The organism is Halobellus sp. EA9, assembly GCF_051195055.1.
GTDB lineage: Archaea > Halobacteriota > Halobacteria > Halobacteriales > Haloferacaceae > Haloquadratum > Haloquadratum rubicundus.
In genome coordinates, this window is sequence record NZ_JBNTJW010000009.1 from 1 (window position 1) to 57671 (window position 57671).

The window sequence follows — 57671 nt, forward strand, 5'->3', positions numbered from 1 at the left end:
CCAACAACGACCAATCTTACAAGAAACGCTCGCTACCGCTACACAACCGAGGTGTGAGTCTTAGCTAAAGACGAATGGCCTCACAATACTACCTCCAGCGACGCAACCGGACGGTCACAACGATCAAAGCGACGACGCTGACCGATACAGAGTCGTTGGCGGTGCTGGACGTCCATTGCTGTATCGAGCGTGAACACGACACGAAGGCTGGCCCGCGGGTCGTCCGCCGGAACGCGGACGACCTGCGGGCCGTCGTTGCCGACAACGGCTTCCAAGACTGGCACACCGAATACGAGCTCGCCGCATACGATCTCGAGTACTGTGTTCATCACCGTGGATCGAAATCGATGGCTGTCGCACACAACATGCTCAACCAGTTGAACGGCTACACTCAGCGATGGATGGCAGAGACGTCCTACTCAACCACTAAGCGAACGCAGGACTCCGCCCTGCGTTCGCGGTTCTGGTACCGACAGTTCCGTGAAATCGTTCTCATGTTTGCTCTTCACAACCTCAAGAAGACCGCCAAGAAACTATGATCCTACCGCCGTACCGCATTTTCAATAGAGCACTCTTCCTCACCATCCAATTCATCCACGTCCGCAACAGGAGAGAGTGACTGTTCTGTTGCGTCGAGATTTTTCACGACTATATGATCACCATCTACTGGTGATGCCCCCGCTTGAACAGTGTCGACTCCACTAACGACCAGCAGGAGTACAGCGACCAGACTTGCTCGCTGTAAACGAGTCTGCATAGAAATACGTAGATACAACGCCGAAAAGTTCGTTCGCGTCCATCTATCGAATCCTCGTACAACCGCCGAATCATTCCGTACGCAGAGCAAACAGGGGATCACCAGTAGTGCCAGCTGCTCGATAACGAAGTCACAGACATACTCTGAATCCACCTCGCTCTCTGAACCGATTCGATAGCTGTACGAAAATTCGATGGTTGGACGCGAACGCCTTACTAAGGCTGTTTCAACCCTCTATCTGCAATGGCAGAACACAACGACCGACACGTCGAAGAGAGTGGTTCTGAACCGAGGGGTAGCTAATCATGCGCGTCCCCGTCCCGAAAAACAAACTCGTCGCCTTCACGCTCGTCGGTGCGCTCCTCACAGCTGGTGTCGCCGGGGCCCTCGCGCTGCCCGGTGGCGGCCTCGCGCAGGCTGGCGAGCAACCTAACTCACCAGATACGCCCGCGTCAGAATCCTCACAACAGGTTACTGCGGATGCGCCGACGCCGAATCAAGAGTTCACCCCAGCAGTCCAGACACAGTCCGGATACGAGGACGAAGAACACGAGGAGTATGAAGAAGACGACGAGGATGAAGACGACCAGGAACACGAGGACGAAGAACACGAAGAGGACGAATGACCGAGATGATAGGATGGCTCGCATCGGTGTACGAACGATTCGGGGACACCCACCGCGAGTTCGAGTGTTGCGACACGACATTTCGGATTCAGGCGACGGGCGTTCGGGCCGAGGCTGGGGCAACTGCGGCCCGAAAAACGGCTGAATCACTCGAAGCCCAGCTGAACGCCTTCGATGCGGCGAGTGCCGTCAGCCAGCTCAATCGTGAAGGAGAAGTCAGGAACGAACACGTTGCCCGAATCGTTCGCCGTGGAATCGAATACAACAACCGAACCGGTGGGGTGTTCGATATTCACCAGGGCCGCGTCGAACACACTCTCAAAACATTCCTGCGCGGTGACAGTGAAACACTACCAACAGAGTTTGATACTGGAACTGTCCAAGCCAGCGGCTCTCACATCACGACCGACGTCGAACTCGACCTGAATGGCCTTGCCAAAGGGTACATCGTGGATCGGGCCAGCGAAGCACTCGACGGCGGCGGCCGATTTGGGTTCGTCAGTGGTGGTGGGGATATGTCTCCACCGACGGGACCGGTCGCCATCGAGAGCCCGTACGGTGACGACACACCGCTGAAGGTCCTCGACACGGACTGGTACGTCGCAACATCCGGCGGATACCGACGGTCGCGAAACGGCACTGACCACATCTACGATCCGACCACCGAATCGCTCGGCTCTCGCCATGAATCGGTCACCGTCGTGGCGCGCCGAGACTGTATGGAAGCCGACGCCCTGGCGACGACCCTCGCGGCACTTCCACTTGCCAAGGCACGCGAATTAGCATCGGAATGGGAGGGTCTAGAGGCGCTCATCATCCACGATGGCGTCTTCCATACGACAGATGGCTTTGAGACACATGTCTTGGACACATAAGCAACGAGTCACCGTCGTAGCGATGGTCGTCTTAGTGGTGGCTGTCCCTGCTCTTTGGCAGATCGGAGACGTGCGTGCCGCCCAAGCGACCGAAGAGAAGCAAAGCGACCTCGTCGACCAGACCGTTTCGACGCGACAGGCCCCAGCCGATTACGATGGTGACGGCATCAACGACTCCGCGGATACGTGTCCGACACGACCGGAAACGAAAAACGGGTTCCAGGACGCGGACGGCTGTCCCGATGTCGTCGAAACGACGGGGGCATCGTGATGTCACAACTCGTCTGGCTCCTCGATCGAGGTGCCGCACTCGTGACGTATCCGGCGTTGTATCTGGCAGTTCTCACGGGCATCCTCTACAACACGGAGTCGTTTGGAACGCTCCACGAGGCCGCTCGACGAATCCATATCGAACTCTCCGTGTTCGCGATGATCGTCACGTTGCTACATGCGGGACTCGGTGTCCTTGATGCGTGGTTCGTCGTCACCGGACAGGTTCCAGCGCCGGCATACTCGATGCCGTACTTTCTCGGCGGCGTCGCCGTCGGTGCGGGGGCTCTGCTCATGCTCGTCGTCGCGGTGCTGGGCTTTACTGACGCAAGACGCTTCCAGCGCCCCTGGGGCCCACGCGTCGTCCACTCATTCGCGTATGCTGGGTTCGCTTTCGGGACAATTCACGCGGCCGCAATCGGGACTGATCTGACGGGACTCATCCGTCCTCTGCTGGGACCCTCAGTGGCGTTTCTCGTGTACGTGCTCCTGTTGCGTCTGTTGGTGCTTCGGGGGATTCCGTCGAACACGACCCCGGGTTAGTAGCTGTCCCAGAGACCGAGGATACGGTCGACGACTTTGTCTGTGAACGAGCGCCGGTGAACCGTGTAGAGGTACTCGACGCGATCGGGATCGCTGACCTCGTAGACGACACTCCGGCCGTCGCGTTCTTTCGTGACGAGGTCAGCCTCGGCGAGCTTCGAAAGATGCCACGAGACGGTCGATTGGGCCTTGTCGATTCGGTCGCTCAGTTCGGTCGTCGAGAGCGGACCGTCCGTGAGAAGATGTGCGAGGATGCGGCGACTGTATTCCCGGCGCAGCGCGTTCATCACTGTTCGATCGGCTTCGTCGAACTCGGCAGCCGGATAGTACCGCGTGTACTTGCCGTCGTCCGAGACGTCGATCAGGTCCTCATCGCCGAGCCACCTGAGCTGATACTGGAGCGTCCCCTGCGCGTACTCGAGTTCGTCGAGGAGCGCGCGAAAGTGAATTCCGGGCGTATCGGCTATCCGCTGGTAGATTTCCCGCCGAGAGGCCAATTCGAGATCCGGGTCCGACATTGCTCAGTCCCGCGTCAAAGCGATGAAAAATGCCAGAAGGCCACCGAGGATCAGGATTGCACTCCCGTGTTCGAGTAATTCCAGCGTCGCGTACGGGAAGTACGGGAGCAGCGGGTACTCGAGAAACACGATGAGTCCGTAGACGGCGAACATCGCGTACCCGAGCGTAACGATCCACATTCGGCGATCACGTTCTCGCCGCCATGCGAGGAAGCTGAGTACACTCAGGCCCACAGCGAGGACGAAGATACCCAGACTAACGTATTGTTCGAGGAGTTGAGCGAGTGGCATACGTTGTACTTGTACACACAGCCGGAGCGACGTGCTCGGCGATCGATACAATTCAATCGAAGGGGGTAGCGGGGAAAACGATTGGCGTTCAACCGTCGAATCCAATCTTATGCATTGAGACGACCAGTCTCAACTACACTCTGGCGTTGGAAGTTGAGACTATGGCGGGTTTAGAGGGGCTGTGATGCGTGAATTTGACCAATTCGGTCAGCGGAAACTGCCTCAGATGGCTCTCCAAGCAGCCATTCTTGTCATACTAACAACTATATGGGCGGATTTTCGAGACGTCCCGTAGTGTAGCCACTCAGACGGCGCGCTAACCCGAACAGAGAACAGAGCACCTCACTACCCGATTCCAGTCTCCTTCTTCAGCAGCGTTAGCGTATTGTCGGCTGTCACGATTGGCGAATGTCCGTACTCACCAGTCAATTCGACCTGTACAAGCAAGTCCACCGCCCGCCAGATCGAGTACAGCAGACAGGCGAACGCAAAGTAGAAGAAACGGAGTCCGAAGTCTTTGGATGTCGTCGCGGCCATAAATCGTTTGATCGACTTGTAGCCGCTCTCGATTTCCCATCGATAGCCGTACTCAGTGAGGTGCCCGCTGCCCCGATTCGCCATGAATACTGAATACTGCCGGTGATCGTCATGCTCGGAATTCTCTTTCCGGCGGTAGATGAGCGTCGTCTCGTGCCACTCGTTCTGCCCCAGGTGGAGCTTCCCGTCGGTTTCGTATCTGTCCTGACCCCTTTGGAGCAACCGCTTTGCTTGGGCTTTTTCGCTGGTCTGCATCCGCTTCGGGACGACGTAGGAGAGCCCACGCTGGCTGATCATCTCCAGGACGTGCTGGCTATCGAACTCCCGGTCCATCAACACGTTATCGACGTGAACGAGGTTCTCAGCCGAATCGAGCAAGTCTTCGACGATTTCTAGTCGTGTCTCCCCCTTTCGGACGGGGCGCGTGTCCAGCACGATTGGGACGGCATTGCCGACCAGCTGGACCGTCGCCCATTGATAGGCTATTCGTCGTTTTGCTCTTTTGTACCGATGATTTCGTCCTTGTGGCTCGTTCTATCGCCCGTGAAAGGGTCGGCTTCAGTAATGTCGATGGCCACGATCCCTGCTCGAAAGAACTGCTCTGTCTCTGCGACCTCGTCGATGAGTTGTCGAATTGCCTGTCGATACATCTCTCGAACCTCCGGTATCGAGAGGTTGCGAATGTGATCGCGGTGAGCGTGCCCGAGTGGTGTTCGTTCCCGGCTTGACTCGTAGACGAAGCTGCGAGCGCCTTCATTAGCGGCTAAACCCTCCCGTAGACCGAGATACGTCTGTAGGCCCCAGTACGCGTTTTCGTGTATCTCACAGCCCTCGCCACGCTCCAGTGAGAACGCAGGGAAGACAATGCGACTGACGTGGTCAGTGAGCTTCGCAGCCTGCTCAAGAACAGTCTTGTCGTCTATTTCCGAGTCCTCAGAATCGTCAAGTCGGTGTCGAAACTTTTGCTTCGGTTCACGAGGGACTGCGACGCCCTCGTTCTGGGCCTTAATCAGGATCGTTCGAGCAGCGGCCTCGACTGTCTCGCGAAGGTCTATAGTAAAGCGTTGGTTCCAACTGCGCCACAGCGTCGACTGGTCGGGCACTCTGCCCAACCCGAGTTCTTCGCGGATTTTGGGGTGGGAATCGAGATATTCGACCAGAGGAGTCTCATGGTCCCACCCGTGGAGTTCCTTCAGTACAAACACTCGAAAGAGGGAGTCCATCTCATAACGGGCTGAACTCGCATAGCGGTCGTGGGCGTCGAATCTGAAATACTCTAACGGGAGTGAACAGACGAACTGCTCAATTGAATTATGCTGGTCGTGTTCGAACCATATTGCCGAAACCACTCGTATATCGGATTCCAGTGCCGTGAGCGAGGCTCGATCATATAGGGGTGTAGAATCATAGCTCGGCCAGCTGCAGGAGGGAGTGGCTGCTATCGTCCGGAAAACAATACGCTTAGAATAGTTTGTTCCAGTCATTTCTCAAGTAATGCGTTGAAGAAGATCTACTCTGGATACCCAGGTACAATCAAATCTCTCCGAGTATGCCAACAGCAGCTATGGAGGTGGCAACAGGGAGCGGAAAGCCGATTTTTTAGGAGTTCCCAGAGCGATATTGAACGAACCACTCGCCGGTGGATTGGACTGAATCCGCAAGAAGAACACTTCGGGAACGCTCCTTACGAGATTCGAAATCACCTTGTAGTATCTAGAACCCTGTCTTAGATGCTTATCCGAAGATTTTCTCGATCTGCTGGTCGCTCGGTGTCCAGCCGACAAACTCACCTTCCTCAAAGGAGAGTCCCTCGGCACGGACAACGTGCGAGTGTCCGATATAGAAGCCAACGAACATTTCGAGTGCGACGAGTTGGGGCGAATCGTAAACTGCAGCCATATCAGCGTGTGTGTCATCGGTCACCTCTGCGGATGCCACAGCTTCGGTATACCGAAGGAGCGTCCGTTCGTCATCTGAGAACTGTTCGAAGTCGTCGCCGCCGATAGCACGAATTTCGCTCGTCGAAATCCCAGCATCACGCGCAAGGTCTACGTGCTGGTGCCATTCGTACTCAGCGCTGGATGCGCGTGCGGTGGCGAGGGCGATCAGTTCCTCTTCACGGGACGTGAAATGCCGAGTCATTACCTCGGTAGAGGTGAACAACGACTCGAGGAGTGGAGGATCGTTCACGAGGAGTCGGATGATGTTCCGGTCTCCCACGTAGTCCTCGCTGAACAGGTCGTGGTACTCCTCAGATATTTCCTCAGGTGATATGAGTCCTGTTCGGGCCATAGCTAGTTTTCGAGAGTGACTAGCTCTCCGTCTTCAGGAACGTGAACATCCTCTGTCCCCTCCCGCAGTTCCTCGCGGGTGAGCAAGCAGTGGTTGATCGCTTCCATATGTACGACAACGACCATCGCATTAGTCGTATCACGGACAGCGTTGATGTCTTCAACGCCCATCGTAATGGGTTCGCCCTGGTCGAACTGTGCTTCGCCGCCGTTGAGAACGACCATATCCGGCTCGAATTGGTCGAGTGTCTCTTCGACCGGCTCGTACCAGATCGTGTCCCCGGCGACGTACACCGACTCATCACCCTCGAACACGAATCCTGAGACAGGGCCCATTCCCTCGGCTAACTCACCGTGGCCGTGGCGACCGGGTGTCCGATGAATGGTGACGCCCTCGAACGAGGTTTCGTCGTCGACAGGCCGGACGTCAGTGAAGCCCTCGTCGGTGAAAGCGTCGGACTCCTCGGGCTGACAGAACAGCGGCACCTCGGCGTCGAGTTCCTCCCGGGCCGCCTCGTCCCAGTGGTCGGGGTGGCGGTGCGTGACGACGACAGCGTCGTAGGTGAGGTCGACATCGGGCAGCGGAACAAGCGGATTCCGGTCCTGGTTCGCCGTGGTAAGTGAGTCCGGAACCTCCGGGTTGTCCGTCACCGTCGGCATCTCGCCCTGCGGCGTGAACATCGGATCGACGAGGAACGTCGTGTCACCAACGTCCAGGAGGATGGTCGCGTTGCGAATCAACTGAACACTAGCACCAGTCGTGGTTGCCATACAAGATGGTCTACGAGAGTCGTCGGGGTGAGATTTACTTCGACATATTCCAACCCCGCGGGTTCGACGTGCCGTCTACTGGATGAACTCGATATCCTCGAGGTCGAGATCAACGTTCAGGTCGACATCGAGCGAATCAGCCGCGAACTGTTGTGCCAGCCATGCTTCGGCCCGGTTGAGACGGTACTGGAACGTCGACCGCGACACACCGACGTCTTCGGCGATTTCCGTGACCGACTGCTGCCGTGGCTCTTCGTAGTACCCGCGTTCGATTGCAGCCTCAAGTGCTGACTTCTGTTCGGGCGTGAGGGTCTGCTGGACGCGACCATCTTCGAGCAAGCACGGTGGCGTCCCGAGTCGTTCGACAGTAAGCGACAACCCCTCTCGGAGGTTCGCTCGGACGTCCTCGTGAGTCTCCGATGCTGTCCCGTCGATGAGCAGCCGCCACCGGTATTGGTTGTCACGCCGTTCAGTACGCATTATCAATCCCTCGCCGATGTGCTTCGCCGCGATAAAGGGGATCGACCGTGGGCCGTTGCCTTCTCGGCGAAGCCAGTGAATTTTCCGCGATTCAGCGTTCGACGAGAGGGTCGTGTATTCGTATTCAGTCACAGGTGCACCGCACATACCAATTGTACTCGGATCGTTAGCGACGCGTTCCAGTGCGTCGTCGAACTCGTCGAGGACAGCAGCAGGACCGACGACCTTCTCAATACCCCACACTGCCTCGCTGGTCGCATTGATCTCCATCGACCGGGCATACAAATCCGGATGTTCGATGAAGAGGTCCATCACCTCATCAGCCCCCTTCTCGTATTCGACTGTGAAGACGAACTCCCGCATAATACTGTACATTATCGCTTGTCCCGTTTAATCTTGCTTGAGAGGGACCCGTGCTTGTTCGGGGGCAGAGAAGGACTGAATACGCGAGCGACGCTCTCAATCATCGTAAAAGTACACTCTATGAACATCTGCACCGTATGCATTGAGCAGGCCGGACTCAACTACTGCCTGGCGTCGCTTCAGGCCAAAGGATATCAGCTGTGGTCAACTCATTTACCCCGATTTTCGACGGACGGCGGGAGGACTAATCATACCGGTTTGGAACTTAGAGAAGCTGTGAGACGATCTCGTCTGTCCCACCCAGCTTTTGCACTGAGTCTCGCTGTTCAAGTCAGGGTGGTCGTTCAACAACTGCAGATTACGTATAATTCGTAATTTACGAAATCTACGAAATAGACGTCTGACACAGATTTATGTGTAATCTCCGTGAATTACGAGATATGCCACCACTGATGTGGAGCGGAAAACGAAGGGAGAGCCCGTTAGTCTCGCAAGAAAGACCTATTCAATTCAGAGGCCGTGATCGTAATGTGCGCAAATTACGTCTAATTCGCGATAGTCGTGATTCTCGTGACTCTCGTCAATTGCGTACAACTCGTGATTTACGCAATTTGCAGAGGCACCACACAATACGGAATATACGTAAATTACGGAATGCACGGACTATGTGTACCCCACGAGATAGCACATCAATCAACGGTGATCGAGATGGCGAATAGGCTCACAGTTGCGATGCAGAAGGGGGGCGTTGGGAAATCAACCACCACAATCAACGTCTGTGGAGCGCTCGCGTACGCAGAAGCGCTCGCCGATGAGAACGATGTCCTGCTCGTCGACGCTGATCCACAGGGGTTCGCCACAATCACACTCGGCTTCCGAGATTATTACGTGAGCGGTGACGCCGTCTCGTTGTACGACCTCATGCTCGATTTCGAGCGGTTTAGTGAGGTTAATGACATTATACAGTCACACGAGGAGTTCGATGTCCTTCCTGCTCACGGGAGTAATTTCAAGCTCGAACGTGAACTCTGGTCGGCAAACCGGTCGCTCGAACGACTCGATATGATCCTTGATGAGGTCGAAAGCGATTACGATTACATGCTAATCGATTCGCCACCGAATCTTGGGCCACTCGCCGACGGAGCACTTCTCGCGGCAGAAAACGTTCTCTTTGTCTCGCGAGCGGATTCGATCGCGACCTTCTCAATGAATCTCCTCACCCAGGAGATCACCCAACTCGAACGAGAATTCCAGCGCGATATCGGCATCGTCGGCGCTGTCGTGAACGCAGTGACGAGAAACAAAATCAGCGATGACCGCCTCGACTGGTTTTTGGATAACCTCGGCGAAGAGAACGTCTTCATCGTCCCAGAGACCGTCGCAATCGAAGGGGCGTTCAACCAAGGGCATTCAGTATACGAATTCGAGCCATCGAACCGCCACCGCAATCAGAAGGCCGAGGAAGTACGGGAGATCTACGACCGCCTCGCCGATCACGTGGAGGGACACTATGCCTGAAGAAGACGACGACGCCCTTGGACAGATGCTCGGGGATCGAATTAAGGGGACCAAGGGTGACGAAGCGGATGAAGAGCGAGACACAGAGGAGCTCAGCAATGAAGTTGAAACAGAATCTGCCTCGGGTAGTGATACCAGCGGAGCAACGTCCCCAGACAATACGAAATCTACGCAAATTACGCAATCTACAGATGAGTCTTCTGAGGATGACGAAAATGGGAACGGGACAGAGTCAGAGACGGAAGAAGGCACCGTCCGGTCTCGCTCCCCGTTCCCGCTGTACGTGACTCCCGACTTGAAAGAGACTGTGCAGAATCGCTTCGAGAAGTTCAATGCTCAGCGGACACTGAACGATGAGGCTCAAGTCGAGAAACACAAGCACTTCATGGAGGGCTTGTTACGCGCTGGACTCGATCATCCTGAACTAGAAGAGTACGTCCTTGACGAATTCAAAGACGACTGAACACTAACTCGCTGGCTCACAGACCGAGTTTTTCTCTGATACGACTCAATCCCTTCTTCGGACCGATACATGGCCAGAGGTACGTAATCAGAGCGAACGAGAATCAGACGCAACCACACTGGCGAACGCGACGTTCTGTTGCACCTGCTCGATCTCCACGGTCGGCTGCTGGCCGGGTTGGGTATCGGGGACGATCACGACGTAGCCGCGGTCGACTTTCGCGATCCCGTCACCCTGGTCACCGACCGTTTCGATTGTCACCTCGCGTACTTCACCCTCCTCAACAGGCGGCTCAGGAGATTCACGCTGACGGTCAGACTGGGCACGATCTGCGGACGCGGACTCGTGCTCATCCTGCTCCGACGTGGGTGCGTCGAAGACAGCGATCCGATACGTTTCTCCGAGAGAGACAGCGTCATAGCTGAGTTCTCCGGACGGAACCTCGAGAACGTATGTCCCGTCCCGCTCGTGAACAGTCGCGCTGAAAACAGAGCGAAGCGAGTCCGGAATTTCGACCATTCGATAGTCTATACCTGGCTAGTAGAGAACTTAACTCCACGGAAGCGGCATAAGACAGTGACCTCCTGTACTGTCGGTTGTTAGTCCACCACCTCGGGGGCAAGCCCCGTGCATCCGCCTCGGACCGCCTGTGAAGCCACCGTTCTGCCACTATTGAACCGTGAAATAATGCGGTCTTGTTCGTACAGCCACATGGGAGCTACAAGCATCGCGTCGAAAGAAATTAACCAACACATCGACTCATCAGACAGTCTGTTGGTTAACGCCGTGAAATACGGTGGTCTCAAAAAGAATTCGAGGGGGTAACTGGATCACCGATCGGGACAGAGAATCCGACGACAGCCTACGAGTAAGCGTCGTTGAACTCCCGTTCACGGCGCATCAGCTCCTCGACACCGTGCTCGAGAATCCCCCGCCCCATCGCCGTCGGCGCATACTTGTACGAACGGATGGTAAATCAGCTATGACGGATGAGAATGAGCCGGTCCAGCATTGCACGGTGGATGAGCCGGTGAATCTCCCGACAGCACTCGAGGCAGCCGCAATCGAGTATCTCGACGTCGACGACCAGCGGACGATCGTGATCTATCAGCACGCGATTCTGATGGTTATCGCCAGTGAGGGACAGGCAACGGCAACGCGGGAATTTACAGTCGAACTCTGGGAAGAGCCACCGGACGGCCTTCCTCGCGACCCCGATGATCTCATCACAGCATTCCTCGATGAACTACTGGCGACCACCGATGCAGTTCTCGTTGAGTTTGAAGGACAACAGGATACCGAAGACCATGACTGACACAGATACCACAGATCGATTCGTAATCGAAGTCAGCCAAGTGGGTACTGTCGACCACGTTGTCGACCTCGAAGCAGACTCAACGGGCAAGTCGCCGTACGCACCTCGACAGGACTTACGGGGTGAAAAGCTGTGTGACCGGAGTACACGCTCACCCACAAGCGAGTACATCACACTTCGAGACTACGCCGACTGGAAAGGGGTCGACAAGACGGCATTCGAAGGTGATGCGCCTGACCAGGTATGTTCGTATTGCTGGACAGCGGTAGTAGAACACGCTGAGCGAGGAGAACAGCACGAATGCGATGACGTCGACGAACGCATCGGAACAGTCGGGTATCGCTTGCGATGGAAGCAGAAGGGCCGGGCCCGCGAAGAGTGGTACGACATCGTCGTCCGACCCAAGACGACGATGGCAGAACTCGACGCACTTGTCTGCCGGTTCACGACGCTCGATGATCTCCATCTTCGCATGTACGGACTCGAAGACGAGTACCTCGACTCAACACTCAACGTTATCCCAGACCTCCAGTTCGCTGAAGTCGACGATCCCTCATACAGGAAGGCAAGCGAGATGACGATTGCCGATATCGCCGAACGCGCAGCGCTCTGGAAGGGGGACCGGCTCAGCATAGTCTACGATTTTGGAACCCCCTCTCACTACTACTGCATCGTCAAGGAGGTGTACGATCCAGGGGAGATCGAGAAACTCCTCGAAGAACGTGACCCGATCGTAGCGACCGAGACAGCCGCGATCATCGACGAAAAACGACCCGAACAATAGTCACGAGCAGACGGGTGTCCCGCTCTTTTTCACCGGACTCCTCGAACACTCTACCAATGGCCGACTGCCCGTACTGCGAGCAATCCTTCGCGGACGAATCCGAGATCCGCAAGCATCTCTATGAAGCCCACGAGTACGACGAACTGGGTCGGATCGACACCAAGCGGGTTGACCAGTACATCGACGATCACGACCTCGAAGAAAGCGACGACGATACCACCCGTGCCCAGCAAGACGCGGACGAAGCGGTACACATGTCCCTGGGGACCGACCGTAATGCGGGTGAGCGGTGGGAATTGCATGACGTACAAGCACTATCGACGGAGGAAATTCGGGACAAGCTTGCCGAGCACGGTATCGATACGACTGAGAAGTCGTTCCGTGACCGTGCGGCCGAGGTTGACTCCGCGATAGCCCTCGCCGACCAGTGGGAAACCGACCATGACGTCGACGCGTCGGGGTACGACCAAGATTTCATCTGGATGGCAGCTGAAGTCCTCTGGAGCCGGTGGGCACCCGATCTCCCCTATCAGGAGCAGATCTACGACCTGGTACAGGAAGGTCGAGAACTCCGGGAGCAGGGGGACGATGCCGAAGCTTGCCAGCGGTGGCTGACTGCCTGGGAGACCATTATCGCCGTCACGCCGGACGACATCACGACACTCGAGGCCGCTGACGATCACCTCCCGAATGTGCTCTCGCTGGAAGCATTCCTGCGGTCGGTCGACAACGACCTTGCCACACTGGCAGCGGACGATCCGACCTATCACGAGCGACGCCTCGAATTCTGTGGGGAGGTCTGTACCCAGTTTCCGGACGCATCTGACGATCTACTCCTTGATTTCCGCCACTTCATCGCTGACTCGCTGACAGAGCTAGAACGACTGGACGAAAGCAGAAACGAGTTCGAGACGCTCATTCGAGACTATCCCGAAGATCCCTGGGCGTACAAGAAACTCGCGGATAGCTACTGGCAGGATGACGCTGACGAGCCAACAGTCGAAGAGCTGGAACGCGCTGCCAAACTGTACCAGCAGGCTCTAGACGCCGAAGGTACCCTCGAACAGCCATCAGCCGTCTCTGACCGGATCGACGAACTCGAACGCCGATTGGCTAACATGGACACGTCCGAGGCACAAGAGGGATAGGTAGTTTCTGTCGACTGATGCACGCAGTGAGCCGTCGACATTCGTCATCAGACAATCCATTCCTCCCGCTTAACCAACAGTGTGCAGATCTGACGCGCATCTGTTGGTTAATTTGTCCAGTAACTCGGGTCTGTCCTCCGGTCAGGATGGAGCGCGTCCTGCATCGGTCGATAGGTGGTTTCGGCCTCCCCGAATATCTTGAAGTCAAGATGCGTATTGGTCAGCATGACGCGGGTCGAGAAGGACGAGGAGCGGGAAGAGCGCATCAAGATGCGGATCATCGTCGATACTTACAGCCCTGAAGAGCAAGCGTGGGGATGGTACGCGTATCTGGACGACACGATGGACTTCCCGTTCGAAGCACGCTGTGTCACCGAGCGAGAGGAGTCACCGCTAGAGGAAGGCGAAACAGTACGCGTAGTTGGGATGTCCCCGACAGATCCGACTCTCAGCCAGATGTTCGTGACGATCGAGTGGATGGGCAGAGAACTTGGCGTACCACTGGAGCAACTGGAGCCGATCGAAGCCAGTAGTAACACGGACCAAGCGATCGCAGACTGGCAGTACTGGCTCGATCGCTGACAACCAAGCCCCTCGATAGAACATCCCCAACTACAGAAGGACAGAGACGTGCTTCACCAGATCCCGGACAACCCACATATTGAATCCGGTCGGGAACGTTCGAGATGATACTGAATGCAAGTCGAATTCGACGACGGAACGCTCCTGCTCCGTAATGCTCCCGATGATGTTCCATACGCTGAGTGGGACGACCGCGTCGACGAGTACCGAACCCGAGCATATCGATATCGATCCCTGCTCGAGTGGGCCGGTGAGTGGACCGACGGAAACGAGCAGGCAACGTTGCAAGAGGGCTTCGCTCACACTCTCGAAGACGCCGCGCGGGCCTACCCCAATCTCGAACTCACGCCAGCGCTCCACATCGAACCGCGCGATTACCAGCAGGCCGCGCTCGACGCCTGGATCGACCACGATCGGCGAGGGAGTGTCGTGCTCCCCACGGGCAGCGGGAAGACGTTCCTCGGGCTGCAGGCGATCGCCGACGCCGGCGTGAGCGCGCTCGTCGTGACGCCGACGATTGACCTCATAAACCAGTGGCACGCCACCCTCACCAACGCCTTCGGTGACCAGCTCTCCGAGCCGATCGGCGTGCTCGGCGGTGGGAGCCACGAGGTTACCGCGATCACCGTCACCACCTACGACAGCGCCTACCGCTACGTCAACGAGTACGGCGATCGGTTCGGCTTGCTCGTCGTCGACGAGGAACACCACCTACCGGCCCCGACCTACCGGCAAATTCCCGAGATGATGATCGCGCCGTACCGCCTCGGGCTGACCGCCACGTACGAGCGGCCCGACGGCAAGCACGAACTCCTTGAGGACCTCCTCGGCCCCGTTGTCTACCGGGAGGACGTCGACGAACTCGCCGGTGAATACCTCAGCGAGTACGAAACGATCCATATGTCGGTCGAGCTCACGGCCGATGAGCGCGAGCAGTACGACGAAGAGTATCAGATCTATCGGGACTACGTCGACAGCCACGAGTTCGATCTCTGGAAAGAAGAGGGCTACCAGGAGTTCCTCAAGCGCACCTCCTACGATCCACAGGGCCGGCGGGCGCTCATCGCCAAACAGCGGGCCGAGCGGATCGCCCGAACAGCGGAGAAGAAGCTCGACACGCTCGACAATCTCATCAAGCGCCATCACGACGACCGCGCGATCATCTTCACCGCCAACAACGACTTCGCCTACGACATTTCTCGGGAGTTCATCGTCCCCTGCATCACCCACCAGACCAAGACCGACGAACGCACCGAAATCCTCGACCGCTTCCGGAGCGGGGAGTACTCGATGCTCGTCACGTCGCAGGTCCTCGACGAGGGCATCGACGTGCCCGCGGCGAACGTCGGCATCATCCTCTCGGGGAGTGCCTCGAAACGCCAGTACGCCCAGCGGCTCGGCCGCATTCTTCGACCGACGGACGACCGCCAGCCCGCCCGTCTCTACGAAATCATCACCGAGGATACGATGGAGACGTACGTCTCCCAGCGCCGCCGGGAGGGGGTGAGTGCCAGTGCTGACAGCTGACCTCGCACGCTCGCGAACGACCGACGAGACCGTCACCCCGCTGTTCATCGATCCCGACGAGGAGCGCTACCGACAGACCGCCCGTGAACTCATTCAGCTGTTTGAGGCCCATCTCGGCGAGCCGAAAGGTGATCTCGAAGACGCGATTGACGAGCTGACCGTCGCGGATACCGACTACAAGATCGTCCAAGGGCTGGCGAAACTCCTGAAAGACGAGTGTGAGTTCGAGATCGTGGCCTCTGTAGAGCCACAGGAGATTCGCCGGCGACTCTTCGAGAAAGCCAATGATCGGTATCCGATCGTCCGGCAGCCGACGCTCGGCGAGGACACACAGAAACTGGAGGTGTATAGCGCGGTCGCCGACGACCTCGGGCTGACGCTCGAGGAGTGCTATCGGGGGATGTACGCCGATCTCGAGGACAACAAGCGACTCGTCCGGATCGGCACGCGGACGGACGACCAGTACGCAAGTGATAGCGGTGGGTCGACGTCGACGACCAACCTGACCGCCAGCAGCGACGCGGAGTACGAACACACGGATCTCACTGTGGACTGGTTGTTGACCCGCTACAATCTCGCGCTCGCCCAGTCGGTGCTCTACGATGCGACCGAAATGCGGATTCGGGTCTGGGACCACTTCGGGACGGTGTTCAGCTACGTGAAGCTGTTCGGGTTGATGCATCGTATCTATCCGATCAGTGCCGACGGTGAACGTGTTGCGAGCACGGACCAAGCCGCCGGCTACGAGGCCGTACTGGACGGCCCGGCGTCGCTGTTCTCGAAATCACAAAAGTATGGAATCCGGATGGCGAACTTCCTGCCGGCGTTGCCCCTCTGTGACCGCTGGGAGATGACTGCCGAGATCCTTGTCGACGAGACGACCGGCGAAACCCGACGGTTCGCGCTCGACCACACGGATGACCTCGATTCACACTACAGCGCCGGCGACCAGTTCGACAGCGACGTCGAGCGGACGCTGGCCGATAAATGGGAGCGAGCGAATACGGACTGGGAGCTGGTGCGGGAGGACGACGTCTTCGACCTCGGCGCTGAGGTGATGATCTCCGACTTCGCGATCGAACATCCGGACGGTCGGCGTGCGATTCTCGAGATCGTTGGCTTCTGGACGCCCGAGTATTTGGAGGCGAAACTGGAGAAGATCAGGCAGGTGGAGGCCGATAATTTCGTGCTGGCTGTCTCGGAGCGCTTGGATTGTGCGAGTGAGGACTTCGGCAGCGCGGGCGACCGCGTCCTGTGGTTCAAAACGGGGATTCACGTCTACGACGTGGTTGAACTGGCTGAGCAGTTTGCAGCAGCGCCACAGTCACCTACTTGAATGTGACCGGTCCGCTCTCCGATCCGCAAGTCGGGCCGGTCAGTACTCCTCAACGTCTATGACCTGTTTCGTCTCTTCGTGAATGAGATCTCCGTCCCCTGAGACGACCGGCGCGTCTAGCTCACGCCCGACCGCAGCAACCAACGCGTCGGGACCGTCGAGGTATGGCCCACCCGGCGCGATCTCGTCTGCGATGTGGCCTGCCGTGACGGCAGTCTCCTCGTCGATGGGATGGATGTCAACCCAGGCGAGATCTGCGCAAGCTCCGTCGACGTCGCCATTTGGGAGGTTGCCTTCACCGACGAGGACCTCGGCGAGTGCTGGCACGGGTACCACCCATCGAGTATCGGCGCCGGTGTTCGCCTCGTAAAACTCGCGTGTCGCCTCGACGCCGTCAAGATAGTCGATCAGGAACGTCGTGTCGAGAACCTTCATGAAGCGTCCTCTGCCCGCTCCCGCATCCGGCGTTTCCGCTTCTCTTTCGCCTGCTGGCGGCGTTCACGAACACGGTCGGCTTCCTCGTCAGACCAGCGACCGAACCCGTCATAGAAGTCCCCGGCGTTCTCCTCAGCGAGGAGGCGTTCGAGGACATCGTTATAACTCTCTCCTTCCCGGCGATTCTGCTCGATCTTTCGCTTCACCGTTTTGCTCACTCGGATCTGTTCGTCCGCGATACCCATTGCGCGTTGACGTTGACGTTGACGCTACTTTGGTGTTTGGCTAGAACGAGCAAAAGTTGGACCGAGACGACCTGCAGCTCGGGGCTTTAGTCAGTATGTTCTTCCGGTCGTTCGAGCATTGTATGTCGTGAACGGTCGATATCGTGTACTGACAAGTCAGTTCTTTCCTCGTCGGGCCTGTGTAGTCAACGAGTACTGCTCCTCACAATCCACATTTTGGTGTTCAATTAGAGTCATTACTATGTAGATAAACGAGGTTTTTATACGTCTGCGGGCAATAGATGTCTGTGTATGAGCTCCAATAACAACGAGGCGAACGAAGAATCGGCCAAAGAACACAGTAATGCAGTCCACCCTGTCACCGTTGACGGTGTCGACGACAAGTTCGAGGAGAACATCGTGAAGGCAAGCGAACTTTTCCTCGTCGCAGAAGAGCAAGTTGATGATGACGCCAAACTCGACGCGCTCCGGGGCCCTAACGGCCCCGTCGACGAGAAGTTCGACGCCGACGAGGAAGTCGACCTGTCGGAACCACACCGGCGGCATTTTGAGATTGATGTTCCGCCGGGTGGTTACATCTGAGATGAACGCCTCTGCGTTCGACGTCACTGAGGTGGAGAGCGACCTCCTAAAGGGCCTTACCGCCCTAGAGTCCGAGTATGAAGAGGTGGCACCAGCTGCGGACGATGGGGGTAACTACATTTTTGTCCGGCTGGGCACCTTCGACCTTGACCGGTTGGGGCCAGACTACGACCAGGACGAGACAGTCATCTACCACCGGTTCGATCGGCGGGCCCTTGATGGTGACCACTATGGGTTCGTCACGGTCAAGCGCCTTACTATCGACGGTCGGTATCCGGACAACACCCGGGAGAATCGTGATCTAGGCGATGATCTCCGGGATGTGTTAGAAACCGACGAGACGCTGTTCTGGAGTCGCCGGTTCACCGATGAAGTGGACGTCACGGGATCGGAGGACATCAAGCGGGTCATTTCGCATGTTCGGAGGTGTCTTGAGTACCCATGGGAATGAGCATCCAAGACGAGCAGACAGCGACTCCGGCGACAGTCGACGAGTTCCACGTCGCACTCACAAAGGATACCCGCGAAACTATCCGCTCGCTTCTTTTCGAGGATGAGCGGTTCAGGTCGATGCCGGAGCGAGGGCTGATTGCCGTCCTCCGGCCGTCGTCTGGGCAGAATCGTGTAACATACCTCATCGAGGAAGTTGTTCCTCCCGAGCAAGGCGACATCCAATTCGATGGCGGTCTTGACTTCGGCCGGGAGTACAGTCGCCGGGCGCGCGAGCTCGCGCAGGCACGAGATGAAGCAGGCCTCCTGTACTTACACACTCACTTGCCGGGAGGCAACACTCCTAGCGCCAAGGATACGGAGGTTGCGCGCGACTCTCTCTTCCGAGACGCCCGCAAACTGGGTGATGACCGCCCATTCGCTATGGGCATTGTCACGGAGGACGGGGGGTGGTCCATTATCTCATTCGAGTTTGACACGCCAAGTGTTGCAGAGGAAGTCGGTGACGGAGGTCACAGCGAATATGCTGCTCGAACGCGGCGTGCGTCCGCCGTCCGGATCTTCGGTGACAGGTTCCAAAAGATCCCCACAGACGTTGAGGCAACCGGTGCAGCTGCCGCGTTGACCGATGCTGATATGGAGATTCACGACAGCGTCGACGTCGAGAACTTTTGGGGACCCGCTGGCCAGGCTCGTCTCAGCTCACTCCGCGTCGGTATAGTCGGGCTAGGAGGCGGAGGTTCAATCCTCGCACCAACGTTAGCCCGATTGGGCGTGGCTGAAGAGGTTTTAGTCGACTTCGACCTCGTGGATCACGCAAATCTGAATCGGGCGATGGGGGCGACAACTGTCGACGCGGATGTTCATCGCCCCAAGGTCCAGGTCGCAGCCCGAACTGCCCGAGCTGCCGCGACTAACCCCGGGTTTACGGTACGAGAAGTGCAGGCGTCGGTATCCGAAGACCACCCTGATTACGGTGCTATCCCCGACCTGTTAGACTGTGATATCATCTTCGACGCCACTGATGCCGACAACGCCACGCGCGTCTTGGACGAGATCTCCCACGCCCACCTCATTCCCGTCATCGGCGGCGGCACCGACACCAACGTCGAACCAGGAGAGCAAACCTTCGGTGAGCGGGCTGCTATCTCCACGATTGTCGTCGGTCCGGAACACACCTGCCAGCGGTGTGTCGGGACATATGACGACGAGTCCGCTCGGCAGGCGATGGAACGGAACGACCAGGGAGGACCCGACAATTATGGCGTTGATGGTGTTCTTGAGGATGACGACCGGGTCATCAGCATGATGCCCACGAATCTGGTTGCCACTGGTCTGATGCAGCTCCGGCTGTTGGATCTCGTCCTCGGGCTGAGTGGCGGTATACCAGCCGAAATGCGATTTAATCCCCTCAATTGGGAGATGCACCCAAAGCTCATCAGCCACAACGAGGGGTGTGTGCATCAAGAGATAATCGGCATTGGTGACGCAGCTGACCTCAATCTCGGAACAGACTGGACGTATAAACGACTTCGTGAGGGCGGTAATTGAGCTGAGAACCAGGAATAAATAAGCCCCTAAAGGCACTCTTCCGCGGTGACTTCGTATTAGTGCTTAGAACAGAAACAACCTCGATGATCACGAGGCATATCGTGTGAGGTTCGCCGAAGTCAAGAAGACGGGCGAGATCAAGGCCACTGAAGCGTCGATCGCCCCAACAGTTCGAGCTGATTAGAGCTGGTTAAGCACCCGACTCAGGACCATTACGGTTGCCTCTGTGTGGAGGTATCGGTTCTGGTTCCCGCACTGAGAGTCCATAATACAAGCAGGGCAACCACCGGTTCCCTTACAATCACATTGTGCGACCCGCTCTCGGGTTCGTTCGGCGATGGTCTCAACCTGTTCATAGATTCGTTTGCTGAAGCCGAGACCACCTTCGACGGCATCGTGAATGAACCACGTCGGGACGCCCGTCTCCTCGTGAACCGGTGTACTTAGGCCTCCAAGGTCGGACTTATCCATTCGGAGTTCGAGCGGCGTGAGTTTGATCATCCCGTGTTCGGCCCCATGGAGGCCGCCACCGAAAATCTCCATCACATCGCCATCGGTCAGCGTCGATGGATCCTCTCCTGTGATCTCGTGAAGAATATCGTCCTGGAGGGAGAGTGGTGTCTCAATCCACATTAGATGGGTGTTGAGTTCGATCGGCGGGAGGCCAGTCGGCTGCATCGGTGTCGTTGCCTTCCCTGAGCTGATCTCCTTGCGCTGGAAGTGAGTGTAGTGGATTTCGACGGTGCCTGTTCCCCAGGCGAGGGCGTACCCGTTCCCTAGCTCGCGAGTCGCTTCTGGGTCGAGGTTTCGAACTGACTTCTCAGAGACCGTCTTTGTGTATTCGTTCGTGCGAACTTCCTGAACGGTCACATAGGGATTGGGGACATCTTCATTGAACTCAATCACCTCGTACTGAGCTCCGTTATGGAGGAAAAGGGCGCCCTCGTGGTGATCCCGGTAAGCACGCTCCTTATTGATTGGCTCCATATCAATCTCGCCGTCCCGGCACCGAACATCGAACTGGGTATCCGTAGTCGTATACATCGAGATATCGGATTGCGGGCGCGGGGAGCCAGTATAGCGGACGCTCCGCGAGAGATCGCCGGCCAGTTTCCCAGCGTCGATCCACATCTCCACCGCACGATCGAGGCGATCTCCATCGAACCACTCGCGATCGTCCTCCGTCAACGGATGTTCCTGTGCAGCGCAGAGGATGTGCTGGGCGTAGACCGGATTGTTTTCGAGACCGATGACGGCGTCCTCGATTGCGTCGCCGAGGACATACTCGGGATTGTCGAGGATGTACTGGTCGATGGCGTCGGCCCGGGCGATGAACACCGAGAGTGCGTCGGTGTCGCCACGACCGGACCGCCCGACTTGCTGCCAGAATGACTGTCGCGTTCCCGGATAGCCAGTGAGAATCGTCGCGTCCATCGATCCGATATCAATCCCTAACTCGAGGGCGTTGGTTGATGTGACTCCGTCAAGTTGCTCGCTTTTGAACTGGTATTCGGTCCCTCTACGCGTCTCCTTCCCGAGGCCAGCGTGGTATGGTTCGACGCTCAAGTACCCTGATTTGGAATGGTCACCTGCCGCGCTCCCCGCATATTTCGCGCCGAGTTCTGCGTTCTTTCGACTCCGCGTGAACATCAGCGTCTGGATACCGTTCAGGCCGAGGTGAGCGAGAATCGCGCTTGCTTCTCGAACAGGGTTCGTCTGTGCCTCTTGGAAGTCCTCAAAATCGGCGTCCGGATCTAGTGCCTCCTCTTCGACGGGCGGCTTCCAGAACGCGATGTCACGCTTCCCCCGGGGAGAGCCATCGTCTTCGACGACGGTGAATGATTTCCCGGTCAGTCGATTCGAGTGTTCGGCCGGGTTCCCGATTGTCGCGGACGTACAAACGATCTGGGGATCGCTCTCGTAGTGGTCGAGAATTCGCCGTAGTCGACGGATCGTCCACGCGACGTGCATCCCGTGGACGCCGGTGTAGGTATGGGACTCGTCGATTGCGAGGAGGTCGCAGTTCGCTAAGAACGAATGCCACCGCGTGTGATGCCCCAGATAGACGTTCACGCCGACGAAGTTGGTGATGATGACATCGGCGGTTTCGCGGATGTGCTTGCGGCGGTCCTGCGGCGTATCACCATCGTACACCCGAACAGAGATGTCGAGACCGAGGTCCCCGAAGAATTCGTTGAGTTCCTGTTCCTGATCGCGGGAGAGCGCCTTTGTCGGGTAGACCAGAAGTGCCGTTGAGTCGGGATCAGCGAGATGTTTCCGGGCGATCTGAAGCGCGTAGACGTAGGTCTTCCCCGAAGATGTCGAGGTGGCGACGCAGACGTTGTCGTCCTCGGCTAGGTACCTGAGTGCGGTGGCTTGGTGGGTAAACAGATCGCCGACTGCCTCACGAAACGGATCGGCCAACTCTGGGCGGAGCACATCGTGAGGATCGACGTACGAGCCGTCTCTAGCAGGAACGGTTTCAGCGTGTTTCAGCTGGTCCTGGTACTCCGGAAAGGTTCGTTGGAGGCCGTGGGCGGTGATGGGCGCGTACTCCGGTGGATCTGAATCTGAACTCATGGATTGTGATTCACCAATCTGAGAGAGTTCCCTGTGTGGTTGTGTCGCTGGTATCGCGAGACGACTCGTTTGTGGAGATAATCCGACCGCTCTCTTGGAGCGCTTCGTAAATGACGGCGAGTCCCCGGACATCGTCCTCGCAGTAGGATTTGAACCGGTCCCAGTCGAGCTCTGTCGCCGGAGACTGGTCGGCCATCCACTGCTGGTACGCTCGGGCGACGGCAGCACCAGTTAATCCCGTATCGGTCCGTTCGTATCCGATCGCGGCCGCAACGTCTTCGAGCTTGTTCGTCCGCCCGGGGAGAATCGCATTGCCATCCTCGACGGCCCATTGGTACGGATCGAAACGGTACGTGCTGGTCCAGTCATCTTCGTAGTGGGGGCAGTACTCAACGATGTGATCATGAATAACGCTGAAGTCGAACTTCCACCCTCGATACGCTACCAAGGGCCGGTGACTTGCGTTTGCCGTGTACCACGCCATGAAGTCCTCGATCGCCTGCCTGGGCTCTTCTGGGTTCGTCTGAATGAACGACATATAGTTCCCGTCATCAGCGGTCCCGTCTAGCACCCCGATAAGCCACGTGATCGTTGGGTTGAGCCCGTCCGTTTCGATGTCGATGTACACCGGATCGCCGCTCGGGAGCGGTTCGCTCGACTCCCGAACGATTTCGCCATAAGCGATTGCCTTCGCACTCTGCTGGATCCGCTCGGCAGTCGTCTGCCCCAATCCAGGAAGATCAGAAAGCAAACTCGGAGCCGCCTCGGCGACGTCATCGCGGCTCGTAAAACCCGCTTCTCTGAGGTGTTGCGCTCGTTTCCTCCCAACCTGATCCAGCGCTCGGAGTCCGAGTTGCGACCGGTTCAGTGATCGTGTGAGTACGCGCCCGTCGACCCGGCAGTCGAGGGCGACAAGGGGCGTATCGGCGTATCCAGCCTCTTCACCACCTCCAATAACGGTGAGGCCATCCCACTCGCGCCGATACTCGTCTGGGAGTTGCGTCGAGATATGGATATACTCCCCATCAAGGTGTTTTAGGTCGAGTTCCGAGACATACTCCTCACGACCGACGAGCGAGGTCGAGAGCGTCGTGGTATCAACGTTCAGGTCGAGTAGCCCACTGAGAACGAACGTCGGGACGCTGGTATCGAGGTCATGTCCTTCGTACTCGTGGATCTCGCGCAGTGTCTGAACCGTTGGTGCAAACACGAACTGGACGCCGTCGATACGACGGGGGCCACTCACCGGAGCGTTGCCAGCTGGATGGAACAAAAGCGTATCCGCACCAATCCGTTGTCGGAGGCGACTGGCCGCGCGGGGAGCTGGGGCTTCCCCTGTTAGGAGAACGATCGCAGGATCGAAATACGAGAGCCAGTCATCGAGTGCCGTTCGGTCGGCCTGCTCAACAAACTGTGGGGAAGCACACGCAATCCGGGTAGTAGCAGGCGACGACATAGCTGAATTCTCTATTGATGTACGGTTACAGTGCTTATGTTCTTGAGTGTCTGGTTATCACAGTGAAACTGGAGCATCGGTCTTCGAATCGTAGGAGAACCTCTTCGGGCCCTTGATCCATAGATTTGTCTTCTGGAAAGGGGCTCGAGTCGGCCGAGACCGTCGGATGACCGTTTCATTTGATAACACTATGCGAGCAAGTCGCGGGATTCGACGCGAACATGCGACCGGTTCGTTGTACTATCCTGTCTGATTTCGATTCGCTCACCAGCGGCGTCGACGAGCTCCTCTTGATGCGAGACGAGGATGATCTGATCCACCCCTAGCTCTCGCATTCGAGTGATTAAACCGGAGAGTTCGTTGATGTGCTGTTCGTCGAGGTAGACGGTAGGTTCGTCGAGGATAAGTGGGGGAAGCGGTGCTCTGCCACTCAATCCTTCTGTAAGCAATTGATAAATCGCACACCGGAGGGCGAGATTGAACAGGGCTCGCTCACCACCAGAGAGATCTGTCGGGTCGAGTGCCTCTCCCGACTTCTCGTACACAGTCAGTTCGTAGGAATCAGAGAGCTCAAAGTGGGCATAGGAGTCAGTTTGGTAGAGCAAGTCGAACAACTCGTTGAGGAGTCGTTCAAGTTCGTCGACGTTCCGCGTTCGGAGATCCTCTCGAAGGTCGCGATACATCTGCTCCGCCGCTTCGCACTGCTGGATAGCCGTTTCCAGACGGTCGATCTGTTCCGAGAGGGTATCCCGTTGGTCACGCTTCCGAGAGAGTTCATTGAGCGCTTCATTGATTCCGCCTTTCTCAGATCGGAGCTCGCCCTGTCGGGATTCGAGATCCGCACGCCGCTGCTCAAGTACTGACTGCCACCGAGCAGCGCCGTCTCGCCGACGTTCAAGCCGCTGAATGCGCCCAGGGTCTAACTCCTCTCGGGCCCCTTCGAGTTCGGATTCCACTCGCTCTCGCTCGTTTCTCCAGTGGTCGATTTGCGGATCGACGTCCTCCTCCAGCCGTTCGTCGATCCGATCACGCTCCCGGCGTTTCTGGTCTGCCTCCGAAAGGGCTTCTTGTGCCTCACTGAGCGACCTCTGTTCGGCTTCCAGGGATTTCATCTCGTCGGTCAGATGCCCGCGTGCTCTAGCTGCTCGATCGGCCAAAGCCTCTAGGTGAGGGATAGCGGTGCGATTATACGCGGCCCGTGCTCGTTTTGTGATGGCCTCCTCTTCGAGTTCATTGGCCTCCTCACGCAGGGACTCAATCGTCTCAGATTGCCCCCGAATCTCCCTACGGAGGTCTTCTGTCCGACTCTCTAATGATTCGTACCTTCCAGCGGCGTCTGCGAGACTGCGCGCCTCTTCGACTGTCCCCTCTTTCGCCGCAACCTCGGATTCTTTGTCCTGAATCTCTCGCTTGAGGCGACGGACCTTATCGCGATCCTCTTCGTAACTCGAGACATTGGGAGCATCTTCGACTTCCTGTCCGCACTCAGGGCATCGGCCTCTGATCAGTAGCAATCGTGCATGGCCCACGCTGTCGCGAGTGGTTCTGAGCTTCCCCCGGAGGTCCTCCAGTTCTCCTCTTATATCCTCCAGTTCGGCTATTTTCTCTTCCTTGTAGCATTCAACAGCATTCCGGCTGGTAGGACTCTGTGCGAACCGCTTCTCGATGTCTCCCATCTCATTCTCTACGTCCTCCAACGTCCCCCTGGGATCGCTCAGATCGCTCTCTTTCTCATCCGCCTCTCGACGTCGCTCTTGCGCGGTCCCTTCGAGGTCGTCAGCGTCACTCTCCAGCTCTCCAGCAGTTGTCTCGGCCTCCTCTGCAGCGTTGCGGAACTCGCTGACTCTCTCGTCCGCGACATCACGAGCGGTTTCGATCCCGTCCAGACGCTCATCAATCTCCTCGATCCGCGACTTGACGGCATCCAAATCAAGACTCTCAACCGATGTTTCCTCAAGATTGTCCTCGGCGGTAGACTCGCATGATGCGATCTGGGTCAAATACTGAGCTCGTTCGTTTTCCAAGTCAACTCGCTTCTTTCGCTCTTCGCCGAGGTTGGATCGGACCTTTCTAAGCTCCGTCTCGAGATCGTTGATCTGAGACTCTAACTCCTGGAGAGATCCAAGCTCCTCATCAGCTTCCCGCCGCTCGTCTTCCAGCGGCGCGATTCTATCATCGAGAGTGCTGATCTCGTCACCGATCTCGTCAAGCTCCGATTCGACACGTTCCAGTTGCTGCTCGAGTTCACGATCCTCAAGCGCGTCGATGTCACCCTCAACCCCTTTCAACGTCCCCTCTTTGGCATCCTTCACACTCTCGATACCGTTTCGAGTCGTCCCCATCCGATTCTCGTAACGGTCCAACTTCCCCAACTGGAGAAGCTGGTCGATCATGTCCTGCCGATCGCTCGGGCTCGCGGTGATCAGCTTATTGATGTCGCCCTGACGGACGTATGCACAGTTGAGGAACGCGTCGGCGTCCAACCGAAACAGGTCCTCGATTGCGTCATCGACGGGGCCAGGGTCCTCAATCGGCCCGTCAGGTGTCGTCAACGTGACGTCGTGATCAGTCTGAGTCTCGTACTCACGGACTCGACGTCGAACGTGGTACTGGTCTCCGCCGTGTTCGAACCAGAGTTCGACGACCGCTTCGTCCTCGCCCTTCTCGATGACATCGGCAAGGTTTTTTCCGGACGGGAGAGCGTCGGCCCCATAGAGGGCAAAGAAGCAACCTTCTAAGAGCGAGGTCTTCCCTGCGCCGTTAGCTCCGTACATGGCCGTCACACCGGCTTGGAGATCGATCGATTCATCGACGAAGCATTTGAACGAATCCAACTGGATGCGGGTGAATTGCATGGGTTAGCTGTGGGTGGTGACTTGGTTGGCGTTGTTATCGAACGATTCGGAGCTTCCGGGTCGGAGTTCGAAATCGGAGTGTGAGTAGTGAGTCTCACCAACAATATCCGAGCTGACACCCTGCTTATTTCGAGATGGAGAATCAGTAATCATCGAGTCCCACCTGTTTGTCAGCCGTTGTATCATCGGCAGTCGATCCGTCAGTCGTGGACTCTTCTTCCACGTCGGCTGTCTCGCTTGAGGGAACCGGATCAGAGTCATCACCAGCCGATGCGGTATCCACCGATACAGCCTCATCAGAGCCGTCTGACCCGTCACTCTCGGCGGTTTCAGCCTTGGACGTCGAATCAGTCTCCGAAACGGTGTCACCGATCGTTCCGGCCTGCTCCCGCAGTTCCTCTTCAGTGAGTTCTGGTTCTACCGGAGCAAACGATTCTGGGATCTCTTCGATACGGGCCTCAATATCGGTCTTGACCTCCTCCTTCAGATTCGAATCGAGAGGAATCTCGGCGCGTGCCTGTTGCTCTAGTTCGTCGACAACAGTACTGAGGCCGAGTGTTTGCCGTCGCCGTTCGACCGCGTCCTCGGGATCGGCAAATGAAACGTCGATTGCCACGCGATCACTCCCACGCTGCCGTCTGTCAGAGACGCGGGCAACGAGCGCACCCAGTTCGTGTGCGAAATCTTCGAGCGGCCCGACCGTCACTGGATCACCTTCACCGATGATCCGAACTGCCACTACTGCACCCTCGAGATTGCGCTCCTGTAATTCCGCTCGAACCGCCGCGTCGACGTCCTGGTCCTCGGTCGCTTCGATATCCACGTATTCGTGTGCGCGCGTATCGAGCGGAATCCGGTCGTAGGACACCCCTTCAGGGCATATGTCGTCTCGATCTTCACGCTCATCCCCTGCTCTGGCATCCGCCCCGAACTGAACGATGGTGTAGCCACGCTCGGCCCGTTGGTCGGTCGCCGTCCGCTCGGTCGAGCCGGGATAGGTCGCCAACGTCCCCCCGATATTCTCGTAGGCAGGCGTGTGATCGTCGCCGAGAAGCGCCACGTCGAATCCGATAGAGGACGAGGACAGAACGCTGGGAAGCGACCACTCCGTATGCGGGACTAGCGGCTCAAACGCGCCGTGCGCGACCAACACCGCGTGTTCAGCATCGTGCTGTTCGAAATCGTATTCCAACTGATCTCGTCGCGATGGGGACACGTAATCCTGCCCGTAGACGGCCACGTCGTCCAGGACTGTCGGCTCATAATTGAGGTGAATCGCATCAGCGACCTCCGAGAACACGGAAACCCATTGCTCGTCGCGAGTCGAATCGTGGTTCCCTGCGACGGTGAGAAAGGGAATATCGGCTTTCTGGAGCCGACGGAGTTGTCGGATTGCGTGAAGAAGCGGCCCGATGCGCGGATTCGAATCGTGAAACATGTCTCCACTGTGAACAACACCGTCGACGTCGAGATCAATCGCGTCGTCGATTACCTGCTCGAACGCTGCGGCGAAGTCATCGGCCCGTTCTTGGTGATGGTACTGATGATACCCAAGATGAGTGTCCGACGTGTGGAGGAGGACGGTCATCGGTACACCTCAATATAACGGCTAGTACTATCCGAAACGGTGTCAAGGCGACTCTCAAGGACCGATTCGGTGATTTCCTGATATTGGGCGAACGGTGCGGCGGTCGATGTGGATTGGATGCTACTCATAGATTCGTAGTTAGTGGAGGGTGTGGACTTCGAGCTGCGTATCGAGTGGTGGGTCGAGAGCGCCCAGATCGATATCGCCGACGAGGGCATCGAGTGTGCCCTCCCATACCGGTGGGTGGTCAAGCACGTCGAGGTCGTCGAACAAGCCTTTCCAGAGACCCGCGCGCTCGTACTCCTCAACCTCTGGCGGGATGACATCGAACACCTGCTCGGACGCGACGACGATCAGACCCCGCTGCATTCTGGACATAGCTACGTTGAGGCGGTTCGGATTCAGCAGGAATTCCGACTCAATCTGAACGAAATCGGGATCCGAAGCAGTCGCCGACACCAGAATAACCGGCCGCTGCCCGCCCTGGTATCGTTCCACGGTGTCGCACTCGACATCGTTCAGATAGGTGTCCAGGAGACCGCGCTGAGCGTTGTGTGGCGTGACGATTCCGACAGCGTCGTCGGGGTGGCTGGATTCGGCGATCGCCGCCCCAATAGCTGCCTCCACTGGATTCGATTGGCGCGAGGCGTCCTCGTCATGAACGATGAGTGTCAGCGCGTGCGGGACAGCATCTTTGGCGTCGAGAATGTCTGGATCACAGAGCACTCGACCTACCCCTCGGCTAACTGGCGTTGGTCGGCGAACCGTCTCTCTCTCCTCGGAGTAGTACGGGATCCCGTCCTGTTCGTAGACGTGCTCGCGGAGGAACTCGGCGACTCGCTCGTGACACCGATAACTTTGCTCAAGCTGATACAAGGGGATCGTAGCTGTGCCAGCAACGACACAGCGCTCAGCAGGATGATCGCCTCGATTGTGGTCATCGACACCGACATCGTCCCCCCGGAGTAGCCGACAGTAGTCGAGAGCTGAAAGCGATGGACGACGCTCTTGAGTCGTTCGTCGGAATTCACTCTCCCACTCATACTGGCGAACGGGGGGCATCTGTCGCTGGTCGCCGGCGACCAACATCTGCGCGTCATCATGAAGAAAGGCCCCGACGGAAAGGAACGACGGGAGCCGCATCATCGAAGCCTCGTCAACAGCGAGTATATCGAAGAACGACGCGTTCCCGGCTAGCCAGTCCTCAGGAGTCCGGTCGCCTCCCTGCATGATGTCGAAGTTGTCGACGAGTTTGTACAGCCGGGCGGGCGTGCCAAAGACGAGCGTCTGCTGGCCTGTTTGGCGACGAAGTCGACCGACGATCCGCCGAAGCTCCGCATCGTCCTCGTGGTAATCGAGGTAGGTGACGTGCTCTAAGGAGTCGTCGGGTTCGTCGGACGTCAGCCGAACGAGTTCGAGGTAATCGAGCAGGTCATCGCAGCCGGTATCCTCAGCGCGTTCTCCCTCGTTTCGATACGCGACTAGAGCCGTGTGGATATCCTCGAGGACCTCGTCCACGGCCTTGTTCGACTCTCCAGCTACGATCCCGGCACAATCACGGTCGTCGACCGCAAAGGCTCGTACCCGGGCGAGGGTCGCATGTGCGAGCGCCCCCGATGTCTTCCCAGTGCCTGGCGGGCCTTGTAGGAGGGTTAACTGAGCGGTTGTCTCCGCGATGAATCGCTGTTGCTCTGTGTTCGGTGGGGGGTCCACCGTCGGTTCAGCCGTATCTACATCGCCTGGGTCGAGTCCGTCTCCCTCGCGATCCCTCTCTAGGGCGTCACCAAGATCGCCCACATCTCGATCCGGTGGTGTGGCCCACTCAAGGTAGCCCTGGACACCAGCATCCGAGATCGCGTCCGTTGTGGGAGAATCGAGTCGCCCGGCTGCGAGATCGTCAAGCAGCTGGCAGAGCGTGTTATTCTGTGCTTCCCCAAGGAGATCGTAGGCACGCTGAGCGACGATATCGTCGGTCTGCTTATCGAGGATGAATATCTCGTCCTCAGCGAACAGGTATGTGCGATCATCCTCGTCATCCGGATCAGTGGTCCACCCTCGATGCCACGTTCGATACTCACGGTCCCCTTGCCCCCGAGACGGGAAGGCGGTGAGGTGGATCGCCCGTTCTTCGATATCGAGGTCCTCGACGGTGAGCGCGGGCCCGTGTTCGATGTATTGCGGTTGCGGGGAATCCTGCGGGTCGGCGTGCCGATCCAATCGGTTCGCGACCACCCACGAGCCCATCGTCGAACCGTCGGTCTCTTTCAGTCGACAGGCCCGGGCAACCCGTTCCCCGTCGTCAAAGAGTGGATCGTAGGGAAGATGGCCGTCGACGTGGAGAACGTTTGTATCATCATCTACCCAGGCGTCGGTGACGACAACCGGGACAGCCTCGCCATTTCTGATGCGCTGGGTGACTGGCAGGCCGTACGATTTGAGCTGGTCCCGTCGACCCGACTCGTGTTCGAGTGCGAGAAACTCCGTCGCGGCCCGGGCAGTATCACTCTCTCCGAGAGTGAACGTGGAGAGCTCGTCGAGAACGACCGGTCGCTTGGTGAGGTCCGCGTTGCGGTACTCGAGAGAGCGTTCTAGATGAGCACAGCCGTGGGCGAACCGCATCACGAGCTGTTCGAGATCCTCAATCGTGATCCGAGTGGTCTGAGCGTCCTCGTTGATCCATCTGAACGGTTCGACCGACTGATAGCTATCTGATTCCTCTTTGATTTCTGCCGCCCACTCGGGTGTGAGCACCTCGTGAGCGGCCCAGATGTACTCCAGTGGGATCTCCGCTCTCCCCCGTGGCCGGGAGGGATAGTAGCCATCACGATCGTCTTCGGCATAGAGGGCGAGGCCAGGGCGCTCCCGCCGATAGCCAACGGTGTAGTCAAACAGCTTGTAGTCGAACGCCTCCTTGAGATCAACCTCCACTCCGTCCGACCGGGTATACTCCCAGTCACGCCGATAGAGGGCATCCTCATCGGCATCACAGACATCAAGTGCCGGCAGGAGCCCGACTGTGGGAATACCGAGAGCACGCCGCTCACGGAGCTCCCGCTGGACGATGGAGACCATTGCCTGCTCGTCATGATCGAACGCTTCGTCGCCCCGACCACTAAGAGCCGCCCGGAGCCCAAGCAGGTCACGAACTGCGGACGCTCCGGGGACTTCCTGCCGAGTCGCGGCCTCGACGAGGGTCTCGTACTCACTGTTCGTGAAGAAATAGAAGTGGACAGCGGCCTGATCGGTATCCATCGCTGCGCCGAGGGTCTGGACGGCACGGAACAGATCTTCCAGTCCGTCCGTGAGTAATTCTTCTTCAAGCGCGGTGGCCCCGGCCACCGAGTCGGGAACAGCCGACGCGACATGGCCAAACCGGACGGGATCATCGGCGTTCGACGCGGACACATATCCTCCGATCGCGTTGATTCGGTCGTAGCGGTGGTCTCGCTGGATATTGAGGTAAATCCGGATCATCCCACCCCGCTCGATGGGCTGATTGAGATCGAATCCAGGATCATCAGCGGGGAGTGCGCCATCGCCGCTCCCGACGAGCCAAACGGGCGTACGCCCGCCAGCTGCGAACGTCGTTCCAGGGGCGACCCGCCCCCAGAACGATTGGGCACGCTGGATGTGACTTTGAAGCCGCTCCGAGATCCCCGGTTCGTCGAGGAGCGCCTGGTACGTTTCACGGTCGCGAGGACGGAGGTCGTCATAGTCGTAGGGGCGCGGCTCACCAGGGGGGTACGCCAGTCCGGCGAGGTCCTCGATAGTTTCGACGCCATAATCAGCGAGGACTGCCTGGTCGTTCCGCGATAACCCCAGCAGTGCAGTAGATCCCGATTCGAGTGCCTCAGTGTAACACGCCTCCTTGTACGCACAGCCGTGGCACTTCGGCTCGAGCTGGTAGGTGACCGCGTCCGGCTCAGCGTTGTAGAGATCATCGAGCGGACCGTCTTCCCGGATGAGGCGACGGACGTCCACCTCGCGGTTTCGGAGATCAAATGAAGGGAAGGCCTCCGGTGCCGCGTCGTCGAACTCGTCAGTACGGATGATGATTCCCCCCTCGATTACATATGGGAAGTCGACATCGACGTGTTCGAGAAACTGACGCAGGAGAAGGGTGTAGCAGGCAACCTGAATTTGCTGATAGGTCTTCTCTTCGTGGGCGGCTTTGATATCGAGGATGCGAAATCGTAGCCCCACCCGATCGGTGTCGTTCTCCTCGGCGTCCAGCGGGAGCGGCCAGCACACCAGGAGGTCGGCATCCCCGGCGACCGGCCACGCATCTAGATGGTTGCCGAGTCGCGCCTGTTCAAGAATGAGTGGCACCGTAGGATCAGGAAGATCGAGTGCCGCATCGAACGTATCGAGCAACGCTGGCCGAGAGCGTTCCCACGTCTCAATATGATCGTGATCGCGGACGTGGGCATGATCTCGAAGCTCGTCGACCACCTGCTCTTCGTAGTCGTTTCCGTCTTTTGCTAGCAGTAGGTTCAGCGGGCGAAAGGCCTCTTTGTAATCGTTCTCACGCCGTCGTTCGGCGGCGTACTCGTCGTCATACTCGAACTGGAACCACTGCGGACAGCCATCAAGGTTGACGAAGCGCCCAAGCTTCGATGGAAGGATTGGCGGTTTCTCAAGCACTTCGGCGGGGACCTCAATGGGCGGCGGAGGTGTCGACGACGTGGCCATACTTAGTATCCCCTAGTTGTTGTGACAGCCGTCATAATCGTTCGGCTCAGGACAGCTGTCTGACCGAGAGACCGAGGAGAATGCCCCGTGAAATGCTGCATCCCTCTGATCACACGTACGGAACCCCCCGGATAAGTTCCCCATTCAGGAGATATCCTTTCCGCGCATGCTCGGCACAGCGGTCCGCATAGTAGGTGGTGATTGGGAGCCGAGTCGACCGGCTGATCGAGCCCACGTGGGCCTCCGAGAGCCAGTAGGCCTGCTTCGCGAGGGTCGCCAAGTCAGTCGAGCCGTGACGCTTGACCAGTCGAATCGGCCGAGGCGTTCCTGGGACGCGTTCCGGATCCCCGGTCGTCGCGAGGTACGCATGGTCAGCGTGCTGCGCGACGAATCCCGTCCCCTTGTTCGCGACCTCGAAAGTGTCCCCAGTGTAGTTAGCGATCCGGGGGTTCCCGCTCTTCCGGATTTCCACCAGATCGAACTTCGGGATTAGTTCGGCGGCTTGATCGAGCCGTTCCGCCAGCTCGTCGACATCGAGATAATACTGCCCGTCTCGGTGGATGATTACGTGTCGGGGAGTATCGTCTTCTTCACGGAGATATACCGACAGGAGGTTCTTGATGATATCCACGATGTCGTCGATCTCGAACGTCTCACCGCTCTGCAACGACACGGACTGTGACGCGAGAATCGTCCCGTCGGCGAGGACGACGTTCGCGCTGGCACCAAGATGCTGGCCGGTGGCGGGATCGTACGTGACATCTAACCCGATGAACACGTCCGTCTGTCCCGGAACTTCATGGATGCGCCACGGGATTCCCCCGCACTTCGCGACTAAACCTGAGGCGATGTTTCCCAGATAGGATTCCTCGTCTAGGTTGGACACTTGGATCATCTGGGAGGGGAGTTTTTCCTGCCCCCACTGGCGCTTGAATTCGGGGTACGGATCATCGATGTCGGGTTGTGTCTTGAGCCAGTCCTGATCGGGAACGACCGCGACGACACCGTCGTACTCAGTCGCCTGTTCGGCCACCTGCGTATACGCGAACTCGGATCCGAGACTGTAGGGTTCCTGATCGAGGCGAGTCGCGTTCGCGGCGTAGTCATTCAGTTTCGAGAGGAGCCGTCGAACGAACTCCCGACTTCCCTCTTTGTACTGCTCGGGGTAGACGGTGAGTAGGTCAAACGATTCCGGTGACTGGTGGACGCCGTGGTTTTCCAGCCCCCGAGCGCCGTAGGAGGCAGTCTGACCGCCACCGAACCGGAGATTGTTGCTCCGCGTGTTGACTGTGAGCTCGTCGTAACAAGTGTTGGATGGCTGCGTTGCAGGCTCGAGCCCGAGCGCGGGTGTCATCCCCAGCGACTTCACGAAAGACGTCGCGATCGAATAGCGCTCATCCGGCGTCAGTCTGGCGGACCGTTGGAACCGCTCGTGGAAGTCCGGGTCAACGATCTTGAGCTGATCGAGCGTCGGGACGATCCGGCAGTAGTCGAGCGCCTGCAGCCCACTGAATGAACCGTAGTCGATGTGGGCCATCACCGGCTCGCCGGCTGCGACGCTCTTAATGAGGTCTTCTTCAACGTAGCCGCTCTGGCCGTGATACTCAGCGATTGACGAACCCATCTCGGGGACACGCTCGGTGTACCCCGTGTCGGCGAGTTCGGTGACGGTTCCCGTACCAGGATTGTCGTAGACATCCGTGTCGTGCTCGACACTGACCCCTTCGATTTCGTAACCACGGTGAACGTACTCGGCCGCCGAAAATGTCGATGCGAGACGGAAGCCGACGTTCACGCCACAGATGACCGTTCCGTCGGAGTCCACCCATATCCGACACTTGTACTCACGAGCAGCAGTGAAGTCGCCGCTGGTCGCCTTGAGTTGCGGGGCGAACTCAACGATCGAGTTGATCGCGTTGATGACGTATTTCCCCCGGAGAGACGCCTTTACGTCCTGTTTGACGAGTTCACGTAGTGGCTCTTGATCGTCGAACGACTGGGATTCGAGCGTCGCGATCCCTTGGTGAACAGGACGAACGGTGTATCCATTGATTGAAACCTTCTCGTGGAGTTTGTCGACCGCGTATATTCGTAGCGGGCCGTTCGTGGTAACAGGTGCCTCACTCTGGTAGCGGAAGCGCGCTGCGGCCCGGGCTGTGAAACCCAGCACGCCGTTGTCGAGATCGTCGTCCGACGGGTCAAGGCCCCCAGGAACCTCGAGTTCGTACTTATGGACATCCAATTGTGAGAGATCGCCCAGCGGGAAGTGGAGAAGATAGTTGCCGGGGGCAAGCGACTGCTGCGCCAACGCGGCGCCGCCGTCGGCGGTCGTCTGCCCAGTCTGTTGAACGTCCGAGGCAGGTTGGAAGTCGGACTCGTCAGCTTCCGTTGATTCCGTACCGTTCACCGCCTTATCCGACGTTTCGGCCGTGCTGGTAAGGTTCGTCGAATCGCTCGCAGCAGCCGGCGGGCCATCAAGCGGAACGATTTCGAAGTCCCACGAAGGGACGAGCTGGAGTTCATCCCAGTTCTCGTAGTAGTTGCCCTCGGCTCCTTCGAGCCTGTACCAGCGACCCTCGTCCCAGTCGAACGTCGCACAGTCGTTGCTCTCGAAGATAACCAGCGGGACTTCAGCGCCGTCGACATCCTCAAAGAGCACTTTCCGCGCGAGACTGCCCTTGTGGATTCCGATGATGTCCGTCGCGCGGAGTTCGATAGTCAGCTGTTTGCCGTCAGTGATGTCCTCGCGCGTGTTCATACATATACCTCAGATGAATGAGATTTGTCCCGGTGGAGATAATCGAGGCCCAAAATGGCGGATTGTCGGTATTTGACGGTTTGTGGGCTTGGTTTCGACTCTCTTGAAATTCGAGGTTGTCGTGATCGGGTGGAGGATCGCACGTCGGGATGATGCAGCATACCACCCTCAACAACGCCCTAGCGCTTAAAGATATCGGATATCTACATCATAACGTAGAAATTAGAGCATTACGGTGTTATAGTAGGTGTTCAGGCTTCATTAAAGACGGTTTATAAGAATATTAGTAGTATCGCAAAGCACTTGCCCCTCTAATTCATACTAGGATTGTGCTTACCAGTCGACTCCAGCGGGATCTCCCACTCTACAATGAATGGTGGCAGAGTGGAGATCCACCTAGCTCAGACGACTCGCCGTATCGAGGGTCGCGACGCAGTGATTACAAAATTCATCTCGACAGCGTTCGCGAGCAATCATTCTACGCACTCGTAGGAGCAGACGGGAGCGGAAAGACGGCGACCCTCTATCAGATTGTCCATGATCTCATCGTTGATTACGACGTTGAGCCCGACCACATCGTGTACGTTCCGCTTGAGAATCCAATTTACGCACTCGAAAGCGATCAGTTCATCATCGATATCTACGAGTGGTACACTTCGTACATCCGCCGACAGACATCGGAGGACGGATCGACCTATTTCCTCTTCGATGACATTCACCAGCTGGATAATTGGGCAGAGCAGGTCAATGAGCTACTTGCTCGCTCGGAGTCCCTCCACGTGGCTGTGACATTGCCGACAGAAGTACCTGAAATCGAAGATTTCGATGGTTCACTATCGGATAATCGATCCATTCTTCTCCCACCGAAGTTCTATGACTTTGCGAGTATCGAAGCGGGTGTTCCTGAAGCAGACAAAGAGGAATTCATCTACCACATCCGAGATGGTATCGCTGCGAAGCGTGGGGTAGACCTTACAACGATTGTCGACGAGTGTCTCACACTTCACGATTATCTCGCCACGGAATATGACGATTTGCCGTCTGTCGTAGACAATTATCTATTCAACAGTGGGCTTCGTGATGAAGAGGGCCGAGGACTATCAACGATCAAACAACGACTTCAGTTGGCGCTATACAAAGATGTTCAGCAGTTCTATTCGATTGAGGATGCAGGGGATCTCTTCACGCTTTGTGTGTTAGTGGCTCAAGAACCTGTTCAGGAGTATCAATTCAGTCGACTTACGAACCAGTTAGATACCGACCGGCGGACAATCAGGAAATATCTCGATATTCTTCAGGACCTTTTCGTCCTCTCCCCCTCGTACAAGTGGGGCTACGAACGACACCGGACTCTGCGGATGTACCTCCGGGATCCACGGTATGTGAGTGCCCTAAATCTCTTATCGGATGCCGATTCAGCCCCACGAACGGATGATCATCGAGAGAATCTCATCCACTCGGTTGTGTATGATCATCTCCGTCGGCTTAGCTTCTATATGAACGATTACACCGACGTTGATATGCCAGTTCGCTATTGGGACGAAGCAAATGAGACGGTTGAATTTGTCCTTGACGTGTACGGATCTCCAGTTCCTGTCGCTCTTAGTACTCGTCGGGGTGAAGATGCTGCGACGCAAGCGGTCATCGACTGTCTTGACGACACAGAAGCTACGCGAGGAGTTGTTGCGGGAGAAGATATCCGGCAACCATACGCTGGTGATGATCAAGTCCTTCGTCTTCCACTCTGGATGCTACTCTACGTATGTTAGACAGATATAAGACGATCAGTATTAATCACAAACCCAGAGGATGAGTTATAATAGATAGGGCAATCGATTCCAACAGCAGTTATGGCGGTTTTGTTGACTTCTCTCGGTTATCGAGGAATTGATCACACCACGTCGGAAGGGAATCCATTGGCCCGTTTTCAGTTACTGTCCCATCGCCTGCAATCCGGGTAAACACGCCGTCCCGCCCCCACGCACACACTACTGGCTCCTGGTCTTGATCGGGTCGGGTCACGATTCGCTGTTGGAATCGCGACGGCTCCTCACTCACATCCTGCAGTACTGTGAGGAGCTGTCCTAGGAGTGGATGACCTGGCGCAAGATGCTGAACCGATGGGAACTCGTCAGCACACTCAGCTGAGAACGTTACTGCCACTTCATCAGTACCAGTCGCAATAGCCTGTGCAATCGTCTGTTTCCCATCCCCGGCTAGGACCTCAATCGGTGCGTCACCTACTGAGAGGCGATATGTACTGTCCGCAAAGTCGAAGTCCCCGTCATCGTACTCGAAGTCAATCTCGTGAACCGGGGTGAATTCGACACCAGCCTCGGCAAGCGCGTCGTTATCGACCAACACTGACTGGAGACTCGGTGTCTCGAACGGAGGTTGATACTCGTATTCCTCCTGGCCGACCTCGACGAGATCCGGGTGACTGTATGACTGCCACGCATCAAGTTTTGCTTCGTCGACGACATCCTGAGCGACGAGGTCGTCGACGTCCTCGAGTGACTCTCCGACATCGACGCGGTCACCCTGATCGCGTTCTTCGAGTTCTTCAGAGAACTCGCGGTCAGCTGATTCGACCGCAGACTGGTCGTTAGCGCTGTCGGCGTTCAAGGTCGCATCCCGAATCTGTTGGCTAACGCCGGAGAGTATGGGTTGCATCTCACCGACGACGTTTTCGAAGAGGCCAATCCGGTCGTCAAGGCGATCATAGATGTCCGTCTCAACCGTATCCTCGTAGCTGTAGTTGAGAATGCGAATCTCGTCGAATCGTTGGCCGATACGGTCAATCCGACCGATACGCTGTTCAACTCGCATCGGGTTCCACGGCAGGTCGTAGTTGATGAGCGCCCCACACTCCTGGAGGTTTAGCCCCTCACTCGCGGAGTCGGTACAGACGAGGATATCGACCTGCCCATCATCACGTGAGAATTCACGCTTCACGCGCTCTTTCCCGACGTGCTCCCACGTTTCAGAATCGGGGTCGTACAGCTCGCCGCCACGACCGGAGTACGTCGCGATTGTTGCTCCAAGAAGGTCCGCGAGACTGTCCCGGATGAAGTCCATTGTGTCCGCGTACTGCGTGAAGACAATCACCCGGTTGTGACCAGCCCGGTCCAGCTCGTCGAGGTCGTTGTACAGCTGCTGAATCTTCGGGTCAGTATCAACCAAGTCTAAGTCGTTGACGAACGCTTCCAGGGCCTCGATTTCTTCCTCGATTAGCTGTTTCCCCTCTTCAGTTACGCTCGGGATGAGTTCAGAGAGGTCCAAGTCGTCGCTACTAGCGTCGAGTTCATCCAGAACGTCCCCGTCGTCGAGGTCTGCGTCTTGTAGCGTTTCGAGGACGACCTGCTCCGCATCACCATAGTCCCGGTCACGAGCGCGCTCCCGACCGGCAAGCACGGTCCGTTGCGCGCGGAGGGTCTCAAGCCGGTGTTTCAGGCTCTGACTGATCGCATAGACACTCGACGTGAGTCGCTGCCGGTACGTGGTCATCACGAACCCAATGGCGCGTGTTTGGGCTTCGTCAGTCTGTTGGGCTCGCTTGTAGAATTCACGTGTGTACTCGTCGATCTGGTCGTAGACCGCCCGCGTCTCCTCGGTGAGTTCGATTTTCCGTTGTTCGGGATTTCGGTTCGGAACGGTCGTATCAAGGAGACCGACCGCCTCGTACTTCCGGAGTGTATCCCGTGTATTCCGATGGATGAGCGCGTCGACGGGCGTGGACTCTGCGAGAACATCGCGGATGACTCGCCAACCGCCCGGGGAAAGTTCGTCAAGTGCGTCCTGTCGGTCGCTGCGGGACGCCATCAACCACTCGTCGGCGTCTTCAGGATAGAGGAGTCGTTTGAGTTTCGTATCCTCGCTTGCCTCGAAGCGGTCGATGTCATAATCTGCCATCGCGTCGTCGACATGGTCGAGGTAGCCGTCGTAGGCGTCTCCATAGGCTCGTGAGAGCCGGCACGCAGTCAGCACACGCTCTTTGGCGATGGCACGGTCCTGTCCGTCCTCATTGATCTCGAGTTCGTCTGCAAGGTGCTGGAAGACTTTTGAGGAGAATGGTCGGTCCGTCGGGAGCCGGTCTTGGTGTTCCAGTCCATCGAGCGTGGCTTGCGTGTCCCAGGAAGCCTCCGCTTCGTCGGACTCTGAACTCGGGTTGTCGAGAACCTTGTTGAGGGCCTGCGACAGCCCGTCTCGAGTTTCGAAGAACTCCATAAAGGTATCCCGGTTATCCCAACCACCCGGAAGATCCAGCAACTGCATCAGGTCGTAGAGTTCGCCAGAGTGCAATTGCATCGGGGTGGCTGTCAGAAGGTAGTAGGCGTGCGTATAATCGCGAAGCTGTTCGAGTAGAGCGTAGAAATTACTGCCACGCCGGGCGTTGTGCGCCTCGTCGACGATGACGGCGTCCCACACGCCCATCCGGTCTTCCGTATCGTGGTCGCGCCCGCGACAGCTTGCCGGGATGACGTCCCGAGACCGGTCGGATACCCGGTCTAAGGGAGCGACCTGATCCCACCGGTCGTCGAGACGAGCCGTGTGCCAGGACATAATGACGACCGTCGGTCCATCCAGCGGCGACGATGCGTCGGTATCAGTCGACTGTTGTTCGTAGAGGAACCGCCAGATGGGGCTGTCCGCCCATTCGCGCTCCCCAGTGAGGTCGAGGTCCGTAGCCGATGGTGAGTAGTGGTCGCGACCGCGGACGTCCCGGAATACGTGATCGCCCGCTGTGTCCCGGTCGAATCGGACGGCGTTGATGTTAAACTTCTCCCAGAGCTCTTCCTGCCACTGCCGCTGCAGACTCGCCGGAACCAGCAACAGCCCGGTTTCAAGCTCCCCGGTGAGTCCAAGCCGGGAGAGTGTAAGACCGGCCTCGATCGTCTTCCCGAGTCCCACCTCGTCACACAGCAAGAAGCTCTGTGGATACGTATTGACGAGTGTATCCGAGACGACTCGTTGATGAGGCCACGGCGTGATCGTGCTCGCTTCCTCGGCCAGTGCGAGCCCACCGGGCGAGAGCGGTCCATCCTGAATGATGTTCGCTTTGTCGCGCTCCGTTGGGGGAGCTGTACCGTTCGCAATCTGAATCGCTTCCTGGAGATCGCTCTCGGTGTCTGGGGCTTTCCAGTCGATGATGTCCTCTTCAATCGCCTCGGGGAGGTCATACACTTCGACGAAGGGGTGTTCATCACTCCACAGTCGCTCGAAGGTCTCCTCGTCGCCGGCGACGTAGTCCGCCTGTTCAGGAACCCACGAACGGTGGACTTTGAACCGCTCGTAGTTGCGAGCCCAGCCGCCGACCGTCTCGTTGACGCTACCCTCGAACGAAATCGTGTTTCCGTCGCTATCGTGGAAGAGTCCAACTTTCGGATGGAAGATCTCCCAGTCGTGAGAGGGAGAGCGTGGATAGGCGACCTTGATGTGGATCCGGCCCTCGCGGAGGAGACGCGCGAGAATACGGAGGTTCGCATCCAGACGTTCGTCATCGAGGTCCTCGAGGTTTTCCTCGAGGCGGTCGGTGAGCGTCTCTAGAACCGGTCGGTCTGATTCGTAGAGTTCGGTGCCCACGATGAGCCGCATTTCGCCGTCGTTCTCGACGAGGGCGTGAACACCGTTGGCAGCAGCCGCGAGTGCCGTACTGGAGAAGTAGCCAGCGATCCGGTCGTACTGCTGGCTGCGTTCCAGTGCGGGTTCGTAGAAGTCCTTGACGAGATGGGCGCGTCCCTGCTCGGGCTTGCTCTCGTAGATCGACTGCCACTCGCGGTCACGTAGATTAGTCATACTGGAGGAGTTTCGAGTTAGGCGTGGTCACCGAGTTCGGTCTGTTCGGACCTATCTTTTGAGACATCAGTGAAATCGGTGGGGGTGAATTCGAGACCGAGGGCGTCGTGGGTCCGGCCTATGGCGAGGTCGCGAGCGGCCTCCCATTCCGAACTCCGCTGGGGAAGAACTTGCAGGAGAGCTTTCAGTGTTGCTTTGAATCCAGCGTCCGTGTCGAAGTTGCGCTCTTTGAGCCAATCGATGGCGACGTCCTCGCCCTGTTTCTCGTAGACGTGCATAGCGGCGTGAACCGCATCAAGGGCGATCGTGTAGGACAGCGCTTCAGGATCGACGGGCGTCCGGTTAGATCTCTCTTCGGGGGGCAGTGTGATATCTTGGACGCGGTCCTCGTGAGTCTTCAGCTGAATGTCGCCACGCTTCTTGCCCCAGAGCTTTGTAGATCGCTTGATATCATCGATGTCGACTCCGAGGCCGAGCCCTAATTGATGGCCATCATCGTAATCGAATGTGTCTGATTCGTGGACCAACCAAGAGAGGATATACCACTCAGTAATGTCGTCTAAATCACCAAGACGTTCTCCTTCAAGATATTCCTCGACAAGAACGCGTGTTACAGCCTCCCGCGCCTCCTCCAAGGCACGACGGGGAGGGATTTCCTGATCTTGATCATCAACAACTGGATAGGCGTCAGCGTAGACCTGGAGCGTTGGTCCGAATGCGGATATAATCACATCTGTTTTTGTGAGAGAAAGACCCGAGTCGAGGAGATTACGAGCAGCATCCTTAGCAACTGCTCTGGTGTCCGCCCGAACATCACTCCAAAGAGTCGGGCTCTGACTGTCCCTATCCCCATCTTTGGAATGTGGTTTCCGACCAGTCAGGAGTAGAGTGCTGTCTGCAGACCCGCCTCCCTGTGTATCTGTCCGATGGGGCATTTCGCTGGTGATTGGATGGGTAGATGTAATCGTAAATCCAGAACGAATGAGAGAGTTTGTGAGCGTATCCCAAGCGCTAGACTCCTTATGTGTGAACATCACGGTCATAACACCCCCTGGCTGAAGGACCCGATAGAGCTCTTGGAAGATATCCTTCATTTTGTTTTCATAATCCTCAGAAGCCAGTTCCGACTTTGAGCTGGAAGATGAGGCTACATCCTCGTATTCCGCTACGTTTGCAACGGCTTCATTATCTTTGTCAGTTAGATCATCCCGGAAAATGCCAGGGAAGATGCTAGAAAGGTATTCTTTTAGCCATACATAACACATATCTGCCATTTCTGAGTAGATTATACTATCATAATATGGCGGATCGATGATAACAGCCTGAACGGAATTGGAATCTATTTCCAGATCTGCTGCGTCACTTTGAGAAACACGGACATCGTCAGCGGCTTCATCGCTATAGTACGATACAATTTCTTCATAGGAGTCGCGTACACGACTGAGATGGTCGTTATAATCCTGGAAGCCCAATGCGGGATTGTTCTCGACAAATGTCCACTGAAGGGTGAAGTGTTTACCACCAAGAGCATTACCCAAGTTGCCGAGTCTCGTATCTAATGGAGAGAAACGAGAATTTCGGTCTACGATTTTACTTGCTACTAACGATAATGAGGTCAATATCGCCTCCCCTTTGTTCTCCCCCTCATCTGACAGAATTTCATCTTCAAATTCCTTGAATGTGCGAAGATATTCGTACTGGGTGACTAGCTGACGAGGAGTGAACGCATCCCGCCATTTTGTAACACCGTATGGGCCAGCACGATCTTCATCACCAATATATCGCTGAACGTCAAGGAGCGTACTGAGTTCAAAGTCAGAATTTATCCGTTCACGGGCTTTCTCCTGAGCCTCATAGTCGTCAGAGTTCGGAGCTCTCCACCCTGTTTTTCCACCCTGTTTGACATATTTTACCCCATATGGCTCATAGTCAAAGTCACCATCTCGGAGGCGAATCCGAATCTCTTCGGATTCCATAACAATCCCACAATTCAGACATTCAGCGCCACTACGAGTATGAGGCCCCTGTTGAGGATTAAATTCAGACTTTGAAACATCATCAGGGAGGTTGACCACTTCGTAGTTGATCTCCGAGGCATCCTCCGATACAATCGGGCGGGCCGCTACTCCTTCAGAAGATGACTTTTTCCTAAGCCACCATTTCTTTGCTAACGGGATATCACAGCCACATTCAGGACAATCGACAGTGTACGTACAAACGTAATGAGATGGTGTCTGGTGATCTTTCTCTCCAGGGAAGTATGATTCAACACGCTCGCCAGCACGTTCGTTAATTTGGTCACCCCACCGATTCAGTTCATTTGAAATCGAGCCAATCTCCCGAGCATATTCTAATATGACTTTCAGGATTACGGTTGGAACAGGGTTGAGTTCATTTGCTATGGTGGGAAGCCCGTATCTAGCGGACTCTAGAGGGATTACTCCTCCACCAGCTGTGGGATCCAATACCGTCGGGAGTTCGCCATCCCAATGGTCTCTAAGAAGAGAATGAATCTCTTCCATTTCAGAAGAGGTGGGTGTCTGAGAATAGGGACGAGGATAGCCATAATGATCGTCTAAAGTACCGGTCCGCTCTCCCTCAGTCCTCTTTCGCTCCGCCACGTACTCTTCGATATCGACGTCGATATCGTCACGAGGGCCAATTTGCATCCAATCAAGAATAGTATTTGCATCAATTTCTGGTGGTAAAACAGACGAGAGCGTTGCCAGTCTGGAAACAGGGGTTGGCCTACGAGCAAACCATGGGTGAAGATATCGATGAGGAGGCATCCGATTCGGATTTGCTTCCTTGAGATTCTCGATACCAACTGCCTTCAGGGGAAGCGTCCCCTCAATTGCGACACGCTTCAGCTCCGAATTACTGTCCTGACTTTCGGGATTTTGGCTCATCGTTAAATCACTCAATATGATCCGTCAGCAACACTCGAAGGGCCTTTTCGCCGTTCGGACTCGACGGAGACCGACACTTTGCGTACCAGTAGTAACACTCCTCATCGCTCATCCGCGCAACGCCTCGAGCTAGCGACCGCATCCTGTCGATACGCTGAATCGGCTTCACGCCACGGAAGGCAACAGCAAGCCGGACGCCTGCTGTTTCGGGCAGGAACACGAACCCAGCCCCCCCAGTGAGAACTTCTGATGAATCTCCTGGCGTGCCCTCAATCGCCTCCCGGACGACGTCCTGGAGCGCACGGACACGGGTCGGATCAAGCCGTGCGACCTTTGCGCCGGCCCACTCATCCCACGTCCAGCCATCGAGCTTGGAGAGCAGGTCGTCCCCAGCGACATCCGAGACGAGATCCTCGACTGGTGTGATACTCAGCGAACGACCATCCCGCTCCAAGCGATCACGGCGGGCTTCAGCCTGTTCACGAGGGAGTAGTTCATGGAGCGTCCACTCTCCGCCACCGTCTGTCTCTCGTCGGACGAGCGTGAACGTTGGGCGGCCACCGAACATACTCGTCCCATAGCGGACCAGCCGGTCCTCCTCTGTTCCCTCGGCGGGTGAGGTCTCAAATTCCGAACCGCGACTCGCCATCAGACCGTCACCTCCGAACTCGACCGGATCGGGCCACGCCCTTCGACCCGGACGTCGATGTTGCCCGCATCAAGGTCGTTATCGAGGGCAGCGAGGAGGTCGTCACCCTCGTCAGTAATCGGTTCGGGCTCGTCAAACTGGAAGCGGAACTGGATGGTCTCTCGATCATCGCCGAACGAGCCGGGCTGGTCAATCACGTCCCGGAATCGGCTCGGTGAGCCCGTGAATTCTGCGCTGTACGTCCCGTCGTCAGTCCGGGTTTCGTACTGCATTCGGACCGTCACCGCGTCCTCACGGGCTTTGAATCCGGGACGCTGGCTGACGAACTTGGCCGCCTGGAAGGGATCCTCTCCACCGACTTGGATTGTTACTTCTTCGATCAGCGGCGTCCGGTCAGTCCCGGCCTTCGATTCCGCATCCCGACGAACCTCTGAGAACGCCCGCGAAGCGGACATCATCTTCTTACTCGCCTCCCAGGACTCGTCGGGCTGGCACTCCTCGCAGCGTCCGCGTGCGTCCAGCAGCTGCTCGCTAGCGACCTCTTTTCCGCAGGAGCTACAGGTCGTATCGGACTGGTGTTCCTCACAGTAGTAGGGTTCGCTGCCTTCTGGGTTTTCAACCTCCGCCCCACACTCGACACAGGTAGCAACCGTCTGTTCTGGCCGGTCGATTTCGTCGAGGTGGTCGTCGACCAGCGCGTCGATATCTCGGTAGACGACGAAGGCACTCCCGATCTGGATATCGCTGTCCCGAATCGAGGTCTCGACATCGGGGGATTCCGCGAACGGTTCCGGGTGTGGCCATGTCGACGGCTCTGTCGTCCCGGCCCAGTACGCTGTCCCGGACTGGCCATCCCAGTATGCGTACCCGTGGTCACTAACGAGAGAGGAGACAGTCTTTCGAATCGGTTTCGTGCTGAAGAGGTAATCCAGCCCCGGCTTCTTCGCGTATTGGTTGACCAGCGCTTCGGTGGACATAGCGTCCTGGGTCTGCTGCCAGAGTTTCTGTTGGACGTGAGCGGACCCACGAGCGCCGGCGTCGCGTTTCACGATCTTATCCTCGAGCGTTGTCTGGACAGCGTCGACCAGTGTCGTCCCGCCGTTGGATTCGGTCGCACCGATGGTGATGTGGGTGAGCCCGTCCCGATCCGGGTAGTAGAGGTGCCGGTAGACGTTCCGAACGAGCTCTCCGAGCATCAGCTGTGCCTCGTCGCTCCGTTCTCGGAGCTCCTCGATTTGTTCCGAGGAGAGGTCGGCTTTCTGCTCAGGGCTATCAAGCAGGGCCTCGATAGCCTCGAGACGCCGAGCCTCGTCGATTGCCGCATCCATTCGATCTGCGTCAGGGGCGAGGAACAGAGCGTAGTTCTTGTAGATTCGCGTCTCAGTCTCTCCCTCGTGTTTTGCGGCTTGCTGCTCGTAGAGCTGAGTCACCCGGTTCGGCGGCGTATCGCCGCCGTCTTCGACAGCAGCGGTATCCGGATGCATCACCGCGAGCTTCGGGGTATCCGGGGTATCCGGTAAGTCCGCCGGCGACTCAGGGAACTCCACCGGCTGGAAGCCACCATCCCCGATTTCCTTCGAGGTGAGACGGTTCTCGAAACGCGAATGAGCGCTCGCTTCGGGGGTAGACTCGATCCGCTGGTCGATAATTCGGATCAGGTTTGGTTCTTGCTTGAATCGGAGGCGCTCTTCCTCGTAGAGGAAGTAACACGCGACGTCCATATCGTCGCCACGGAGTGCGGATAGGGCGGCATCGTAGTCGTCGAAGTTCAGATTGGGATGACCGATGGCGAGGTTCAGATCGGCGTGAGTTAGGCCGGCGGCCTGTTCACCGTATGCGAGGCTGTGCCAGAGAACTGTCGTTGTCAGATGGGTTCCGAGGGGTGGGAGACCGTTTTCGGTCCATTTCCGATCCTCAAGCTGGGCGTGCGCGGTACCATCGTCGTCGTAGATGTCGGCGGTCACTGCGGGACCGAGATCGACGAAGTCGAATAGACGCTCACGAAGGATCGTCTGAATCCCGCCGCCAGGATCGTCATCAGCGACTGTGAGGTCGTAGATCCGAATCCAGTGGCGGTCGTAACTGTCGGGCTGGTGATTCCAGAGGTAGTAGACAGCTCGTGCAAGTAAGCGGAGGGCGTCACGAGTGCGCTGGAATCGAGGGATCGTATCGATTTTGTCCGTGAGAGCGTCGATTAAGGAGGGATGGAAGGGATATTCGCGAGCGAGGACATCCACGTAGCCAGCGTCGGTGGCTTCCTGTGGATACTGCCGGTCTTCCTGGTCATAGAATTGGAAGTATGAGTCTGCGGCTTCGCGCGCGGCGTTTTCTGGGACTTCCGAGAAGAGTCGGTGCTGGAGGACCTGCCCGATCTCGTTTTCGTCGGTCGGCGTGACCGTCTTGTGCTGCCGCCGGCCGATCTCGTTGACTTCCTCAATATGGTCACGGACGCCATCACGAACCCGGTCAGCCTGCTCACCGAATGCCGTATCCGCGATAGAGTAGACGACCGTGACGTGCTCCGATTCGGCAGCCGCTTCGAGGAGCGCCATCACGAACGAAAGCGTCTGATCGGCCAGCGTCTTGTCGCCGACAGGCGTGCCCGCGGCCTTGTTCATGTAATCGGCGATTTCGTCGATCAGAATGAGAGCCGGCTGGTCGTACTGAGCGAAGAGTTTCGAGAGCGTCCCCTCACCGGGTGCGTCCTGGTCTTGGTCGTAGTCCTTGAGATACTCGTAGCCCTCAAGCCCGTAGAGCTGGTACGCGAGCTCCCCCCACATCGTCCGAGTGTTCGGCGCATTCGGGTCATCGTCGGCATGGCGGGCATCCTTGCTATCAGCCTTCGTTCCGATGAAGACTCCCGTCGCAATATCGAGGTCCTCTGCCACCGCATCTTGATAGTCAGCCGCAAGCTCCTCGTCGCCGTCCAGCAGGTAGTGCGAGAGGTCGTCAATATCTACGGGGTTCTCAGCAAGATGGTAGGAGGCGATGAGGTCGTGGGTTTTCCCACCACCGAACCGTGTGTCGAGACAGAGAATGCTCGAAGTATACGAGCCGGGGTCGTACTTTGTCGTCGCCAAGAAACGCCCCGTGAGATTGGAGAGCAACGTACGGAGACCCTCCGTGGGATAGGTCATATCGTAGAACGAGTCGGGATCTCGATAGACTGGTGCTGCCTTCTCAGGGTTGTGGACCACAGTCGAGAGTTTCGCAGCGAACTGTTCCTCCTGGAGCGAGCCGTCTAAGACATCGTCTCTTGGCTGGCAGCTCTCAAAGAGAGAGGGGTACTCACTACTCATCGATTTTTTCCGTGGGTGAGGAATCAGCTTCTGGTTTCGAGACGATTACGAATTCACACTCCGTGCTGTTCTCGATGATCGCCTTGGCGATCCCCTTCGACTCCGCGACATCGACCTTGATAGCGTCCCCAACTTCCGCATCGAATTGGGCGAGTTCTGGTCCTGACAGATTCACCCGGCCTGATTGGCCGGTGTTCTGTCCAATTGTCTTCTGAGTCATCTAGATACTCACATCACCTGACGGGAATGTTATAACCTTTACTTAGTCTAAGCTTCCAATGGAGTATGTACTATCTGTTCTATAGCCCACTCCTTACCATCTCCCAAATACTTGCCAGCATTTCGACAACGATTTTGATCTCTTCGAGCGTCGCGAGGTCATCGGAGATCTCCTCAAAAAGTGACACTCGCTTGCTCGCGACTGCATCGCCGGCGATCATGTTGATTGCCTCAATGCGGAGCCGACGCTTCTCCCGCCAGGCACAGTTCCAGCAATCTCGTACGACTTCGAGACGGCCGTCTTAAGCCACATTAAGCATCGCGTCAGTCAACGACGTTGACGGCGGCCAATCTGACCCGAGTTCAAGAGTGACCGACCCTCACACGTGGGGGACTCCATATCCCAGTCAACACCCGTGTTCGTCATCAGCATCGGGACCTAAGGGTCAGCATCACAGATGTCATCTCAAGACCGACCATCACGAACAAACCATACAGATTCATTATGTTCACCAGAATCTCGATGACGTGAACTCTTGGACGGTCGCCACTATCGATTTGTTGTGTGAGCGACCACCACGATCTGTAGACCCACCCCTATCGACTTGTTCTTGTCAGCGATGGCGCTGAGTCATCGATAACACCCTCACCCCTATCGACTTGTTCGATGAACACCCTACTGATTGAGCTGTGCGTTCACGACAGTGCGGAGTTCGTCATTGTGGACGTCGTCTAGCCGCGAATCCTCTCGAAGGGTCTCGATGATAGTCTCCGGGTTCTCACCAAACGTGAACTCGAGGTAGCTGCCCGAGTGTGGTCCCTGACTCTTCCGCTCTGTCTCGACCAACGAATACGTCGTGAGTTCTTTCATCTTATTCACGTACGTCTCCTGGTGGTACTGATCCGAATCCAGGGTACCTGTCAAGTACTGATACACCCGGTATCCAATCGGGCTCTTTGCTGCACCAGCTCCGGCCTCACGGGCCACAGCTGCAGTCGCGAACAGACAGAGCTTCTTCTGCGTACTAATCCCACGTGTCACCTCCAACACCCGGTTCTTCTCAACCTTATCTTGAGCCTCTCGAACGTGCTCCTCACGGACTTCGTCTGCACCTGTTTTTTCTGCAATCGACCCCGCTGTTCGCATCAGATCGATCGCCTTCCGTGCATCCCCATTGGTTTGGGCAGCGAATGCTGCTGCAAGCGGGATGACGTCGTCGCTGAGTGCATCCTCGTGGAAAGCATCTTCCCGAGCCCGGAGGATCTCCCGGAGTTGGTTGGCGTCATAGTCACTGAAGTGAACGTCCTCGGGGGTGAACGAACTGAGAGCACGACTTCCCACACTCTCCATCATCTTCGTGTCGTTCGTGATGGCGGTAACAGAGACCTGGGCGGTGATCTCGTCGGTACTTCCAGCACGAGAGAGCTGATAGAGAAGTCTGGAGAAGGCTGGCTCGTCCTTATCCCGACGACCGACGAGCATGTCGAGTTCATCGAGAATGAATACGACTGTATCGTAGTGGTCGTTGATCAGACGGTAGAGTTCGCGCCATTTTTTCTTGTTTGGAACCCCGTGTTCCGGAACGTCGACAGTCGTTCCGATGTCGTTCGCCACCTTTCGCGCCAGTTCGTAGACGGCTGCACCGAGGGTGCCCACGTTCTGGCAGTTCATCTGGATGACGCCGAACCGGATGTCACGACTTTCACAGAGTTCGACGATATTCTGGCAGACGGCGTTGATGATGAGCGATTTCCCGGTTCCGGAAGGGCCATAGAGGAGAAGGTTGGGTGGCCGCTCGTTACTTATCGCGACACGGAGGTGCTGAGTGATATCGGTGAGTTGGGTGTCACGACCGACGATACGTTCTTCGTCGACGATCTCGTTCGGTTCGAGGAGTGACCGGTTCTTGATGAGACTCGCGGCTTCTTCCTGCTCGAGAATGAGATCTTTGATAGAACCCGTGGACTCGGAGGTTTCCTCGGGACCAGGATCCGTGGGCATACCGGGACACACTCTATCAGGATACTAAAAGATTCCCCTGTCGATTTCTTTTCTACCGGTATGACGTTCAGAACCAGGATATCGGAGGGTTACACCGTTGTTCTCTGCGACCCCCGACGATTTGTTAGGACCCCTTCGTCTCGACCGATCCAGGAGAACTCCCGAACACCCTCTCACCCCTATCGATTTGTTCTAACCAATACGGAGGGTAGGGTGAGAGAATTCCCGAACGGGCTAACGCTCCATCTACGTCACGATTAGCACGGGATCGAGAGCTGCTTTCATCTTCTCTTTCTCTTCTTTCTAGTTCTAGCTACTAGCTAGCTAGTAGAACACACGTCTATCGATTTGTTCTAACTGCTCTTATTCGCTCTATTCTCCTCCTGATAGAGTATTTAAACAAGGGTCGAGAAACCAAGGGACGAAGACCAGGATCGAGCTGCTTGTACACTGTGGTGAGAGGTGTCTTGTTGTTCCTTCTGTTTCTTCGGCTAACTATTCTACACTCTCCCCTATCGATTTGTTCAATCCTCTCTCTGTACACCGATTATAACAAGAACCGAGCTAATAAAGATGGATTTAGCCGAAGGATATTATTCTGATGAACCATATCCACCTCGGTTCCCCCGTGATTGACTCCCCCTCCCCACCCTTTCTCGTTAGAACAAATCGATAGGGGTGGGTGTGTGGTCCTGGCGACACGGTCGCGGTGAATCAACCCGGCTACGTGTAGGAGCGGTCCTATGCTCAATCTTGATCAGAGATGGAAACCCCTCACTAGGGCGGAGAAGGAACTTCTCTCCACTGGTTCAATACCGATCTCCTGTGGGTGACTCCTCGCTAAACAAATCGATAGAGGTGACCCTCTACATGCAGGTGGTTTTGTTGAACAAGCCGATAGGGGTGCGTCTCTTCGATATCGAAATAAGAGTGCGATTTTTCAGCTCCTGTATTCGGATCTCCGACCGAATCGACAAGACTGAGGACATCAAACGATACGGGACCGATGCGAGTCCACTCCACAACTTGAGCGCTGACAGCTTTCTTCTTTCATTTTGTAGACGGGGATACTTTTGAACAACTGGCCGTCCAACTCAAACGCTATTTCGCTTATTCGTCGGGACTGACGGGGCTTTTATATTTGGACCGGATCTTTTCTCCTTCTCTCCACTGCCAGTAGTAGTAGCGATTGTCGTTGATCTCCTTGATCGTGATCGTCGCCTTCGCCGGCACGTCGTCCGGAAGGTCATCGGGTCGCTCCTCAACGTCGTCTTCGTCCGATTCCTTCTCAAGACGGGCTTCCCGTTCCTTGTGTTCGGCTAGCCCCTCAGCGTAGCGGGCTACGTCCCGAAGCTGCTCCGGCGAGGCCTCGTTGAGAGTGTCGACTAATTCGGCTGGAAGTCCTGCCGGCGGGGTCGGTGGCTCGTAGGGCATCGACTGTCACCTCGTATTAACCAACAGAAGCCATCAATCCATAGTTCTGTTGGTTAATAACGTCGATTCGACTCGGTCGGGAGTCGACCGTCCGGGCGGGGAACCCGCCCCTGCTTGATTTCGTGGTCCACCCGGCGGATGTGTTTGCAGCCGCCTTCGGGCGCTCGCTGCTGCCAATCCGGACAGGTGCAGGATTCGCTGATCACGTCGACTTCGTACCAGTTCCCCGACGCTGACCGAACTTCGTAGCGACCGCCTTTTTCGAGCAGCGAGACCTCCATTGCTTCGTCGACGGCGCGTCGGGTTCGCGGTTCGAGGTCCGCACGCTGGTTCGAGTGCTTCGTGACGACCATCCGGTCGCGAACATCGCCAGTCCGCCCACCGTCCGGCGCAACGGGGGCGGCTGGATCCTGGTGCCGATCTTGAAGGAGTTCCTCAACCGGATGGCCCTCCGGCCAGCGATAGTGGACTTCACAGCGCTCGCGATAGTCGTAGGAGCCACAGGCTGTGGCGTTCCCAGCCCACACGCGCCACGCGCCGAGGGCAGCCATCACGTCGACGACCACCCGTGGGACGATTTCGTACTCGTCGGGGTAGAAGATTCGGAAGCGGGTACACCCCTCTCGCGGTGGGACGTCGTCCCACCACTCGACGTCATTACCCCAACTGTCAAACATCGCTTCGTCCGCTCCGTACCCGACGGTTACGCCGTCGATTTCGGGCACGTCCGCAGCTGTCTCGTCAGACTCGCCTTCGAGCAGCCGAAGGACGCCGTACCGCAGGTACTCGTGCGCTGTCTGATCCGTCGATCGCGCTATCTGGTCGTGTTGTTCTGCAACTCGTTCCGCCTCGTTGAGGACAGCGGACAGATACGGTTCACACATAGTTCGTAGAGGCGTGACTGCGCCTCCGCCCCTCGGCGGGCGCTGATAGACTTAACCAACGAAATACCGTCTTACTGCCAGCTGTTGGTTAACTAGAAGAACCGCGTGTTCAGCCCTCTACAACCGTGTCGATGATCTCCTGTGCGGTCGAACTGATCCGCCCGAGACGCTCCTGAATGCTCTCCGCATCGTCGTCTTGCCACGCGGCAAGATAGAACGCTGATCCGCTCGTATCCAGGTTGAAATACCGCCCGACGATGTACGCAACGGCTTCCGCTTCGACCTCGCGTTTTGCACGCTCGGGTTCGTCGTCGACATCGAAATGAAGCAGTGCGTGGGCGTACTCGTGAATCAGCGTCACCGCGAGATCGGCCTGATTTGAGCGAGCTTTCGCTTCGACGACGGGTTGGCACTCGTCGAGATTCCGGTGTTTGCAGACGCCTTTCGCGTCGCCATGCTCCCACTCAGCAGCGTCGACGACACGGACGTCGATATCGAGCGTAGTTGCTGCATCGAGGAGTGCTGGCACCAGGTCGTCGGCGTCACCAGTTGCCTCGGTTTCCAACTCGGGGAGCGGTTCGCCCTCGGTTTGAGACACATCGAAGACTGCTGTTGGTTTGAATCCAACCAGTCCTTCGGACCACTCCTCGGCCGGTGTCTCGTCGTAGTCACAGTCGCTTTGCTCGTGGTAACTCGGTGAGTTCTCGCACTCAGGGCACTGCTTCGTAATAATGGGTGCCCAGATCCAGATCGCCTGTTCGCCCTCTTGGACGTGCCGGTCGAACTCCGACCGCCACGTATTGTAGCCCGCTACGCAGGTTGCCTCGGGACACTGGAGCTTGATCAAGAGGGTGTTGCGATGGGAGTAGTCGTGGAATCGGGACTGGACATCGAGCCACTCCTGGAACTGTTGGCTGGCTTTTGCCTCGTCGACGTCTGCGACGAGCTCGTCGATCCAGTCTTCGATGGTACTGTGCATCTCGTCGTGTCGGGTGTCGGTCTCCTCGAACGAGACCTTCGACTCGCTGGCTGTCATCATGGATTGCATCACACCAAGTACGACGACGTCTCCGAGAAGTCAGGACGCGCCGCACCCCTCGGGGGCGCACAATAAACATCGGCGCGACTTCGGGGATTTACATCGGGACTGCTATCGGAGGCTGGGATTAACAACCAGTGCGACACAATCACCGGAAGAATGGGTCTCGTTGAAACGCTCCGCGGGGTCGTTGGTACTCGCACGTCCACGACATCTACCCTGTATGAGTGCCGGTACTGCGGAACGACCCTTTCCGAGGACGCCGAAACGTGTCCGACCTGTGGTGAAGAAGAGGTTGCCTGCTACCAGTTCTAAGCGAATTTCGTTTGATCTGCACAGATCAGGGTCAGCACTACTTCTGGCCGGTAGTGTCCAGCAGCCCCCCACAGTGTGAATGGGGATCAGTTAGCGAAGCGCTGCCTTCTCGTCAGCGAGGCCGATCGTGACGAGATACTCGAGGAACGAATCGAACTGGTCGACATCGCTCGGCGTGTCCGTCGCGAGATGTCGTGCCCACTCGATCGCCCACTGGAACGCGGGATCGGTCCCGCCTTTGCCATGTATATACCACCAGCGGGCGGCCTTCAGGACAACGAGCGGATTCGTCGGCGGTTGCTCGCTTGCGAGTCCACGAGTGATCGATCGGATTTCCTCGGGTACCTCAGCGGGGTCGACCTCGCCTGATTGGGTGTTCGATACGTCGACTGGAATATCGTCGATCGAGACGTCGTTCGGACGCTGTTGTTGACTCACGGAAAATCACCTTCTCGGAGGGCGTTCTGGATCGAGCCCCCACCCTCTCCGGGGCGCGAAAAACCACTCGTGGCGTCACGCTGGCGGAATGTACACGCTCTGCTTGCCGGCGATCTCCTCCAGGTTGTTCCGATGGCGATGTGTGAAGTAGCACTCGTAGCTGCAGTAGCCACAGAGCACGCCGGTATCATACTCAGCGATGAAGGGACCGCGCCGAGTCGTCCAGACGTTCGCTCCGCATTCGGTACACGCAGCACTATCGATATCGGTCGGTGACGGGCCCTCATACTCGATTTCGAGGATGTCGCTATGTGGCGCTGAGTCGGGCCAGACGCCGTGGGACTGCCAGAAGGCCTTGATGCGGGCGAGACTGTGTCGGACTGTCTTCCGAACTGTGACGTGGGAGGCGTCACGACCGCTATCATCCCAGCCGTCAGCCGTCCAGAACTCCCCGAACTGCGCGCCGCGATGCAGCCCGTTCCAGTCGAGGCCGACGATGTCGGCCGGTGGGTCGTCCGTGAGTGTCGGTCGGGTCAACTGCTGGATGACGTCCCACTGTTTCGGTGGGCTGCCCCCCAAGATGTGAACACGACGGCCAGTCGGTCGGCTCGGAGAACTCGTGGGCCAATCGATCGGCGTACCCCCGCGAGTAGCCGAGCACGAGGTCGTTCGGGATCGTGTCGATCACGTCGCGGCACTTCGGGACGATGACGAGTTCTGCATCGGGATAACTCGCCTGAATTTCGCGGGCAGCAGCCACGTACTCGTCGACATCGTCTCCCTCGTACACATCTCCGATCACCCCGACCGTGGGTTCGTATTCGAAAAATCTGGCGACGTACCGATCCAGATCGGGATTCCGAAAGTCGTTATCCAACATCCCGACGGGGATGTTCAGGTCCTGATACTGGGTCTGCTGGTACCCACAGTCTTCTCGGAACCCAGGCAGGAATCCGAGCCGATACGCATCCAGAGCGAACGGCGCTCGATGGAGGAACGCCACGACGTCGGCATATCTGGCAGCGGTGATGTCGCGATCAGTACTGCTGCAGGAGTTGATTTCGAGCGACATGAACATGGGCTGCGAGGGCGAATCCAGCCGCCCTGCACCCTCTCTGAGGGGCAATAAACGGAGCCGCAGTCCGCTATTAACCAACACTAGTCTCCAGAACCCGCAGATCGTTGGTTAATATAGAGACGACGTAGCCACCGTGTCCGCTCAGCGGTGAGTCAGGCCTTCAGTCGAGTCGGTGGGGAACGACACGATGCCCGCACGGCGTGACCACTGCTTCACTCGGCCCGACGATTGTCACGCTCGCGATTCGGCGATCACAGACCGGACACTGCTGGTGGGCGTTTTCGTTTGCCATATGGAAACGCGAAAACGGATAACTGCGCTAGTTCGTCACCTGCCGGAACCGCTCGCGAAGCGCCTCTTCACGCGCTTCGAACTGCTCGACGTTGTCCTGCAGGTCTTCGTTCACACGCTCGATGCTCGCGAGCGCCCGCTCGCCGGCGAGCGACGCCTGCGACCCGTCGTCGCCGTCCGCCTCCAGCTGCTCCTCGTAGGCTCGTTCGACGCGCTCGATGGTGCCCTCCGGGTTGAACAGGATGTCGTTCGCAACGCGGACGTACTGGTCGAGGGACGTGCCCTCTTTCCCTTGGAAGAAGTGGGTGAGCGCGTACGTCGCGCCGGAGTGCAGCGTCCACATATCGATCTCGAACGGCGACGTAGCGTTCGCCTCGGCATCCTCGGCAGCACGCTCTGCGAGATAGTCCGGGAACCCCAGCAGGCTGTAAAACTCGGTGACGGTGAACGGGAGCTCGGAGAACTCGAGCTCGATGTCCTGGGCGTCTCGAATGAACTCGAAGAGATCGTCGGCGACGAGTTCGACCTGTGCAAGGATCTCTTCCCACCAGGTCCGGAAGTCCCGAACGTCCCCGACGTGCTTGATGACTTCCTTGTCGGTGAGCGAGCGCATCGAATTCGAGCAGTACCCGTCCTGGGCGAATCCCTCCACGTAGACGGCGTGCTCACCGAAGAAGTCGTAGCCGGAGGTCACGCCCATCGTGATCGGGTCCGACCGCCCCGGCAGCCGGACTTCGAGGCCGTCGAACATCACGTCCATATGGACCTCGCCGCCGCCCCGGTAGCGACGGACCTCGCCGAACATCACGTTCCCGAGCGGCGTCCCGTCGATGGTCTCCTCGCGAAGGACCTCTTCCAAGGGCCTGTACACGTCGACCGGATTGATAATCGCATAACTGTCCGTAGGGACGTGAAATAGTGGGTCTGCGTCGGGCTCATCGTCTGTCGCGTGGTCGCGCGCTCTCGTCGGCTCGACTAAGGCGTTGAAGCGCTCCGTTTCGACCCACTCGTCGGAGTAGGGATTCCGGTATGCGACTGTCGTCTCGACGGTCTGCGGGAGGTCACGAATCGTTTCGGCGAAGGACTTCGGTTCGTCGATCGTTTTCTTCCGGCGGTACCAGTCGGGTAGTT

The 57671-nt window shown here is 57.3% G+C and carries 42 protein-coding genes and 4 pseudogenes (1 of these 46 running past the window's edge); 17 read left to right on the forward strand and 29 right to left on the reverse strand.

Going from position 1 to position 57671, the window contains the following annotated elements; all coding sequences use genetic code 11:
- Positions 1 to 68 precede the first annotated feature (68 nt).
- The 5 genes and pseudogenes from ACQUQ0_RS12340 to ACQUQ0_RS12360 form a co-directional block, all read left to right on the forward strand.
- Positions 69 to 539: pseudogene (locus ACQUQ0_RS12340) on the forward strand (transposase); the annotation flags it as partial.
- A 523-nt stretch (positions 540 to 1062) separates the two neighbouring features.
- Entirely contained in the window at positions 1063 to 1383 is a 321-nt protein-coding gene (locus ACQUQ0_RS12345; RefSeq protein WP_435185427.1) for a hypothetical protein, read from the forward strand.
- Positions 1380 to 2258 carry an FAD:protein FMN transferase gene (locus ACQUQ0_RS12350; RefSeq protein ID WP_435185430.1) on the forward strand — a complete coding sequence of 293 codons (879 nt, stop codon included), beginning with the start codon at positions 1380 to 1382 and terminating at the stop codon, positions 2256 to 2258. Before ACQUQ0_RS12345 ends, ACQUQ0_RS12350 begins: the two co-directional genes overlap by 4 nt.
- Positions 2242 to 2529, forward strand: coding sequence for a thrombospondin type 3 repeat-containing protein (locus ACQUQ0_RS12355; protein WP_435185433.1), 288 nt, complete (start codon positions 2242 to 2244; stop codon positions 2527 to 2529). The genes ACQUQ0_RS12350 and ACQUQ0_RS12355 overlap by 17 nt, the downstream gene beginning before the upstream one ends.
- Complete coding sequence (locus ACQUQ0_RS12360; protein WP_435185435.1) at positions 2529 to 3071, forward strand: hypothetical protein; 543 nt, start codon at positions 2529 to 2531, stop codon at positions 3069 to 3071. Before ACQUQ0_RS12355 ends, ACQUQ0_RS12360 begins: the two co-directional genes overlap by 1 nt.
- Here ACQUQ0_RS12360 and ACQUQ0_RS12365 read toward each other — a convergent pair.
- From ACQUQ0_RS12365 to ACQUQ0_RS12390, 6 genes and pseudogenes are all read right to left on the reverse strand, one after another.
- Positions 3068 to 3589, reverse strand: coding sequence for a winged helix-turn-helix transcriptional regulator (locus ACQUQ0_RS12365; RefSeq protein ID WP_435185437.1), 522 nt, complete (start codon positions 3587 to 3589; stop codon positions 3068 to 3070). The two genes, ACQUQ0_RS12360 and ACQUQ0_RS12365, sit on opposite strands and share 4 nt — an antisense overlap.
- A gap of 3 nt (positions 3590 to 3592) precedes the next feature.
- Positions 3593 to 3769, reverse strand: coding sequence for a hypothetical protein (locus tag ACQUQ0_RS12370; protein ID WP_435185438.1), 177 nt, complete (start codon positions 3767 to 3769; stop codon positions 3593 to 3595).
- A gap of 456 nt (positions 3770 to 4225) precedes the next feature.
- Positions 4226 to 5901: pseudogene (locus tag ACQUQ0_RS12375) on the reverse strand (transposase).
- Positions 5902 to 6151: 250 nt separating this feature from the next.
- Positions 6152 to 6709, reverse strand: coding sequence for a carboxymuconolactone decarboxylase family protein (locus tag ACQUQ0_RS12380; protein ID WP_435185440.1), 558 nt, complete (start codon positions 6707 to 6709; stop codon positions 6152 to 6154).
- A gap of 2 nt (positions 6710 to 6711) precedes the next feature.
- Positions 6712 to 7479, reverse strand: coding sequence for an MBL fold metallo-hydrolase (locus tag ACQUQ0_RS12385; protein WP_435185442.1), 768 nt, complete (start codon positions 7477 to 7479; stop codon positions 6712 to 6714).
- Between the two features lie 75 nt (positions 7480 to 7554).
- Positions 7555 to 8322 carry a helix-turn-helix domain-containing protein gene (locus ACQUQ0_RS12390; RefSeq protein WP_435185444.1) on the reverse strand — a complete coding sequence of 256 codons (768 nt, stop codon included), beginning with the start codon at positions 8320 to 8322 and terminating at the stop codon, positions 7555 to 7557.
- 708 nt (positions 8323 to 9030) lie between these two features.
- Between ACQUQ0_RS12390 and ACQUQ0_RS12395 the strand changes: the two genes are divergently transcribed.
- Together ACQUQ0_RS12395 and ACQUQ0_RS12400 are read left to right on the forward strand one after the other, a co-directional pair.
- Positions 9031 to 9840, forward strand: a complete 810-nt coding sequence (locus ACQUQ0_RS12395; RefSeq protein ID WP_225935452.1) for a ParA family protein — start codon at positions 9031 to 9033, stop codon at positions 9838 to 9840.
- Positions 9833 to 10303: a hypothetical protein gene (locus ACQUQ0_RS12400; protein WP_435185446.1), complete on the forward strand. Its 471-nt coding sequence runs from the start codon at positions 9833 to 9835 to the stop codon at positions 10301 to 10303. The genes ACQUQ0_RS12395 and ACQUQ0_RS12400 overlap by 8 nt, the downstream gene beginning before the upstream one ends.
- A gap of 87 nt (positions 10304 to 10390) precedes the next feature.
- On the opposite strand, the gene ACQUQ0_RS12405 is transcribed toward ACQUQ0_RS12400, so the two are convergent.
- Together ACQUQ0_RS12405 and ACQUQ0_RS12410 are read right to left on the reverse strand one after the other, a co-directional pair.
- On the reverse strand, positions 10391 to 10822 hold the full coding sequence (locus tag ACQUQ0_RS12405; protein WP_222609040.1) for a TRAM domain-containing protein: 432 nt from the start codon (positions 10820 to 10822) through the stop codon (positions 10391 to 10393).
- A 343-nt stretch (positions 10823 to 11165) separates the two neighbouring features.
- A pseudogene (locus tag ACQUQ0_RS12410) lies at positions 11166 to 11258 on the reverse strand (ArsR family transcriptional regulator); the annotation flags it as partial.
- 27 nt (positions 11259 to 11285) lie between these two features.
- On the opposite strand from ACQUQ0_RS12410, the gene ACQUQ0_RS12415 reads away from it, so the two are divergent.
- The 6 genes from ACQUQ0_RS12415 (at position 11286) to ACQUQ0_RS12440 (ending at position 16995) form a co-directional block, all read left to right on the forward strand.
- Positions 11286 to 11618, forward strand: coding sequence for a hypothetical protein (locus tag ACQUQ0_RS12415; RefSeq protein WP_435185448.1), 333 nt, complete (start codon positions 11286 to 11288; stop codon positions 11616 to 11618).
- Positions 11611 to 12402 (forward strand): hypothetical protein, encoded by a 792-nt coding sequence (locus ACQUQ0_RS12420; protein ID WP_435185656.1) that lies wholly within the window; start codon positions 11611 to 11613, stop codon positions 12400 to 12402. The genes ACQUQ0_RS12415 and ACQUQ0_RS12420 overlap by 8 nt, the downstream gene beginning before the upstream one ends.
- A gap of 56 nt (positions 12403 to 12458) precedes the next feature.
- Positions 12459 to 13550 (forward strand): tetratricopeptide repeat protein, encoded by a 1092-nt coding sequence (locus tag ACQUQ0_RS12425; protein ID WP_435185450.1) that lies wholly within the window; start codon positions 12459 to 12461, stop codon positions 13548 to 13550.
- 225 nt (positions 13551 to 13775) lie between these two features.
- Positions 13776 to 14132 carry a calcium-binding protein gene (locus tag ACQUQ0_RS12430; RefSeq protein WP_092817982.1) on the forward strand — a complete coding sequence of 119 codons (357 nt, stop codon included), beginning with the start codon at positions 13776 to 13778 and terminating at the stop codon, positions 14130 to 14132.
- 114 nt (positions 14133 to 14246) lie between these two features.
- A complete protein-coding gene (locus ACQUQ0_RS12435; protein WP_435185453.1) occupies positions 14247 to 15659 on the forward strand; it encodes a DEAD/DEAH box helicase in 1413 nt (470 codons plus the stop codon).
- Positions 15646 to 16995 (forward strand): DUF790 family protein, encoded by a 1350-nt coding sequence (locus ACQUQ0_RS12440; protein ID WP_435185455.1) that lies wholly within the window; start codon positions 15646 to 15648, stop codon positions 16993 to 16995. Before ACQUQ0_RS12435 ends, ACQUQ0_RS12440 begins: the two co-directional genes overlap by 14 nt.
- A gap of 39 nt (positions 16996 to 17034) precedes the next feature.
- On the opposite strand, the gene ACQUQ0_RS12445 is transcribed toward ACQUQ0_RS12440, so the two are convergent.
- Both ACQUQ0_RS12445 and ACQUQ0_RS12450 read right to left on the reverse strand, forming a co-directional pair.
- Complete coding sequence (locus ACQUQ0_RS12445) at positions 17035 to 17430, reverse strand: PIN domain-containing protein (protein ID WP_435185456.1); 396 nt, start codon at positions 17428 to 17430, stop codon at positions 17035 to 17037.
- Positions 17427 to 17675, reverse strand: a complete 249-nt coding sequence (locus ACQUQ0_RS12450; protein ID WP_435185458.1) for an antitoxin VapB family protein — start codon at positions 17673 to 17675, stop codon at positions 17427 to 17429. Before ACQUQ0_RS12450 ends, ACQUQ0_RS12445 begins: the two co-directional genes overlap by 4 nt.
- Positions 17676 to 17966: 291 nt before the next feature.
- Here ACQUQ0_RS12450 and ACQUQ0_RS12455 point away from each other — a divergent pair, with 291 nt between their 5' ends.
- From ACQUQ0_RS12455 to ACQUQ0_RS12465, 3 genes are read left to right on the forward strand one after another with little or no spacing between them, the layout of a single operon-like run.
- A complete protein-coding gene (locus ACQUQ0_RS12455; protein ID WP_435185459.1) occupies positions 17967 to 18257 on the forward strand; it encodes a hypothetical protein in 291 nt (96 codons plus the stop codon).
- Position 18258: 1 nt separating this feature from the next.
- Complete coding sequence (locus ACQUQ0_RS12460; RefSeq protein WP_435185461.1) at positions 18259 to 18708, forward strand: hypothetical protein; 450 nt, start codon at positions 18259 to 18261, stop codon at positions 18706 to 18708.
- On the forward strand, positions 18699 to 20258 hold the full coding sequence (locus tag ACQUQ0_RS12465; RefSeq protein WP_435185464.1) for a ThiF family adenylyltransferase: 1560 nt from the start codon (positions 18699 to 18701) through the stop codon (positions 20256 to 20258). Before ACQUQ0_RS12460 ends, ACQUQ0_RS12465 begins: the two co-directional genes overlap by 10 nt.
- 180 nt (positions 20259 to 20438) lie before the next feature.
- Here ACQUQ0_RS12465 and ACQUQ0_RS12470 read toward each other — a convergent pair whose 3' ends face one another.
- From ACQUQ0_RS12470 to ACQUQ0_RS12495, 6 genes are all read right to left on the reverse strand, one after another.
- On the reverse strand, positions 20439 to 22838 hold the full coding sequence (locus ACQUQ0_RS12470) for a DEAD/DEAH box helicase (protein WP_435185466.1): 2400 nt from the start codon (positions 22836 to 22838) through the stop codon (positions 20439 to 20441).
- A gap of 10 nt (positions 22839 to 22848) precedes the next feature.
- Positions 22849 to 24084, reverse strand: a complete 1236-nt coding sequence (locus ACQUQ0_RS12475) for a ribonuclease H-like domain-containing protein (protein ID WP_435185467.1) — start codon at positions 24082 to 24084, stop codon at positions 22849 to 22851.
- A 398-nt stretch (positions 24085 to 24482) separates the two neighbouring features.
- Positions 24483 to 27149, reverse strand: a complete 2667-nt coding sequence (locus tag ACQUQ0_RS12480; RefSeq protein WP_435185469.1) for an AAA family ATPase — start codon at positions 27147 to 27149, stop codon at positions 24483 to 24485.
- Positions 27150 to 27291: 142 nt separating this feature from the next.
- Positions 27292 to 28737, reverse strand: coding sequence for a metallophosphoesterase (locus ACQUQ0_RS12485; protein ID WP_435185471.1), 1446 nt, complete (start codon positions 28735 to 28737; stop codon positions 27292 to 27294).
- A 138-nt stretch (positions 28738 to 28875) separates the two neighbouring features.
- Complete coding sequence (locus ACQUQ0_RS12490) at positions 28876 to 33429, reverse strand: AAA domain-containing protein (protein ID WP_435185472.1); 4554 nt, start codon at positions 33427 to 33429, stop codon at positions 28876 to 28878.
- 109 nt (positions 33430 to 33538) lie between these two features.
- Positions 33539 to 36187 carry a Piwi domain-containing protein gene (locus tag ACQUQ0_RS12495; RefSeq protein WP_435185474.1) on the reverse strand — a complete coding sequence of 883 codons (2649 nt, stop codon included), beginning with the start codon at positions 36185 to 36187 and terminating at the stop codon, positions 33539 to 33541.
- Between the two features lie 329 nt (positions 36188 to 36516).
- Between ACQUQ0_RS12495 and ACQUQ0_RS12500 the strand changes: the two genes are divergently transcribed.
- Complete coding sequence (locus ACQUQ0_RS12500) at positions 36517 to 37956, forward strand: AAA family ATPase (RefSeq protein ID WP_435185477.1); 1440 nt, start codon at positions 36517 to 36519, stop codon at positions 37954 to 37956.
- A 79-nt stretch (positions 37957 to 38035) separates the two neighbouring features.
- On the opposite strand, the gene ACQUQ0_RS12505 is transcribed toward ACQUQ0_RS12500, so the two are convergent.
- From ACQUQ0_RS12505 to ACQUQ0_RS12565, 13 genes and pseudogenes are all read right to left on the reverse strand, one after another.
- Positions 38036 to 41983, reverse strand: coding sequence for a helicase-related protein (locus tag ACQUQ0_RS12505; protein ID WP_435185479.1), 3948 nt, complete (start codon positions 41981 to 41983; stop codon positions 38036 to 38038).
- Positions 41984 to 42000: 17 nt separating this feature from the next.
- Complete coding sequence (locus ACQUQ0_RS12510; RefSeq protein WP_435185481.1) at positions 42001 to 44892, reverse strand: DUF1156 domain-containing protein; 2892 nt, start codon at positions 44890 to 44892, stop codon at positions 42001 to 42003.
- Positions 44893 to 44899: 7 nt separating this feature from the next.
- On the reverse strand, positions 44900 to 45541 hold the full coding sequence (locus tag ACQUQ0_RS12515; protein ID WP_435185483.1) for a DUF7680 family protein: 642 nt from the start codon (positions 45539 to 45541) through the stop codon (positions 44900 to 44902).
- Positions 45541 to 48840, reverse strand: coding sequence for an ATP-binding protein (locus tag ACQUQ0_RS12520; RefSeq protein WP_435185485.1), 3300 nt, complete (start codon positions 48838 to 48840; stop codon positions 45541 to 45543). The genes ACQUQ0_RS12515 and ACQUQ0_RS12520 overlap by 1 nt, the downstream gene beginning before the upstream one ends.
- Positions 48833 to 49060 (reverse strand): hypothetical protein, encoded by a 228-nt coding sequence (locus tag ACQUQ0_RS12525; RefSeq protein WP_435185487.1) that lies wholly within the window; start codon positions 49058 to 49060, stop codon positions 48833 to 48835. The genes ACQUQ0_RS12520 and ACQUQ0_RS12525 overlap by 8 nt, the downstream gene beginning before the upstream one ends.
- Before the next feature lie 79 nt (positions 49061 to 49139).
- On the reverse strand, positions 49140 to 49280 hold the full coding sequence (locus tag ACQUQ0_RS12530) for a hypothetical protein (protein ID WP_435185489.1): 141 nt from the start codon (positions 49278 to 49280) through the stop codon (positions 49140 to 49142).
- Positions 49281 to 49735: 455 nt separating this feature from the next.
- Entirely contained in the window at positions 49736 to 51061 is a 1326-nt protein-coding gene (locus ACQUQ0_RS12535; protein ID WP_435185491.1) for an orc1/cdc6 family replication initiation protein, read from the reverse strand.
- A gap of 1110 nt (positions 51062 to 52171) precedes the next feature.
- Positions 52172 to 52495 (reverse strand): hypothetical protein, encoded by a 324-nt coding sequence (locus tag ACQUQ0_RS12540; protein WP_066419289.1) that lies wholly within the window; start codon positions 52493 to 52495, stop codon positions 52172 to 52174.
- Between the two features lie 53 nt (positions 52496 to 52548).
- Complete coding sequence (locus ACQUQ0_RS12545; RefSeq protein WP_227262437.1) at positions 52549 to 53379, reverse strand: hypothetical protein; 831 nt, start codon at positions 53377 to 53379, stop codon at positions 52549 to 52551.
- 109 nt (positions 53380 to 53488) lie between these two features.
- The gene (locus ACQUQ0_RS12550; protein WP_435185494.1) at positions 53489 to 54418 is read right to left on the reverse strand and encodes an ArdC-like ssDNA-binding domain-containing protein; all 930 of its coding nucleotides are present in this window, start codon (positions 54416 to 54418) and stop codon (positions 53489 to 53491) included.
- Between the two features lie 405 nt (positions 54419 to 54823).
- Positions 54824 to 55171: a hypothetical protein gene (locus tag ACQUQ0_RS12555; protein ID WP_435185496.1), complete on the reverse strand. Its 348-nt coding sequence runs from the start codon at positions 55169 to 55171 to the stop codon at positions 54824 to 54826.
- Between the two features lie 75 nt (positions 55172 to 55246).
- A pseudogene (locus ACQUQ0_RS12560) lies at positions 55247 to 56249 on the reverse strand (DUF6610 family protein).
- 319 nt (positions 56250 to 56568) lie between these two features.
- On the reverse strand, positions 56569 to 57671 hold the 3' portion of the coding sequence (locus ACQUQ0_RS12565; protein ID WP_435185498.1) for a hypothetical protein. 58 nt of this gene lie beyond the right edge of the window; 1103 of the gene's 1161 nt are visible here — the last part of the coding sequence; its start codon lies off the right edge, out of view; its stop codon occupies positions 56569 to 56571.

Bases quoted from the DNA above. Each gene is read 5' to 3' on its own strand.
- ACQUQ0_RS12345 (WP_435185427.1), top strand. From the start codon at position 1,063: ATGCGCGTCCCCGTCCCGAAAAACAAACTCGTCGCCTTCACGCTCGTC.
- ACQUQ0_RS12350 (WP_435185430.1), top strand. From the start codon at position 1,380: ATGACCGAGATGATAGGATGGCTCGCATCGGTGTACGAACGATTCGGG.
- ACQUQ0_RS12355 (WP_435185433.1), top strand. From the start codon at position 2,242: ATGTCTTGGACACATAAGCAACGAGTCACCGTCGTAGCGATGGTCGTC.
- ACQUQ0_RS12360 (WP_435185435.1), top strand. From the start codon at position 2,529: ATGTCACAACTCGTCTGGCTCCTCGATCGAGGTGCCGCACTCGTGACG.
- ACQUQ0_RS12365 (WP_435185437.1), bottom strand. From the start codon at position 3,589: ATGTCGGACCCGGATCTCGAATTGGCCTCTCGGCGGGAAATCTACCAG.
- ACQUQ0_RS12370 (WP_435185438.1), bottom strand. From the start codon at position 3,769: ATGTGGATCGTTACGCTCGGGTACGCGATGTTCGCCGTCTACGGACTC.
- ACQUQ0_RS12380 (WP_435185440.1), bottom strand. From the start codon at position 6,709: ATGGCCCGAACAGGACTCATATCACCTGAGGAAATATCTGAGGAGTAC.
- ACQUQ0_RS12385 (WP_435185442.1), bottom strand. From the start codon at position 7,479: ATGGCAACCACGACTGGTGCTAGTGTTCAGTTGATTCGCAACGCGACC.
- ACQUQ0_RS12390 (WP_435185444.1), bottom strand. From the start codon at position 8,322: ATGCGGGAGTTCGTCTTCACAGTCGAATACGAGAAGGGGGCTGATGAG.
- ACQUQ0_RS12395 (WP_225935452.1), top strand. From the start codon at position 9,031: ATGGCGAATAGGCTCACAGTTGCGATGCAGAAGGGGGGCGTTGGGAAA.
- ACQUQ0_RS12400 (WP_435185446.1), top strand. From the start codon at position 9,833: ATGCCTGAAGAAGACGACGACGCCCTTGGACAGATGCTCGGGGATCGA.
- ACQUQ0_RS12405 (WP_222609040.1), bottom strand. From the start codon at position 10,822: ATGGTCGAAATTCCGGACTCGCTTCGCTCTGTTTTCAGCGCGACTGTT.
- ACQUQ0_RS12415 (WP_435185448.1), top strand. From the start codon at position 11,286: ATGACGGATGAGAATGAGCCGGTCCAGCATTGCACGGTGGATGAGCCG.
- ACQUQ0_RS12420 (WP_435185656.1), top strand. From the start codon at position 11,611: ATGACTGACACAGATACCACAGATCGATTCGTAATCGAAGTCAGCCAA.
- ACQUQ0_RS12425 (WP_435185450.1), top strand. From the start codon at position 12,459: ATGGCCGACTGCCCGTACTGCGAGCAATCCTTCGCGGACGAATCCGAG.
- ACQUQ0_RS12430 (WP_092817982.1), top strand. From the start codon at position 13,776: ATGACGCGGGTCGAGAAGGACGAGGAGCGGGAAGAGCGCATCAAGATG.
- ACQUQ0_RS12435 (WP_435185453.1), top strand. From the start codon at position 14,247: ATGCAAGTCGAATTCGACGACGGAACGCTCCTGCTCCGTAATGCTCCC.
- ACQUQ0_RS12445 (WP_435185456.1), bottom strand. From the start codon at position 17,430: ATGAAGGTTCTCGACACGACGTTCCTGATCGACTATCTTGACGGCGTC.
- ACQUQ0_RS12450 (WP_435185458.1), bottom strand. From the start codon at position 17,675: ATGGGTATCGCGGACGAACAGATCCGAGTGAGCAAAACGGTGAAGCGA.
- ACQUQ0_RS12455 (WP_435185459.1), top strand. From the start codon at position 17,967: ATGAGCTCCAATAACAACGAGGCGAACGAAGAATCGGCCAAAGAACAC.
- ACQUQ0_RS12460 (WP_435185461.1), top strand. From the start codon at position 18,259: ATGAACGCCTCTGCGTTCGACGTCACTGAGGTGGAGAGCGACCTCCTA.
- ACQUQ0_RS12465 (WP_435185464.1), top strand. From the start codon at position 18,699: ATGGGAATGAGCATCCAAGACGAGCAGACAGCGACTCCGGCGACAGTC.
- ACQUQ0_RS12470 (WP_435185466.1), bottom strand. From the start codon at position 22,838: ATGAGTTCAGATTCAGATCCACCGGAGTACGCGCCCATCACCGCCCAC.
- ACQUQ0_RS12480 (WP_435185469.1), bottom strand. From the start codon at position 27,149: ATGCAATTCACCCGCATCCAGTTGGATTCGTTCAAATGCTTCGTCGAT.
- ACQUQ0_RS12485 (WP_435185471.1), bottom strand. From the start codon at position 28,737: ATGACCGTCCTCCTCCACACGTCGGACACTCATCTTGGGTATCATCAG.
- ACQUQ0_RS12490 (WP_435185472.1), bottom strand. From the start codon at position 33,429: ATGGCCACGTCGTCGACACCTCCGCCGCCCATTGAGGTCCCCGCCGAA.
- ACQUQ0_RS12495 (WP_435185474.1), bottom strand. From the start codon at position 36,187: ATGAACACGCGCGAGGACATCACTGACGGCAAACAGCTGACTATCGAA.
- ACQUQ0_RS12505 (WP_435185479.1), bottom strand. From the start codon at position 41,983: ATGACTAATCTACGTGACCGCGAGTGGCAGTCGATCTACGAGAGCAAG.
- ACQUQ0_RS12510 (WP_435185481.1), bottom strand. From the start codon at position 44,892: ATGAGCCAAAATCCCGAAAGTCAGGACAGTAATTCGGAGCTGAAGCGT.
- ACQUQ0_RS12515 (WP_435185483.1), bottom strand. From the start codon at position 45,541: ATGGCGAGTCGCGGTTCGGAATTTGAGACCTCACCCGCCGAGGGAACA.
- ACQUQ0_RS12520 (WP_435185485.1), bottom strand. From the start codon at position 48,840: ATGAGTAGTGAGTACCCCTCTCTCTTTGAGAGCTGCCAGCCAAGAGAC.
- ACQUQ0_RS12525 (WP_435185487.1), bottom strand. From the start codon at position 49,060: ATGACTCAGAAGACAATTGGACAGAACACCGGCCAATCAGGCCGGGTG.
- ACQUQ0_RS12530 (WP_435185489.1), bottom strand. From the start codon at position 49,280: ATGATCGCCGGCGATGCAGTCGCGAGCAAGCGAGTGTCACTTTTTGAG.
- ACQUQ0_RS12535 (WP_435185491.1), bottom strand. From the start codon at position 51,061: ATGCCCACGGATCCTGGTCCCGAGGAAACCTCCGAGTCCACGGGTTCT.
- ACQUQ0_RS12540 (WP_066419289.1), bottom strand. From the start codon at position 52,495: ATGCCCTACGAGCCACCGACCCCGCCGGCAGGACTTCCAGCCGAATTA.
- ACQUQ0_RS12545 (WP_227262437.1), bottom strand. From the start codon at position 53,379: ATGTGTGAACCGTATCTGTCCGCTGTCCTCAACGAGGCGGAACGAGTT.
- ACQUQ0_RS12550 (WP_435185494.1), bottom strand. From the start codon at position 54,418: ATGATGACAGCCAGCGAGTCGAAGGTCTCGTTCGAGGAGACCGACACC.